Origin of the sequence: Nocardioides sp. (assembly GCF_035503875.1) — a bacterium.
In the GTDB taxonomy this organism is placed as follows: Bacteria; Actinomycetota; Actinomycetes; order Propionibacteriales; family Nocardioidaceae; genus Nocardioides.
On the sequence record NZ_DATJTA010000021.1, the window covers coordinates 1 to 56,758 of the forward strand.

The window sequence follows — 56,758 nt, forward strand, 5'->3', positions numbered from 1 at the left end:
GACCGTCACGAACGCGGGCATGCCCGGCGTGAACGCCTCGGCGAGCACACCGGTGACGGCGGTGCCGTCGACCGACGCGGTCAGGTCCGCGGCGTAGTTGATCGTGAAGCTCTGGTAGGCACAGGACAGGGCCTGCGTCCCGGTCAGCTCGGTCGGCTCCGGCGCCACCGTCACGCAGGGCACCGTGCTGTCGTTCCCCATCGCGGTGATGGTGAACGTCGCGCCCGTGATCTCGACGGTCTCGGGGTCCGCCGTACCGGTGCGGGTGCCACTGAGGGCGGGGATGTCGAACGACGTGTTGCCCGCGCGCGCCGGCGAGTAGGTGTCGGTCCCGGTCAGGGTCACCGCCTCACCGTCGATCGTGGTGGCCAGGTCGAGCTTCAGCTTCGAGACCGTCACGAACGCCGGCATGCCCGGCGTGAACTGCTCCGCGAGCGAAGCGGTCACCGCGGTGCCGTCGACCGACGCGGTCAGGTCCGCGTCGTAGTCGATCGAGAACGAGTTGAACGTGCAGGACAGCGCCTGGGTCGCCGTCTCGGTCGACGGCGCGGCCTGTGCCGGCGCGGCCAGTGCGGGCAGGGACACGACACCTGCCGTCACGGCGCCGACCATCAGGCCAGCGAGCTTGCGTAAACGCATTAATCCTCCTCGGATCGACCACACCGCCACCGATGTGGTCTACATCTCACGCGAAGATATACGATATCTCCGCGTTTGCCGAGGGTTTTCGGGAACGTCCCTGTTAATTCGACGTTCCGTCCGCCGTCCCAGCCCGCAGGAAGCAGCGAGCCCGCTACTTCCTGGCCCGCGCCAGGACCAGCCGGGCCTGGCGCACCACGGCCTCGTCGACGAAGCGGCCGTCGTCGTCGACGGCGACACCGGCCCCGGCGAACTCCCAACGGCCGACCAGCCGTCGCGCCGCCTCGACCTCGTCGGTCGCGGGCGTGAAGACCTCGTTGGCCACGGCCACCTGCCCCGGGTGGATGCAGGCACGGCCGACGAAGCCGAGCCGGGCGAGCTCGACCGTCGAGGCCCGGAAGGCGTCGAGATCGCGGAAGTTCGTGGACACCGGCGCGATCGGTGGCCTGATGCCGGCGGCGGCCGAGGCCAGGACGACGTGGGAGCGCGTGTAGAGGAGCTCGCGCTCGTCGGGGCCGGCGGTGATGCCGACGTCGGCCCGCAGGTCGGCCTCCCCGACCTGGAGCCGGCGGACCCGCGGGGCGAGGGCGATGTCGCTCGCCCTCAGCACGGCGCGCGCACTCTCCAGCAGCGGGACGACGCCGGCGGTCGAGCCGACGGAGGCGAGCAACCGGTCGAGGTCGTGCAGCTCGTCGACGTTCTCGGTCTTGGCGACCACGAACCCGGTGAGCGCCGGCGCCCCGGCCATCGCCCGCACGTCCGCCTCGCGGAGCTGGCCCGGGTTGACCCGCACCCACACGCCCACGCTGTCGAGCACCGGCAGGTCGTGCAGCCAGATCCGGGTGATGTCCCGTGCCCGGTCCTTCTCCTTGGGCGCGACGGCGTCCTCGAGGTCGATGATGATCTCGTCGGCGCCGCGCTCCAGGATGCGCTCGAGCTTGGCCTCGTCGTTGCCGGGCACATAGAGCGCGGAGCGGGCCAGGAAGTCCCTCCGGTCGCGGAGACTCACGGCGTTCCTCTCGTCGGGGTCGCGGGGTGGATGGGAGCGCCGACCACCAGGCGCGGCGCTGCGGATCGCAGCAGGAGGTCGGCGACCACGTCGGGGCGGGTCAGCGGGCCGTCGTGCCCGCCGTCGAGGACGTCGTACGGCGTGCCGCGCGCGTCGAGGCGCGCCCGGGTGGTCTCACTCGGGTACGCCGCCGGCGTGTCCGCGAAGAAGACGTACGACGCAGGCACGGTCGGCTCGTCGGTGGACGCCCGATCGAGGGACGGCGCGAACGGAGTGGGGACCAGCCGCTCGTTGAGCCAGGCGGTCGTGGCCTCGTCGAGATCACCGCCTGCGCTCAGGGGACGCGGCGGGATCAGCGTGTCGCGGGGCGGCAGCAGGGCGTCGTCCGGCGGGGCGGGCGCGACGTCGACGGCGCGCTCGCCGGGGTCGGGCACCGCGGCGTCGAGGTAGACCATCCGGCGCAGCCGGCCGGGGACGCGCAGGGCGACCTCGCGGACCACCACGCCGCCCTGGCTGTGCCCCACGAGCACCACGTCGAGGAGGTCCTCGGACTCCAGGAGCCTGACGACCTGGTCCACCCACGTCGCCAGGCCGGCCGCGTCGCCGTCCAGCGTCGGGGCGTACACGTCGTGCCCGGCCGCGATCAGCCGGGGGCGCACCCGTCGCCACGCCCAGCCGCCGCGGAAGGCGCCGTGGACGAGGACGAAGGTGCTCACGAGGGCAGGTGCCCGGGCTCGTCGAGCACGACCTCGAGGTACTCGCGCGGGTAGGACTCGTAGGGCCGCAGGTGCTCGTACATCGCGAGCAGGTGGTCCTGGTACTCCGGGTGCTCCGTGCACGACTCGTAGTCCGCCACCGAGTCGAAGTAGCGCAGGTGGGTGAAGTGCGTGCGATCCTCGACGCCCCGGACCAGCCGACGGCCGCGGTAGCCGGGGTGGTCACGGAAGAAACGGCCGAACTCCTCGGAGAGCGAGATGTACGCCGAGGCGTGCTCCTCGCCCGGCTTGGTCCAGGCCTGGCTGACGACGACGATCACGGCGCTCTCCTCCGGTTCCACCGCAGATGCAGTGACAACGTAGATCATATATCCGTAGCATGGGGTCATGACGAGCAGCACACAGACCAAGACGATCCACGAGTTCCTCGCCGAGGCTCCGGACGTCGACCGCTCCGAGCTCTGGGCCGCCCTGTGGGGCATCCTGAGCGAGGCCAAGGACAAGATCACCGCCGAGCTGGACGTGCAGCCGCACGCCTCGGGCGCCGGGCTGGACTACTGGACCAGCGAGGACGGCGGCTACGAGGGTTCGCTCCACCCGTACGTCGGCGACCCCGACGAGGGCGTGGAGTGGCTCGTGCACTCCTGGATCGGCAACCGCAAGGCATCCATCCTGGACATGAACCTCCAGGTGTGGCTGGGGCCGCACATCGACGTGCCGCACCTGGTCATCGTGTTCGGGACCGTCCCCAACGTGTTCCACTTCAGCGACCTGGTCCCCCGGCGCGACCCGATGGTCGACGTCGACTACCTCAACCGCTACTTCGAGCCGCAGAACGCCTCGTGGCTGAAGCTGCGCGGCGACGACCGCTTCCTGTGGTCGGTCAGCCACGGCACCTACATGCGTGCCTTCAACTCCCCCGTCGCCAACTCCTACATGGCCACCTGCAGCGACGAGGAGGCCGTCGAGGTGCTGCGCGAGTCGGTCCGCGAGCGGGTCGACACCTGGCTGGGCTGGGTGCGCGAGGCGCAGCCGGTGCCGGTCGAGGAGCGCGCGGCGCTCCGCGAGCGCGACCACCAGGTCCGCACCCTGGGCTACACCATGGACCCGATGAACGAGCTGTCCAAGAAGTTCCTCGGCGCCGAGCGCGTCGAGGAGCTCGTGGCGACCCGCGCGGGCCTCGGCCAGATCCGCGAGCTGGCGGACCGCGCATGAAGGTCCTCGTGATCGGGGCCGGCCTCGTCGGCACCCTCGCGGGCGCCCGGCTGCGCGAGCTGGGCCACGAGGTCGCGGCGACCACCACGACCCCTGGCAAGGTCGAGGGGCTGCGGGAGAAGTTCGACGAGGTCCTCGTCCTGCGGGGCAGTGACCGGGACGCCGTGCGCGCCGCGCTCGAGGGCCGCGACGCGGTCGTCGTCGCCGCCGGGCCGAATGCGCAGAGCTCGATGACGCCCGAGGAACGCGCGGTGACCTACCGCGAGATCCTGGTCGAGACGGCCGAGTCGGTCACCGGGGCGACCACCTCCGGCGACGCGCCGTACCTCGTGGCGTTGTCGTCGACCTCGGTCTACGGCAACGCCCAGGACCAGGACGCCGAGGTCACCGAGGACGGAGCGGTCACGGACTCGACCGACCCGAGCCCGACGATGTTCCTGGCGATGGAGAAGGTCTACCTCGACCGCGCCGGCGACCGCACCTGCGTCTTCCGGTGCGGGGACATCTTCGGCGCCGGCGACCCGCCGGTCGAGGCGAAGGTGGCGATGGCCCACCAGTACCTCGGCGGCTCCGTGCCGTTCAGCAGCGAGGCGCTCTTCTACCGCCTCGCGGTGGAGGACGCCGCGGACGCGGTCGTGCACGCGCTCGAGCACCGCATCACCGGCCTGCACAACCTCACCCACGCCGAGGTGCCGCCGACCAACGCGGCGATCTTCGACGCGCTCTCCGCGGCCCAGGGCCTCCCGGCCCTGACCTACCGCGACGAGATCGCCTCGCCCCAGAAGCCGATCTCGGTCGCGCGTCTGGCGGCGAGCGGCTTCACCGCGAGCCGGTCGTACGACGCCGCCGCCCTGTCGGCGGCGAACGGCTAGTCCCGGAAGTACGAGGGAGCCCCCCGCGACCTGGTCGCGGGGGGCTCTCTCGGTGTGAGCGTCAGGTTCAGCTCTTCTTGCGCGCCACCTGCGGGACGCAGAGCAGGCCGGCCGCACCCAGCAGGGTCAGCGCGAGCGCCCACAGGGCGACGACGGGCAGCGAGTCACCGCCGCCGGTCTTCGGCAGCGTGCCGCCGGAGCTGGTGCTCGTGCCGGGGTCGGTGGTGGCCGGCGGGGTGTCCTCGTCGTCGTCCTCCGCGGCCTCGCTGCCGACGGTCATCTTGCCCAGCGTGGTCCCGCCACCGGGCGCCGTGCAGTCCGCCGAGACGCTGTCGGCCGGGAAGTTGAAGGTGAAGGTGTTGACCTTGACCTCCAGCTCGTCACCGTCGACCTCGACCTCGCCCTTCAGCGGCGGCACCGCGACCGGCGACTTCGCCGGGGCCTTGGCCTGGGTGGACGCCTTCAGCGTGGTCTTCTCGCCGCCGACCTGGACGCCGAGGGTGACGTCCATGACGCCGTCGATCGGGACGATGGAGATGCCGGGGATGTCGGCCATCTTCGCCGTCAGCGAGACCGGGTCACCGGCGCTCTCCCGGTAGCCCGAGACACTGATCGTCCCGGGGTAGGAGAACTCGCTGTTGAACGGCATCAGCATGCAGGTCAGCGTGACCTTCCCGCTGGCCGGCTTCCCGGACTTGGAGCCGTTGCCATCACCCGCGGAGCCGGAGGGGGACGGAGTCACGGTGGCGGTCACCGTGGTGGTCACCGTCGGCTTCACGGGGATCGTCGGGACCGAGCCCTCGGTCAGGGTGAGCGTGCCGAGCGCCGCCCCGCTCGTCACCGAGCAGACGCCGGTGAAGTTGAAGGTCGGCGAGTACGCCATCACGAAGCCGAAGCCGGTCACCTCGACGTCGACCGCGTCCTCCGTCGACTCGAACGTGCCCTGCAGGTCCGGCATTGCGAACGACGTGTCCGCCGGAGCCGTGACGCGACCGCTCCCCTGGAGCTTCACCGGCGTCCCGTCGATCTCGAGGGAGAGCTCGTTGGTGAACGCCAGGTCGTCCATGTCCACCGGGGCGACCGGCGACATGTCCGACACCTTCGCGACCACGCCGACGGTGGACGACCCGGTCTCCCGGCCGGCCGTGAGCGTGATCTGCCCGTTGTAGGCGAATGCGGGATAGCCGGCGGAGCCGTCGGGCGTCACGACGCAGCTGAAGACCGTCGTGCCGACCAGGTCACCGGGGGCCGCGGAGGCCGGCGCGGAGCCGCCCATCGCGGCCACCGAGCCGACGACGACACCGCCGACGGCCAGGAGCGCGGCGAGCGGGTGCCGGAGCCGACCGAATCTGGTGCGCGCCGTCATCGGTTGGCCTCGGCCCGCCGGCGGCCCGGCACCAGCAGCATCACGCCGGCACCGGCGGCGAGCAGCGCGGTCGCGCCGAGCAGCAGCACCGGGACGGAGTCACCGGCACCGGTCTTCGGCAGCGTGTCGCCGGTCGTCGGCGTAGCGGCCGTCGTCGCGGCGACACTCGGCTGGGCGCTCGGCGTCGGCTCGGCCGCCGGCGCGGCACCGAAGCTCATCTTGATCACGTAGGTGTTGGCCTTGACGGTCGCGTCGTCGGCGGCACCCGGCAGCGGACCGGCGGCGATGACACAGGTCTCCTTGGTGCAGTCGACCGCGCCGAACTTCTCCTTGACGACGATGTCGAAGGAGGCGACGTTGCCGCTGCCGTCCGCGTCGCGGAACTTCGCGCCGCCCTGCAGGTTGCAGTCGCCCGGACCGACGTACCCCTCGCGACACTGCCCGATCGCGATGCCCTTCAGGCCCGCCTCGAAGCCGGCCCCGGAGATCGTCACGGTCTGGCCGTCCTGCAGGTTCTGCGACGCGCTCACGGTCAGGGTCGGCGCCGCGAAGCTCGGGGGCGCCGTCACCAGCACCACGGCCAGGGCGGCCACCGCGACCAGCGATCGGGTCAGGATGGTCATTCGTCTCTTCACGACGATCTCCTCAAGGTTGTTCATCGGCTCGTCACGGGCTGGATCGGGTCGGTCAACGGATCGGGGGTGATGGCCCCGTGGTCGCTCGCGAGCCGCAGCCCGGAGCGGTGGATGGCGGCCTGGTCGGCGCCGAGGTACGACGTCACGACCGCGGGGTCGTTGCGGACCTCGTCGGGGCTGCCGGTCGCGATCACGCGCCCGAGGTTCATCGCGAGCATCCGGTCGGACAGCCGCGACAGCAGCGGGAGGTCGTGCTCGATGACGACCATGGTCGTGCCGAGCTCCTCGCGGATCGAGAGCAGCAGGTCGCCCAGGGCGTCGCTCTCGCTCTGCGCGATGCCGGCCGACGGCTCGTCGAGCAGCAGCACGCGCGGCTGCAGGGTGAGCAGGCAGGCCAGCTCGACCACGCGCCGGGTGCCGGTCGACAGGTCGCCGACGGCGTGGCGGGCGTAGCGGGTCAGGCGCATCCGCTCCAGGACCTCGTCGGCGGCCAGCGCCTTGTCCTTCTCCGCGGAGGCGACGCCGAGCGCCGAGGTCCACAGCCGGGTCGGCTCGGCCCGCTCCTGGGCGACCATCAGCGTCTCGCGGACGCTGAGGGTCGGGAACAGCGCGGCGTCCTGGAAGGACCGGACCAGGCCCTCCTGCGCCCGCTCCTCCGGGCTGGCGTTGGTGACGTCCATGCCGTCGAACACGACGCGACCCCGGTCCGGCTTCGTGAAGCCGGCCACGATCTCGAAGCAGGTCGTCTTGCCGGCGCCGTTGGGGCCGATGACACCGAGGATCTCCCCCGGCGCGACCTGGAACGACACGTGGTCGACCGCGACGACGCCCCCGAAGCGCCGGCCGACGCCGTCGACGGCGAGGATCGATCCCGCGCTCCGCGCCTCGACGGGCACCCGGGGCACCAGTCCCTCCAGCCGCGGTCGCTCGTGCAGCGGGGACGAGACCTGACCGGTCAGGTCGACCACGCCGTGCCGCTCGCGCAGCGGGTCGAGGCCGTGGCGTCGCGCGAGCGCGTCGTACAGGGCGTCGCGACCGCGGACCAGCACCCCGCCCAGACCGTCGGGCAGGAAGATCACCACGAGCAGCCAGCCCACGGCGAGCGCCGCCTGGCCGACCATGCCCATGCCGATGAGCGCGGGCAGACCCACGATCAGCAGCGCGCCGATGAGGGGGCCGAGGGTGACGGTCAGACCGCCGACGACGGTCAGGGCGACGACGTCGATGCTGGCGTCGGCCGGGAACGAGTTGACCGTCAGCTGCGACTGACCGTGGCCCACGACGATGCCGCCGAGGCCGGCGAGCGCGCCGGAGACGGCGTACAGCTGGATCATCCGCATCCGGTGGCCGACGGTGAAGGCCCGCGCGGCGTCCTCGTTGTCACGCAGCGCCTGGAGCATCCGGCCGAAGCCGCCGTGGCGCAGGTTGTTGGTGACCCACACGCCGATGCACAGCGCGAGCAGGGCGAACAGGTAGTAGTCGACGGCGAACGACAGGGGGTAGTTCCACCAGGTCGGCTTGGCCGGCGAGACGCCGTCGCCGAGGAACAGGTCCTGACGCAGCAGCCACGTCGACGTCGCCAGCGCGAAGGCCAGCGTCGAGACCGCGAGCGCCAGTCCGCGCAGCTTCATGGCCGGGATGCCGACCAGGGCCGAGGCGAGTGCCGCGGAGAGGACACCGCACAGCAGGCCGAAGAGGAAGTTGCCGGTGGAGTCGACGACGTGCACCGAGGCCGCCGCGGCGATGCCGGCGTAGGCGAACTGGCCGAGCGAGAGCTGTCCCGAGACGCCCGTGAGCAGTCCGACGCTGAGCCCGACGAGCGTGTAGCCGCAGACCAGGGTGAGCACCGACGCGGTGTCGTTGCTGATGACGTAGGCGAGGCCGACCGAGACGGCGATGCCGACGGCGACACCCACGCGGGGCAGCCACACGATGCTGCGGACGTTGCGGTAGGCGTCGGGCAACGGCGCGAGCACCACCCGGCGCCACCGGCCCTTGTCCGAGCCGGCACGGCCGAGCTGCGGCTGGCGCAGCAGGGCGGTCACGATGATCAGGGCGATCACGACCGTGACCAGGCCACGGGTGTTGGGGTTCGACAGCAGCAGCTGCTCGATCACGCCGATGCCCAGCGAGGCCGCGATGGCGATCGGGATCGACGACATCCGCGCGATGACGGCGCCGGCGAGACCCTTCAGCAGCAGGTCCGGGCCGAGGCCCTCCATGCCGGAACCGGCGGTCGTGGGGGTCACGAGGATGGCCGAGAACGCCGCGATGCCGCCGGCGATCGTCCACGCAAGGGTCGCCATCCAGGTGGCCGGGATGCCCTCGAGGCGCGCGGTGTCCGGGTCGTCCGCCGCCGCCCGGATGGCGATCCCCATCCGGTGGTGGCGCAGGAACCAGCCGAGCCCGGCCAGCAGCACCGGAGCCAGCACCAGCATCGCGACGTACGGCGTCCCGATCGGCAGCGACTGGATCTCGAAGGTCGGCAGCTGGGTGGGCTTCGGGAAGGTGAAGCCGCTGACGCCGTCGCTGTTGATGAGCAGCGACATCACCAGGATCAGCTGCGAGAGCCCGAGGGTCGCGATCATGCCGACCAGGCTCGGCCGGCCGGCCAGGCGCCGGACGACGACGACCTCGATCAGCCCCGACAGCAGCGCGGCCAGGACGATCGCGATCACGAAGGCGAACCAGTACGGCGCGCCCCAGTCGACGACGAAGAGCGCGAGGAGCGAGGCGCCGAACGCGCCGACCGAGCCGTGCGCGAAGTTCACGAAGCGGCTGGAGCGGTAGACCAGCACCAGGCCGACGGCGAGCAGGCCGTAGGTCAGGCCGGTGAAGAGGCCGATGACCAACCGGTCGACGCCGAAGTCGAAGCCGCTCATGCCGTCACCGCCGCGTGCCCACCGAGCATCAGGGTGCGGACCCGCTCGGGATCGGCGGCCAGCGTGGCCGCGGACTCCTCGGCGATGATCTCGCCCTTCTCCATCATGTAGACGCGGTCCACGAGCGAGAGCGCAACGTTGACCGACTGCTCGACGAGCAGGATGGCGCTCCCCCGTTCATTGAGTCTGCGGACCAGCTCCATCAGGCCGCCCACCACGACCGGAGCCAGGCCCAGGGAGAACTCGTCGATGACGAGCACCTTGGGCTCCGAGACGATCGACTTGGCCAGGGCGAGCATCTGGCGCTCGCCTCCGGAGAGGGTCGAGGCGGGCTGGTCCCGGCGGGCGTGCAGGCGCGGGAAGACCGCGAGCGCCGCCTCGACGGCCTCCTTGGTCCACTTCCGGTCGCCGCTGGTGTAGCCGTGCATCGACAGGTTCTCGGTGACGCTGAGGGAGGGGAAGGTGGCCTGGCCGACGACCTGGCACAACCCCATGCCGACCCGCTTGCGGGTCGCGAGGGACGTGACGTCGACCCCGCCGAGGCTGACCGTGCCGGCATCGGGACGCAGCAGGCCGCCGATGACCTTCAGCAGGGTGCTCTTCCCGACGCCGTTGGGTCCGAGCAGGGCGACCATCTCGCCCTGCTCGACCACGAGACCGGCGTCGAACAGCACCTGGACCGGGCCGTAGGAGGCCCGGATGCCGGAACAGGCGAGCGCCGGAGCGCTCCCTGTCCCGGTCCCGGAGTCGTTCAGGTCACTTGTCATCGAACGGGACCTCGGGTCCTTCGTAGACGAAGTTGCCGGTCGCCTCGTCGAACCGCAGCACGCGGTAGGAGCCGATGGCCGCCCGGCCACCGTCGCCCAGTGCGTTGCCCGCACCCGACGCGGACTGGAACTGCGAGCCGTCGCGGTCGACCGCCTCGGCCCAGGTCGCGGCGTTCAGGTCGCCGCTGTTGCCGTCCGCGCCCAGCTTGAGCAGGCGGGTGGCGTCGCAGTACGGCAGCGCGACCCGGGCCGACTCGCGGCTCTCGAACTTGATCCCGGCGGCGGCGTACATGTCGATGCACGAGGTCTCGGCCTCGCCGGTCGGGAACTTCAGCTGGCTGTCCGGCACGTCCTGGGGCGGGTGGAAGCCGATGCCGACCATGCCGTCGGTCGTCCCCTCGGGGATCGTCGTCGGGTTGTTCACGAAGAACGACGGGTTGTCGAAGCTGGAGATCGCGTACTTCGGCGCGAAGCCCTCCTGGGACCCGGCCACGGTGGCGAAGACCGAGGCCATCCGCGAGCCGCCGAGGAACATGACCCGCTCGACACCCTTGCTGCGGAAGGTCACGCCCGCCTGGTCGAGGCCCTGCAGCAGGGTGCTGGTGTCGGTCGTGTCGACCCAGGCCACCTCGGGCTCGACGCCGACGTCCTTGAGCAGGGGCAGCGCGAGGTCCTCGATCGTCTTGCGGTTGATCGGGGAGTCCGAGGCGACGACGCCGACCTTGCTGCCGTCGAAGAAGTCCTGCTCGTCGAGCACCTTGACGTAGGAGCGGACGAACGTGTCGTACTCCGGGAAGCTCGCGGTCCACAGGAACGGCGAGTACTGCTCGAGGAACTCCTCGTTCATCGCGTAGAGCGACGCGTCGAGGACCAGGACCTGGCGGTCGGCGTAGCAGGGCCGGGCGTTGGTCTGGTACTGCCCGGTCATCACGACCGCGAACGCCTTGTCGTCCTGGGTGATCTTGTTGCACAGCTGCTCCTCGGCAGCCGGCGAGTCGGACTGGGCGTCGTAGATGCGGAAGACCGCTTCCATCTTCTTGCCGCCCAGGCCGCCGTTGTCGTTGACCCAGTCCTCGAGCGCCTGGATCTGCTTCTTCTGGTCACCCACGGGCGCCGTCTGGAAGCCCGTCATCTTCTGGACGGCGTCCAGGTCGACAGCGACGAAGACGACCTTGACGGAGTCCTCGGTCACGCCGGGTCCGTTGCCCGCCGCGACCGCCGGGCGACCGTCCGAGCCGGTGGTGTTCCCGCCCGGCATCAGCGTGCCGCAACCGGCGAGCATGAGCGCCAGGCCGGCCCCGACCGCTCCGACGCGCAGTAGCGCGGACCGGTCCCGGGTCCATCTCCTCGTGGTCTGCACCTGTGACGTCACTCCGCTCGGTCGGTAACTGGCTCGGGAAAGTTCGGTGAAGAATATACGATATTAAGAAGCACGGGGAGGCTTCTTCGCGGCCGATCTCTGCCACCACGACTCGGCGGCATCGAGGTCCACGACCGCGTCGCCGGAGTCCAGGGAATCCGCGGGCGGCGGCAGCAGCACCGGGTCCGAGAGCGCCCCGACCGTCACCGTCGTCCCCGGCGCCTTCGGGCGCGTCCCGGTGCCGTTGCGGTAGGCCCACCACGCGTCGGCAGCGGTCAGGTCGACGACCGCCTCGCCGTTCTCGGGCAGGTCGAGGGCGGCCGCGTTCGACTCTCGGCGCAGCCCCAGGCGGCGCTGCACCCCCCAGGCGAGCAGGGCGAGGGCGACCGCGTTGAGCGCGAAGAGACCCCACGGGTACGTCGACCACTCCAGCGCGAACGCGCCGGCGTCGGTGTCGCCGATCTGGCCGACGACCTGGTACGTGCCGAACGCCGCCATCGGCAGCTCGAGCGGGACGCTCACCACCTCCCGGCCGCCGGGCGGGAGGTCGCCGATCTCGGCGGCGACCGGCTGCGGCTCCACGTCGTCGGAGCGACCGACCGAGACCCGGACCACGGGGTCGACCACGGCCTGCGCGCCGACGTTCTCGACCAGGAAGATGAGGTCCCGCTCCGGAGAGCCGCCGAACAGCTCGGCGAGGGTGGCGTGTCCGTCGAGGCGGACCTCCGAGACCGCCAGGTCCTCGGTGGCGTCGACGACCGGCGCCCCCGGGGTGGGCACGATGACGGGGACGTCCCCGGGGATCGGGATGTCGGCGGGCGGCGTGACCCCGGCATCCGGGGTCGAGCCGGTATCGGTGCCGGTGCCCGTGCCACCCGAGCCGGGGGCCTGACCACCCGGGTCCAACGGGTCGTCGATGGGGGCCTCCGGCTCGTCCCCGTCGGCCGGGGGGTCGACGGGAGCGCCGCCCCCGATGACGCCTGAGATCAGGTACACCGAGCCGATGTGGCTGCTCGTGCGCGCCTGGTCGACGATGACCGACTTCGTGACCGGGTCCGACACCTCGTACTCCGCGGCGAAGGTGCCGGTGGCGCTGACCGCAGCGGTGAGCGCCGGGTCGTCCGTCGTCGCGGCGGAACTGCTGGGCCCGGCGTACCCGCGGATCGTCACGGGGCGGTTCGGGTCCCAGCCCGTGCCCGTGAGGGTGACGGTGGTGGAGTCCTCACCGAGCTTCTCGTCCGCGGCGACGATCTGGACACCGAGCACCGCCAACGGCGTACTGACCTCGGTGACGCCGTCGCTGGCGCGCAGCAACCCGGCGCCCACCGGGGCGCCGCCCGGCACGGTGACCGTGGCCGTGGCCGTGCCGTCGGGCTCGGTCTCGACGTTGCCGGCGGCCGCACAGGCTCCGCCTTCGCCGCACAGCTTCACGGAGGTCGAGGTGGACGAGGCCAGCCCCGCGAGCTCGACGGTGACCGTGTCGCCCGGGCGAGCGGTGTTCAGGACGGCCTGGTCGGCGATCGCGGTGATCGCAGCCGAGCTCGTGGCGACGGCCGTGAAGTCCGCGAGGAGGTCGGTGGGCTCCGGCGTGGTGACCGGGTTGATGCCGCCGGGCGCGCCGGCGTCCTGCCCGTTGCAGGTCACCCGGAACGACTCGGCCGGGACGTCGAAGTCGACCGACTCCAGGCGCACGCGGTAGGTGCCCGCGGCGGTGATCGGGACCTCGGCCTCGGCGAGCAGCTCCTCGACCGGGTCACCGGCCTCGGTCTCGAACTCGACCTCGACCGGCTCGTCGAGCGGCTCGTCGTCGACGGAGAAGTAGAAGGAGGCGACACCCGTGACGTCGTCGGTCTCCGAGATCACGGGTCCGCTGGCGATCGTCGCCGTCGCCGTACGGGTGCCACCCGCGACCGTGGCTCCCCCGGTCGCCAGGCTGAAGCCGCCGTCGGGCACGGTCGTCCAGGGTTCGAGAGCCGTCGAGATGTCGCTGCCCGGGTCCGAGCCGGAGGCCGGCTCGTGGGTCCAGCAACCGCCCGCGGGCGACGCGACCGCAGCAGCCGGACCGACGACGACCACGCCGTACGACGCCGCCGCCGCGACCACTGACATCGCCGCGAGTGCGCGTACGACGGACCTCATCCACAACCTCCGCTCGGTCGCCCCAAGTGGCGATCCTGCGATGATATATTCATCGAGTGGGCAAAGTGTGGACTTCGGTGACACGGATCACCATTCGGGCAGCCGCCGAGCTGGCCGTCACGGCCGGCCTGGTGCTGGCGATCTTCGTCTTCTACCTGCTGGTGTGGACGAACCACCGGACGGCGGCGGCGCAGGACGACCTGCGTGACGACTTCCAGGCCCAGCAGAAGTCGGGGCGGGACGGGGCCAGAAAGCCCGCTGCCCCGAGCTCGGGCGAGGGCCTCGGCATCCTGCACATCCCGGCGCTCGGCGACTGGGACTGGGTCGTGGTCGAGGGCGTCGACGACGAGGACCTCAGCCGTGGCCCGGGCCACTTCCCCGAGACCGCGCTCCCCGGCGAGGTCGGCAACTTCGCCGTCGCCGGCCACCGGGCCACCCACGGCGAGCCCTTCGCCGACCTCGACCGGTTGAAGGAGGGCGACCCCATCGTCGTCGAGACCGTCGACGGCTGGCTCGTGTACGACGTCACCTGGGTCCGCATCCTCAGCCCGAGCGCCACCGAGGTCCTCGCCCCCGTCGCCGGCCACCCCGGCGAGAAGGCGAAGCAGCGCACCATGACCCTGGTGACCTGCCACCCCCGCTGGAGCTCCTCCGAGCGGCTCGTCGTCGGCGCCCAGCTCGTGGAGCGCCGCGCCGCCGACGCCGGCCCCCCGGCCGAGCTCGCCTGACCCCTCCCCCACCCCCCGAGTCGGCAGAACCTGCCCGCCGAGTCGGCAGGAGTTGCAGGTCGAGTCGGCAGAACTTGCGCGCCGAGTCGGCAGAACCTGCACGCCGAGTCGGCAGAACCTGCACGCCGAACACCGCCGCCGCCCACGATGGCTGACCTGTTGCGCACACGCGGACCATCGAGGTCGACCCACAGCCTGCCGGCGCGGTCGCCCTCAAGCAGAACGTCGAGTCGGCAGCAACTACTGCCGACTCGACGGGCAACTTCTGCCGACTCGGCGGGAGGGGGCGGCGGGTGCTACTCCCCCACGGTGATCTTGTCGAAGGGGAGGTGGGGCTCGACGGCTGGGAAGACCCAGCCGAGCAGCACCCAGCAGACGAGGGCGAGGAGGGCGACGGCCTGGACGACCTTCAGCCAGGTCGGCCCGGGGAGCAGGCGCCAGAGGGCGACGTACACGTGAGCAGCCTAGACCGGCGGTCAGTGGTCGCGGAGCAGCGAGCCGTAGCCGTGCAGCTTGTCCTCGATGCCGTTCTCACGCAGCGCCATCCACCAGGTCGCGGCGTTGATGGCGATCACCGGCTTGTCGAGCCAGCGCTCGGCCTCGTCGGCGAGCTCGGTCATGCACAGGTTGGTGCCGCACTGGACGATCGCGTCGACGTCGGAGTCGTTGATCTCGATCAGCGACTCGCGCAGCGTGCGCTCGGTGACCTGTGCGATCTCGACCGCGCTGTTCACGCACAGGCCCTTGATCTGGCCGACCTCGAAGCCGAGCTCGGTGAAGAACTTGCGGACGTTCGCGTCGCCGATCGGCGTGTACGGCGTGACCACGGCGATCTTCTTGGCGCCGTACAGCTTCAGCGCCCGCTCGCAGCCCTCGGCGCCGGTGGCGACACCGAGGCCGCCGGTCAGGTCCTGGATCTGCTTGACGAACTGGCGGTTGCCCTCGACGCCGTCCCAGAAGGTCTCGGCGCTCATGCCCATGACCATGTAGTCGGGCTGCATGGTCATCAGGCTGCGCACGCAGTCGTCCATGTTGGCCCGGATCTGCACGAGCAGGTTCTCCATCCCCTCGTCGGTCGCGATGCGGCCGTCGGGGATGAAGATGCGTCCGTAGTGCGAGGTGACGCCGGGGACCCGCATCATGTCGAACTCGGGCTGGACGATCGTGTTCGTGCTCGGGGCGATCACGCCGAACTTGCGGCGGTAGCCGAGCCGGTCGATGCCGCTCACGCGGGCACTCCCGTCTGGTCGTCGACGGGCTCGGTGCTCGCCGGCGTCCGCGTGTACTCACGCAGCCAGAGGGCGCCGAGCAGGAAGCAGAGCTGGACCGCCGAGTTGGTGAGCTGGGCGGCCCACTGGTTCTCGAGCGACTGGTTGGGCTGTGCGGCCAGCGGCGGCAGGACGTTGGTGCCGATCGTGTAGATCACGAACAGGACGCCGACCGAGGTCTTCTTGGCCCGGAAGGCGATGATCGCCAGGCAGACCGCCATCACGCAGGCGGCCACGGCCGCGGCGATCAGGAGCGGCCAGTTCTTGTACTCGCCGGCCGACCAGCTCATCCAGCCCGCGCCGAGGCCGGCCCCGAGCGGGAACGCGACGAACGGCCACGGAGTGACCTCGCGCCCGCGCAGCACGCACATCGCCGCCCACGCCGTCAGGGAGAAGCCGGTGGCGATGCAGGGGAAGAGGAGGTTCTCCAGGATCGGGTACTCCCAGCAGCCCGTGGCCACCAGGATCTTCCAGGTCGCCTTGCACAGGCCGCCGACGGTGACCAGTGCGCCACCGATCAGGGCGACCGGGTAGGCGCGCGGCACCTGGGCGCGGACCGCCTGGGCCAGGACCCAGAACGCGATTCCGGCCAGCACGACCGGGACGAAGTCCTCGATGGCCAGCGCCACGTTGTACTCGGTGCAGACGTCGATCTCCGCAGCTGCCAGCATCATGCCCCCTGTGCGGCGAAGAGATCGCGCTTCTTGAAGCTCGCCGTCATGAAGCGGCGGGCCGCCTTGCCGTTGGTCAGCCACGCCACGCGGGCGCCGTTCTTCTGGGCACCGAGCACCCGCTCGGCGAGGTACGGCGTCACCGTCTCCACGGTGTCACCGAGGATGTTGAAGACCTTCTTGGCCTTCGCGAAGGCCTCGGGGTCGCCGTCGTAGTCGCCGACGAGCAGGTCGGTCAGCACGATGCCGGGCGAGAGGAAGCCGATCTTGACCGGGCTGTCCTTGTGCTCCTTGACCAGCGCCTCGGTGAGGTAGCGCAGCGCCCGCTTGGACGAGCCGTACACGCCGATGCCCTCCTGGACGCGGCCGTCGGAGCCGAAGCCCTCCATGTTCCACACCCAGCCGCCACCGCTCTGCGCGGCCATGCCGCGCGCGGCGACAGCGCAGCCGTTGTGCGACCCGGTGAGGTTGACGGCGAAGACGTTCTCGACGATCGACTGGTCGGTGTCGACGAGGGAGCGCTTCGGCGCGGAGATGCCCGCGTTGTTCACCCACACGTCGACCCGGCCGAAGGTGGCCACCGCGTGGTCCCACAGCGCCTGGACCGAGGCCCGGTCGGTCACATCGGTCGCGAGGCCGGTGGCTCGGTCGCCGGCCGCGAGCGAGGCGAGGCCGTCGCGCACCGCGGCGTCGGAGCGTCCGCAGATGACGACGCGCGCACCACGGGCCAGGAACTCCCGCGCGAGGCCGAGGCCGATCCCGCGGGTGCCGCCGGTGACGACGACGACGCGGCCCGAGGCAGCGCCCGTCATCGTGGCTCCCACGCCAGCGAGCCGTGCACGTAGTGCGTGGTGGTGTCGCCGGTGAACAGCTGCCAGACGACGGCGAGCTCACGGGTGGTGGGGTCGATCAGGAACTCGCGGCCCCGGATCTTCTCCACGCCGGTGTGGTCGGCGCCGACGAGGTGCTGGCTGGTGAAGAGCGCCCGGCCGTACGACGTCGCGTTCCCGAAGACCTCCGGGCCCTCGTACATCGTGCGCGCGCCGTCGCGGTAGCGGTCGAAGGTGTAGCGCCGCTCCAGACCGCCCTCCCAGGTCACGGTCTGGCGCGCCGAGCGCAGCGACGTGGGGTCGTGGTCGATCCGGACCCGGACCTCGCCCTCGGTCGTCTGGTCGGCCCCGTTCAGGAACAGGGTGCCGGTCCAGGCGCCGGCCTCCTTGGTGGGGAGCACCTGGGGCTTCGGGCCGCGCTCGACCTCGAGCGCACGCCACTCGTCGACGTACTGCTGGGTCGCCGGGTTGGTCTCGCGGTCCGTCGTGCGCTTGTAGACGCCGTTGAACACCGCGCAGACCGACCAGCCGTCGTGCAGCACCGAGGAGTAGACCTGGGTCTCGCCGTCGGCGAGCACCTGGTTCCAGGTGCGCAGGTCGGCCTGCCAGCCCGGGGAGTAGTAGTGCGCGTCGACGAACAGCCCGTACGGCTGGCCGGTGCCGTAGAAGTCTGGACCGGTGTAGACGCGGTTCTCGTCGGAGTCGACGACGCCGAAGTCGAACTGGGCACCCAGCTCGAAGCGGTTGCGCAGCGGACCGGCACCGGACAGCTTGGAGTCCATCCAGTACCGCGCGCCCTCGGCGGTCACCTCACTGGCGCGGGCGATCGACTCGAAGCCGACGTGGTTGCCCTGGGCGTCGAAGAGCCCGGGGATGCCGTGCCACTCCCCCTCGATGCGCTTCTGCCACTCGCTGGTCTCGACCTCGGCGACGGCCTCGCTCGTCGCGCTCATGCGGGCAGCTCGTTGTCGACCAGGAGGAGCCGGATCTGCTCGGCGACCGGCTCGGTGAGCAGGCGGGAGATCTGCGCCCAGACCTTGTCGACGTCCGGGTTGAACAGCAGGCCGCGGTTGCGGGCGTCCCGCACGGCGAGGTCGGTGTCGGCGATGTCCGCGAGCACGTCGCCGGGCACCTCGCCCTCGAGCAGGGAGAACCAGTGGTCGAGGTACGACGCCACCGGGGCGTCGAGCTGCTTGAAGGCCTCCTCGGTCGCGCGGAAGGCGAGCATCCACGACGACATCACGGTCAGCTGGCGCGGCTCGAGCGCGGCCTTGGTGTAGCCCGGGTTGCTGCGGACGGCCTCGAAGGTCTCGGTCAGCGGCCGGTGCGCCCAGTCGTTGTAGGCCATGTGGGTGCCGGCGTCGACGCGCTGGATCAGGTCCAGGTGGAAGGCGTGGTAGCCACCGGCGTGCACCGAGTCCAGGGTGAAGTGCGGGACCGGGCTGTCCGCCGAGGTGAAGGCGAACACCATGTGGCTGTCCATCTGGATCTGCGGGACCACGATGCCGACGTACACGGCCTTCGCGATCCGGTCGCCGGTGAAGACCCGCGCCTCGCCGACGCTCATCGGCTCACCGAAGGCCGCCGTGGTCAGCGGGAGGTACGGCGCGCCGTCGGGGCCGGTGACCTCGGTGAGGTTGCCCCGCTCGACGAGGGTGTCGAGCGTGCCGTGGCACAGGGTGCCCGGCAGGCTGGTCGTCACGTCGGTCATGCCTTGATCTCCTCGATCGTCGACTTGCTCTCGGTGGCCCCGTCGGTGCGGGGTACGTCGCCACGCGCGACGCGCTCGGTGTTGCCGCGGAGGATCTCCTTGCTGCGGACCTCCTTGAAGTTCCACGCGCTCGCGAGCTCGGGGACCTCCTTGCGGATGGGCGACGGGATGACCCGCGCCTCGACCCGCGCCGGACCCTCGCCGACGATGGTGTTGCCCTCGACGCTCCAGCCGGCGTCGATGAGCTCCTGGCGGCGGCGCCGGTAGAGCACCGCGTTGTAGTCGCTCTTGACGTGCAGCTCGTCGGAGAGGTCGAACGGCAGCAGCTCGGGACGGACGGCGTCCACGATGACCTGGTCCTCGTAGAGCACCTTGAAGACGCGGCGGCGCGCGTCGCGGTCGGCCCACTTGCCCTTGAAGAACGTGCGCAGCGCGACGAACTTGACCAGGGTGGTCTCCTCGTCGATCGGCACGTTGACGTCGAAGATCTTCATGTCGCCCATGGGCGTGCGGACGTGCAGCAGCAGCAGGTTCGGCAGCCACCAGGTGGTGGAGACCGGGACCGGCGGGCGCTCCTTGAGGTCCTTCTGCTTGTTGGGGTTGATGACGCCCCAGATGCCCTTGGACCGGGGCGGGTGCAGCTCGACCGACACGGTGCAGTGCCACTCGGAGCTGTCGATCTTGAACTCGGGGACCTCGGGCTTCTCCTTGTTGCCGAAGACGCCGCCGTGCACGAACGGCGTGTGCGCGACGTCCACGCCGTTCTCGAGGATCCGCTCGTAGTTCGACTTCCACAGGAAGGAGCCGTTGACGGCGCGGTAGGTCTCGGTGTCGTCGATGTCGGACCAGTCCGGGATCGGCGGCCGCTCCTCCTCCGGGATGTCGCCCATGAAGATCCACACGAAGGAGTACTTCTCGACGACCGGGTAGGAGTCGACGCGCGCCTTGCGCGGGATGCCCTTGTCGGGGTGCGCGGGGATCTTCTGCACGGCGCCGTCCGGCTTGTACTCCCAGCCGTGGTACGGGCACACGATGCAGTCGCCCTTGACCTCGCCGTCCGACAGCGCGGCGCCGCGGTGCACGCAGAGGTCGGACATGGCGACGATCGAGTTGTCGCTGTTCTTGCGGTACAGCACGAGCTGCTGGCCGAGGAGCTTGACCTTCTTCGGCTCGCCCGGCTTCACGTCCGAGCTGAACTCGACGGCGTACCAGAAGTTCTTGAACACGGTGTTCTCCTACCTGCGCCGGATGGCGGCGATCTCGGGCTGGGGCTGCTCAGCAAGCTGGTCGAGCTGCGACTTGGCGGACGGGGCGCTCGTGAGGTGGGCGGCCAGGAACGTCGCCACCACGTCGCCGAGCACCTCGCGGAGGCGGTCGTGGTCGGCGTCGGTCGGCGTCTCCAGGAACCCGCGTGCGGTGGACGGGTCCTCGGGGTGCGCGGCCAGCATGTGGCCCGCCCCGGCCAGGTGGACCAGCCAGCACTCCGTGGTCGAGGCCACGGCCTCGCGCCAGGTGCGCTCGACCGGGTCGTGACCGGCCGCGCCGGCCTGCTCGCCGTACCGGATGGCACTCGCGGCGACCACGCCGTCGTCGGTGCCGGCGATGATCATGGTGGGCGCCTCGACCGGCGCGTGGAGCAGGGTGTTCGGCGGGTAGCCGATCATCTGCGAGGCCATCGTGTGGGCGCCGTAGGTGACGACGGCGCGCACCTCCGGGAACCACGCGGGGCTGATGGACTGCAGCAGCACCGTGCCGCCGGCCGAGTGACCGACGACGCCGACCCGCTCCAGGTCGAGCAGACCCGCGAGCTGGCCGGACTCGTTCAGCGCGGCGACCGCGTCGAGCACCGGCCGCAGGGCCGGCGTCGTCGGCCGCTCGCCGTAGTGGTCCGGACCCGCGGCGACGATGTCGACGCCGGGGGTCAGGCCGTACTGGCCGGGGAACAGCTCCCCCACCCAGTCGTAGCTGACGCAGACGTTGCCGGCCTCGACCAGCCGGAAGGCGAGCCAGCGGTAGGCGTCGGCGGGACAGTTGACCCCGGGCACCAGCACGACGACGGGGTACGGCGCGCCGGCGGCGTCAGCGGCGAGCGCACCGCTCATCCGCTCGACGTCGTCGCGCGCCGGCAGGGCCGGATAGCGCACAGTGACGTGCACCGTGTCGTACGGCGCCGCCACCCCGGGGACGCGGGTCGCCGTGCGTACGGCGCGGACCAGGACACTCACGTGGGTCAGGCCTGCTCATGCGCGCGCGGGAGCTCGCGGTCGCCGCCCCACAGGGCGCGGACCAGCGTGTTGGTCAGCTCCTGACCGAAGAACCGGTCGCCCATCTCGTTGGCCGGGTCGCGCTCGGCGATGTTGCGGCGGGTCAGCAGGTCGTCCGCGGCCAGCGCGGCCTGCTCCTCGGCGGGGACCCGCTCGGCCGCGTCGACCCAGCCGAGCCAGCGCTCGAGGTGGTCGGTGGCGAGCTTCGAGACGAGGTCGGTGGTGCGGCTGTCGGTGGTCGCGGTGTAGGCGTGCGCCATCGGCGACAGGCTCGCGCGGACGAAGCCGCTGCGGCTGACGAACGGGTCGAGGAAGTCGTTCTCGTGGCGCACCTGCTCCCACTCGGCGTTGAGCGGGCCGAAGTAGCGGTCGTAGGAGTCGGTGTCGACGAGCAGGTTGGTGCGCGGCACGGAGTCGACGAAGATCCAGGCCTGCGGGAAGGCGCCGAGGGCGAGGCCGAAGTGCGGGACCTTGACCTGGGGACCGAGCCAGATGGTCAGGTGGATGTTGGCGAAGCCGAGCTTCGCGTTCTCCATGTGGGAGTGCACCATCCAGTCGATCTCCGGACCGGCGTAGGCACGGATCCGGCCGGTGGGACCGCCGTTCTCGCCGCCGAAGCTCTCGAGCACGTTCGACGAGGGGTCGCGGGTGAGCTCGAACCGCTCCGCCACGCGCGCCTTCAGGCCGTCGACCAGGTCCATCCAGGTCGCGAAGATCTCCGAGATGTCGGTCGTCGGCGCCTCGTCGTAGAACTCCTGCACGGACTTCAGGGTCTGGCTCATCGTGCTCCTCGGTCCTGCTCAGTGGGTGGTGACGAAAAGTATATATAATCTACGAGGCGAGAGGGAAGCGCTTCGCACGCGTCCGAGCCAGCATCCGCCGAAGTCGGGACCAAAGTCCCGGACTTCGGTCGCGAATCGGTATCAGCCCGGGTACGCCGCCGCGCCGAGACCGGCCCCGCCCGCGCGGAAGGCGCCGGGCGCGTGCACGACGCAGGGCTGGGTGTGCTCGAGCACGCCCTCGTCGCCGTACTCCCGTCCCCAGCCGGAGCGCTTGATGCCGCCGAAGGGTGCACGCAGCGACATGCCGGTGCGGTTGTGGGTGTTGACGAACGTGAAGCCCGCCTCGAGCCGCGCGGCCACCGCGAAGGCGCGCTCCTCGTCGGCCGACCATACGGAGGCGGCCAGACCGAGGTCGCCGGCGTTGGCGAGCTCGAGCGCCTCCTCGAGGGAGTCGTAGGCCAGCACCGGGACGGTCGGACCGAACTGCTCCTCGGTCACCAGCGGGTCGTCGGCGGACACGCCGAGCACCAGGGTGGGGCGCAGGTAGTGGCCCCGCGACAGGTCGGCACCGGCGTCGACGGTGCCGAGCACGACGGCCTCGGCCCCGCGCTCGCCGGCGCTCTCGACCAGCGCCCGGACCCGGGCGGCCGAGTCGGCCGTCACGACCGGGCCGATGGTGACGCCGTCGGCGAGCGGGTCGCCGAGGCGGAGCACGCGGTCGGCGGCGGCGCGGTAGGCGGCGACGAACTCGTCGAGCCGAGCCCGCGGGACCAGCAGCCGCTTGACCGCCATGCAGACCTGGCCCGACGTCGCGAACGTCGCCATCACGAGCCGGTCCATCGCGTCCGGGCCGAGGTCGGCGTCCTCGAGCAGCAGGGCCGCGTCGTTGCCGCCGAGCTCCATCAGGGTCGGGGTGAGGGTCTGGCCGGCGAGGGCAGCGATGGCCCGGCCCGCGCGTTCGCCACCGGTGAAGGCCACCCGGTCGACTCCGGAGTGCCCGACCAGCGCGGTCGCCGTCTCGGCGTCGCCCTGCACGACCTGCACCACGTCGTCGCCGAGGGCGGAGCCCAGCAGCTCGACGACCCGGGCGATCGCGAACGGCGCGAGCGGGGACGGCTTCACGACCACGACGTTGCCCGAGACCAGGGCCGGGCCGAGCTTGAGCGCGGCCAGGATGACGGGCGCGTTCCACGGGGTGACGGCCGCGACGACGCCGTACGGCCGGCGCCGTACGACGATCCGGCCGGCCTCGTCGTCGATGACCTCGTCGACGAGGAGCTCCTCGGCGCGGTCCGCCGACCAGCGCAGCACCGTGACGGCGAAGCCGAGCTCGCCGCGGCAGTCCGGCAGCACCTTGCCGGTCTCGCGCGCCATCAGCTCCGCGAGGGCGTCGAGCTCGGCGGCGATCCGGTCGGCGCCGGCACGGACGGCCGCGCAGCGCGCACCGAGCTCCGTGGCCGCCCAGGCCCGCAGGGCGATGCGGGCCCGGGCGACCGTCGCGTCGACCTCGGCCGGATCTGCGGCCTCGACGCTGCCGACGAGCTCGTCGGTCCGGGCGGGGTTCTCCCGCTCGATCGGGGCTCCGGCCATCAGGGCGCCTGGACGCCGACCATGTCGACGACCTTGCCGGAGCGCAGCGAGTTGATCATGGAGGTGTTCAGCAGGTGCTTGCGCATCCGCTCGCGGTCGGAGGCCAGCTCGCGCAGCTCGTCGTGGTACGCCTTGATCGCGTCGGCGTCGTCCTGACGCAGCTTCTCCCAGTTGTCGTGGGTGATCGTCTTGACGTACGACAGCGCCACCTGGCGGCGCGCCTCGCACGCCGTGTCGAGCTGCTCCAGCGTGCCGTCGCCGCGCAGCAGCGCCAGCAGCGCCGTGGTCTCGACGTACGCGTCGTGGATGCCGCTGTTCATGCCCATCCCGCCGAGCGGGTTGTTGATGTGGGCGGCGTCGCCCATCAGCAGCAGCCGGCCCTTGCGGAAGGAGTCCGCGACCCGCTGGTGCACGCGGTAGAGCGTGGTGTGCAGGACGTCCCACTCGCGGCCCAGATCGGCCACGCCGCTCAGCCGCTCCTGGATCCGCGCCGGGTCGATCTCGACCTCGTCCGCGGTGTCCTGGGCGGTCGGGAAGAGGATCCGCCAGTGCTCCGGCGTGCGCAGCAGCACCAGCCACTCAGTCGGGTCGAAGACGTAGTTGACCGCCGAGATGCCCGGCAGGATCGTGTCCAGGTCCTCGGTGGTCGAGGCGACCAGGAAGCGCTCGGGGTAGGTCATGCCCTCGAAGGAGAAGCCGGCGGTCTGCCGCACCTGCGAGTTCGCGCCGTCCGCGCCCAGGACCCAGTCCGCGGTGAACGTGTCGCCGACCTCGGTCGTCACGGTCGCCGTGGAGCCGTCGCTCGCAGCCTGGACGACCCGCTGCCCGAAGTGGACGCTGACGTGGTCCATGCCCTGGAGGACCTCGAGGATCACCGGGGTGAGCTTGGACTGCTCGATCTGCACCCGGAACGGGAAGCGGGTGTCGCCCTCGAGCACGCCGAGGTCCAGGTCGGCGATCGGGCCGGTACGGCGGTCGCGGTACTGGAACCCCGTGGACACGAGCCCGCGCTCCATCAGCGGCTCGAGCACACCGAGCTCGTCGAGCATCTCCAGGCTCGGCGGGTGGAAGGTCGAGGCCCGCGACTCGGCGGCCAGGGTCTCCCCCGCCTCCAGGACGGTGACGGAGATGCCCGCGCGCGCGAGGATCAGCGCCGCGGTCAGGCCGACCGGGCCGGCGCCGGCCACGAGGACGGTGGGGTGCTGCTGGGTCATGGGTGCTCTCCTGCGGCGTACCGCTGCTCGAGGGTCAGGAGGTCGGGCAGGCCGACCAGGGACGTGAGGTCGTCCCAGCCGAGCCGGTCGACCGGGGCGGCGTCGCCGGTCGCGGCGATCGCGGCGTACACCCGGGCCTGGGCGTGAGCGGCCGCGAGCAGCGCCGAGACCGGGTGGATGACGATGCGGACGCCGAGCTCGCGCAGCGACGCCTGGTCCAGCGGCGGCTCGGAACCGGCCGCCTCGGACCGGTTGACGACCAGGGGCGGGCAGGAGCCGGCGGCGCGGACGACGCCGTCGACGACCTGGGCGAGCTGGTCGGGGCTGGCGCCCTCGACGAACACGGCGTCCGCGCCCGCCTCGGCGAAGGCCACGCAGCGCTCGGTCGCCGACGCCACGCCCTCGACGCCGACGGCGTCGGTGCGGGCGACGACGACGATGCCGCTCGTGCCCTCCGGGGCCGCGTCGACGGCGGCGCGCACGCGCGAGGCCGCCTCGTCGACGTCGACGACCTGCTTGCCGGCGAGGTGGCCGCAGCGCTTCGGGGCGACCTGGTCCTCCAGGTGCAGGCCGGCGATGCCGGCGGCGGCGTACGACCGGGCGGTCGCGCGGGCCTGCAGCGCGTTGCCGTAGCCGGTGTCGGCATCGGCCAGCAGCGGCAGCCCGTCGAGCGCCGGCGTCACGCTCTGCGCCACCTTGACGATGTCGGCGGCGTGCACGAAGCCGAGGTCGGGCAGGCCGAGCGCCACCGCGGACGCGACCGCGCCCGACAGGTGGGCGCCCGACACGCCCGCACGGGCGGCGAGCCGGGCACTCACCGCGTCGTACACCCCGGGCAGGTGGACCAGGTCCGGTCCGCGCAGCAGCGCGCGGAGCCGATCGGAGGGAGCGTCCATGGTCACTTGCCGTGCAGGGCGAAGCCGCCCTCGACACCGACGACGCGGGCGCCGGTGAAGATCCGGATGGTCTCCAGGGTGCCTTCCTCGCCGAGTCCCGAGAGACCCCAGGCGGGGCGGGGCGTCATCAGGTGCAGGCTCATGATCGTCGAGCCGTTCACCTTGACCTCGCCGGCCCGCACCTGCCGGGCGAACTCCATGGCGCGCTCGGTGTCGGCGCCGAGGACGTAGCCCTCGAGGCCGTACGGCGTGCCGTTGGCCAGCGCGAGCGCCTCGTCGAGCGTGTTGTACGCGTGCACGGTCGCGACCGGCCCGAACACCTCGTGCTGGGCCTCGGCGGCCGGCACCCCGGTGAGCAGCGTCGGCGCCAGGAAGTGACCGCGCTCGGGCAGCGAGGTGCTGGTGCAGGTCACTCCCCCGACGGCGACCTTCGCCTCGAGCTCGGCGTGCACCCGGCCCAGGTGCACGGAGTGCACGAGCGGGCCGAGGTCGGTCGCCGGGTCGAGCGGGTCGCCGGCGCGCAGGTCCGCGAGCCGGTCGAGGGCGAGACCCACGACCTCGTCGGCGATCTCGGCCGGGACGACGAGCCGCCCGAGCGCGCGGCACCACTGGCCGTTGAGCGTGGTGAGCAGGTCGACGGCGGCGCGGGCCGCGTCGGCGGGGTCGGTGTCCGGCAGCACGACCAGCGGGTTGTTGCCGCCGAGCTCGAGCTGGGTCGCGGTGAAGTCGGCGGCGCAGGCCGCCGCGATCGCGCGACCGCCGGGCAGGCCGCCGGTGAAGGACACGGCCCGCACCCGGGGGTCGCTCACCAGGCTGCCGCCGACGCCGGGGCCACCCTGGACGACCTGGAAGGTGCCGGCGTCGACACCGGTGCCGAGTCCGGCCTCGGCGAGGACACCCGAGACGATGCGGCCGAGCTCGGTCGTGCCGTACGGCGCGTACTCGCTGGGCTTGAGGATCGTCGGGCAGCCGGCGGCGAGCGAGCTGGCCACCTTGTGGGCGGCCATCGGGGCCGGGGCGTTCCAGGGCAGCAGGCACAGGGCCGGCCCGAGGGGCAGACGGTGCACCTCGACGGCGTTGCCGGACATCCCCTCGTAGTCCTCGCGGAGCACGCCGTCACGCAGCGCCTGCGCGACGAGGCGGAACGCGCCGGGGACGATCATCGCGACGATGCCGGTCTGCGTGACCGGCACGCCGGTCGCGAAGGCCTCGAGAGCGGCGAGCCGCGGGACCTCACCCTTGAGGGCGTCGGCGACCCGGTCGAGCACCTCGGCCCGGGCGTCGGGCGACATCCGCGCCCATGCGCCGGACTCGTAGGCGACCTGGGCGGCCGCGGCCACCCGCTCGCCGTCCTCCGCCGAGGTGGCGGCGGCGTGGCCGAGCTGCGTGCCGAGGTAGGGGTCCTCGAGGATCAGGTCGAGCTGCTCGGTGGGCGCCGACCAGACCCCCGCCACGAGCTGCGCGGGGAGCGGCAGCTCCAGGCGGGGCGTCTCGATGCCATCCTGGGTGGTGGTCAACGCGTCTCCTACTTGGCGGTCTGGGTGGGCTTGGCGAAGCTGTCGCTGGTGGTGAGCCCAGCCCAACCCTCGTTGTCGACGATCATCTTCGCCAGGTCCAGCTTCCCGCGCTCCGCGGGGAACGCCTGGACGAGACCCATCGCGGTGTCGCGGACGGCACGGCCGATGGAGTTGCCCATCAGCGCGCCGGAGGTGCCGCACATCTTCAGCGCCGACAGCGCCACGTCGTGGGCGTGCTCGCAGATGGCGCCCTTGGCGAGCTTCCAGCTCTGCACGACCTCGTTCTTGGGCAAGATCGGCGGGTCGCTGGCCTCGAGCTCGATCTGGCGACGCAGCCACAGGTGCGCCTCGGCGAGGTGGCGCTCTCCGTCGCCGATGATCACCTGGTGCATCGGGCTGGAGGCGATCGGCTTGCCGGTGTCGGCGAACTTCGCCGCCATCACCCGGCCCAGCGCGAAGTCCCAGACGCCCTGGGCGATGCCGGCGTAGATCGAGGCGATGGCGATCTGGTTGCCGACCCACGAGCCGCGGGACATCGAGGTGGCGCGGGTGAAGGCGCCGGGCACGGCCAGGGAGAGTTCGTCGGGGACGAAGCAGTCCTCCATGATCAGGCCGTTGTTGTCCGAGGCCCGCATGCCGAGGCCGATCCACGGCGCGCGGGGGCGCGCGCCCACGGCGTCGCGGGGCACCAGGAACAGGGTGAGGGCGTCGAGGCCCTCGACGTCCTCGCGGCGCGCGGTGACCAGGTAGTAGTCGGCCGAGCCGGACAGGCAGCCGAACGACTTCTCGCCGTTGAGCAGCCAGCCGCCCTCGGTCCGGGTCGCGGTGGTGCGGATCAGCACGTTCGCGTTGGAGGCCTTGACCGCCTCGCTGGCGAAGTTGCCGATCGCCTTCTTCTCGGTGCCCATCAGGTGCAGCACCTTCTCCGCGAAGGCGCGCACGACCGGCGCCTCCTCGTCGTCGTACAGACCGGCCTCGAGCGCCGCCAGCGGCAGCATGCCGCGCGAGGACGAGGAGCAGTGGAAGAAGTACGCCAGCGCGGTGGAGCCGCACACGGTGCCGAGGGTGTACGTCGTCGCCGCGAGGTCACGCAGCCCGCCACCGAGGCCGCCGTACTCCTCGGGCACGACGAGGCCCAGCAGGCCCGCGTCGCCGAGCAGCTTGAGGTGACCCTCGGGCAGGGCCCCGGCCTCGTCGGCCGACTCCGCGGCCGCGGCGATCGCCGGCAGTACCGACTCGACGCGGGCCGCCCGCTCGCGCTCGGCGGCGGTGAGGTCGGGGAGGAGAAACTCGGCGGTCAGCTTTGCCGTCATCCTGCGGCTCCTACTACTGGATCGGTCGTGGCCGGGCCGGCCGCGAGGTCATGGGCACCGACGCTGGCGTCGGAGCGGTTGGCGACGGCCGAGCGGAGGTCGTCGGCGACCCGGCCCAGCTGTCCGCCGTCGGCGGGTGAGTCGACATCGAGCTCACCGAGGAGCCGGACGAGGTCCTCGGTCGCGACCGCGCCGTCGAGGCCGGCGAGCGTGGTGTCGAAGTGGTGCACGCCGCTCTTGAGAGCGGTCAGGGCCTTGACCAGGCCGAGCCGGTCCCGGTCACCGAAACACGCCCGCAACGGCACCGGCCGGGCGAGCCCGACCGCGTCCTGCAGCACCGCGCGCACCTGGAGCGGGGTCGCGGCGCCGTTGCTGTCGGCCATCCCGATCTCGCGGACGCGAGCCTCCGAGAAGGCCACGACCGCCGACAGCACCGCCTCGGTGCGGTGCGGCGCGAACGCGTCGTCGAGCACGATGGCCACGCGGTCGGCGACGCCGTCGATGATCGCGAGCGTCTCCTGCACCGCACCGGGCCGGGCGGCGTCGACCGCGATCTCGACCGCGTCGAGGTCGAGGGCGAGCGCCCGGTCCAGCTGGCTGCGGTTCGCGACCAGGGCCGTGGCCCCGGCCGCGAGGGGCTCGGGGACGGCGACCGGGTCGCCCTCGTGGTCGGTCAGGTCGAGCACCCGGACGCGCACACCGCTGGTGGCCACGTCCCGGGCGGTCTGGAGCACCCCGTCCTCGGGGTGCTGCTGGCGCCGCAGGGCCGCGACCAGGCCGCTGTCGGCCAGCGTGGCCACGTCGGGCAGCACGTCGGCGAACTGGCCCCACCCGCGGGAGTGGAACAGCAGTGGCGCCGTACGACGGGCCGCGTGGCCCGCGAGCACCTCGCCCACGAAGATCGTGTGGTCACCGCCGGGGTACTCGTGCAGGACCCGGCAATCGAGCCAGCCCAGCGCGGAGTCGAGCAGCGACACGCCCGTGGCGGCGGTGGTCCAGGACTCGCCGTCGAAGCGGTCCTCCACCTCCAGCCCGGGCACCATGCCGGCGAACCGGCGAGCGACCTCGGCCTGGTCCTTGGCGAGCACGTTGACGCCGAAGACGCCGCCGCGCGAGATCAGCTCGTGGGAGTAGAGCCGCTTGTCCAGGCAGACAGAGATCAGCGGCGGGTCCAGACTCACGCTGGAGAACGAGCTCGCGGTCATGCCGTGGCGCACGCCGTCCACCAGCGTGGTCACCACCGTGACACCACTCGGCCACTGGGCCATGACGTCACGAAATGTTGCGGGGTCGACCATCTCGCACCTCCTCTCGGCTAGAGAATATACAATATCGGATAGGTGAATCGCGCAAGCGGATTGGGACAATCCACCCGCGGACGTGCCACGATTGCGCCGGCGTACGACCCCCCGCACGCCGAGTACCACCAGATGTCAACGAGGAGATGCCGCATGGCGCGTACGCGCACCGGAGCGCCGGTTCGTCCGATCGCCCACCTGTCCCTGGTGGACCGGGTCACCGACGAGCTGCACCGCGCGATCCTCAACGGCAACATCCGCCCCGGCGCCGCCGTGTCGATCGTCGAGCTGTGCGAGCAGTTCGACGTCAGCCACATCCCGGTGCGCGAGGCCCTGCGCCGCCTGGAGAGCGAGGGGCTGGTCAGCCTCCGCCCCGGGCGCTCGGCCCTGGTGGCGCCGCTCAGCGTCGACGACCTGTCCGGCATCTACCGACTGCGCAAGGTGATCGAGGGCGACCTCACGATGCGCGCGATGGAGGTGATGACCCCGGAGCGGATCGAGGCGGCCCAGGTCGCCCTCGACGAGTACGCCCAGATCGAGCGGGAGCCGGCGGCCCTCGCCGCGGCCCACCACGCCTTCCACGCCGCGATCCTCGACGACGTCACCGGCACCGTCGACCGCCGCGTGCTCGAGATCCTCTGGCACTCCGCCGACCGCTACCTCCACCTCGGCATGGACAACCTCGACCGCGCCCCGGAGACGACCGAGGCGCGCATCAGCGAGCACCGGGCGCTGCTCGACCTGGCTCGCGAGGGCAAGGCCGAGGCGCTCCGCGACGCCTGGGTCGCGCACCTCGACTCCAGCGAGGTGGCCCTGCAGGCCGCCCTCAGCGCCCAGTCGGCCGCCGACGAGGTCGCCGGCGCCTGAACTCCACAGCCCGCCTCCGAGGTGTCGGAGGTGGGCTGGAGCATGCCTCGGAGCCGCGGGCTCATCACGGTATGCAGATCAGTTCGCACCTCCCACGGCGGGTACGCCGTGGGAACCGCAGGCTCGTCTGCATCCCGTGATGAACCTGCGCGGCCCCGGCCAGGCGGAGGCCGGGCAGCCCGCCCGACCTCCGCCGACGGTGGCGCTCAGCCGCCGACCGGAGCGACCAGCACGTCCGCGATCTCCCAGGGACGGCCGTCGACCAGGTCGGTCCCCTTGCTCACGAAGCGGTTCGTCGCGCAGGCCGGTCGCAGCGTGGCGACCTGCACCGAACCGGTCGCGAGGACCGGGTCGGGGCGGCTGATGACGCCGGTGAACGGTCCGCGGTCCGGCGCCCACAGCGTGAAGTCCCCGGACAGCGGGAACAGCGCGCCGCCGCCGGCGGCTCCGCGGCGGCTGGCCACGGCGACGTTGATCCGGTTCTCCGCGGCGCGCTCGAGCAGGAGCGGGTCGAGGTCGGCCGGGGTCTGCGTCGTGAACGGGACGGCGACGACGTCGACGTCCTGGAAGGCGGCGAGGCGGAAGGTCTCGGGGTAGAGCGCGTCGTCGCCGACCACCAGCGCGAGCCGGCCCCAGGGCAGGTCGACGACCTGGAGCCCGTCGCCGAGCGAGCTCACCCAGTCGAGGCGCGCGCACGCGTGCAGCTGAGGCTGCCGCAGGACGACGCCGGCAGCTCCGAGCACGAGGCCCACGTGCGCGTCGCCGTCGGCCACGCTGGTCGCGACGAGGGCGTCGGACCCGGCCAGGGCCGCGACGATGTCGTCCGCGGCGAGCTCGGCCAGCTCGGGGAGCACGACCAGCCCGGCATCCGTGGCCAGCGCCTCGCTCAGCAGGGTGCCCAGATCCTCGTCGCCCTCCGGGCTGAGGACGGCCGTGACCAGCTCCGCGGCGCCTGCGGGCCGCCGCCGCCCGCGCGGGGCGTCGAGGATCGGGCCGTAGAGGTCGGGACGGCGCGCCGCCATCACGTCGGTGCCGTCGGGACGGCGCTTGTCGTCGGCCAGCGACACGTCGATATCGGCGACCACGACGGCCTCGCCGGTCAGGGGACCGATCGCGACCACGGTGCCGTCGGGCGCGACGATCTGGGCCTCCCCTGCCCCGTGCAGCCGCTCGACGGGTACGCCGACCCGCTCGGCGACCATGGCGATGCTGTGCGGCGGCACCAGCGGACCGACCTTGTTCGCGGCCACCACCCAGACCCGGTTCTCCACCGCCCGGACGGGCACGTGCAGCGTCGCCTCGTCGAGCGCGAAGGAGTTGATGCTGTTGAGCAGCACCTGGGCGCCGCCGACGGCGAGCATCCGCGGCGTCTCGTTGATGACGCCGTCCATGCAGGAGTAGAGGCCGACCCGGCCGATAGGGGTGTCCACGACCGGCGACGCCTCGATCGCCGGGTCGAGGTGGTCGCGCTCGCTGCCCATCAGCACCTGCTTGTCGGTGACCGCCAGGATCGTGCCGTCGGCGCCGAAGAGGATGTTGCTCCCCGTGGTCCGGCCGTCCTCGCGCGCCAGCGTGCAGTTGGCCATCAGCAGCAGGGAGTGCTCGGCCGCCTTCGCCGCCAGCGACTTCACGAACGGGCTGTCGAGGGTCAGGGCCATCCGGCGCGCGTGGTCGCGGTCGGCGTACCACGAGACGTGGTTGCAGAATTCGGGGAGTACGACGACCTGGGCGCCCTCCGCGGCCGCCTGGTCGGTCATCCGAAGGGCGGTCGCGAGGTTCTCGTCGACCTCCTCGGTCACGGCGTACTGGACGGCGGCCACGCGGACGATCGACATCTCACTCCTATATATGATCTACGCTACGTCGCAAGCCTCGCACACCAGACCCTCGAACCCTAGGAGTCGGCCGGATGTCGGAAGCAACCCGCGATCAGATCGAGACCGAACCGGTCCTGGTGGAGGTGCCGGCCTACGCAGGGAAGCCGCCCGTCACGGTCGACCTCACCAAGGCCGCACCGTTCGGCTGGTGGGTGGCGATCGTCATCGCCCTCGTCGCGTTCATCGACCGCGTCGAGGTCAACCTGATCGCGGGGGCGCTCCCGCAGATCCAGGACCACTTCGGCTTCAGCGACACGTGGGCCGGCGCGATCCCGACCGCGGCCTCGGTGGCCGGCGCCCTGCTGGTCCTGCCGGCGGGCCGCCTGGCCGACCGTGCCCCGCGCGTCGTGACGATCTCGATCGTCGTCCTCATCTGGGCACTCTGCTCGGTCGCGAGCGGTCTGGCGACCAGCTTCATGATGTTCTTCTTCATCCGGATCATCATCGGAGGCGCCGGACAGCTCTACAACCCGCCGGCCTCCTCCCTGCTGGCCGACTACTACCCGGCGCGCAGCCGCTCCAAGGCGTACGGCTTCGAGCGCGCCGGCTACTACATGGGGCTGCCCGCCGGCGTGATCCTCGGCGGTGCCATCGCCGAGGCGTTCGACTGGCGCACGGTCTTCTTCATCGCCGCCGTCCCGGGGCTCCTCGTGGCCATCCTCGTGCTCACCATCAAGGACCCGATCCGTGGGCTCGGCGACCGACTGGAGCAGGCCCGCACCGGCGACCGGGCCGCCACGGAGTCCCAGCACGTGGTCGACACCCGCTCGATCTGGGCGCAGACCGCCGACCTGCTCCGCATCCCCACCCTGCGCGGCGTGACCGTCGCCCTGGCCATGCTGTCACTCGGCGTCGCCGGCCTCTTCTACTGGATCCCCACCTTCCTGGTGCGCGTCGAGGGCGTCAGCGAGGCGACCGGCTCCGCGCTCTCCGGCTCCGTCGGCGGCACCGGCATCGTGGTCGGCATCCTGCTCGGCTCGAAGTTCGGCGACAAGTACCACGGCATCAGGAAGGGTTGGCGGATCAACGTGTCCGCCGTCTTCCTGCTCGTCGGTGCCCTCGGCCTCACCGGCACCGTGCTGCTGCCCGGCGTCGGGGTCCGCAGCGCCATGATCGCCCTGGCCTGCATCGGCTTCGCCGCGGCGATCCCGAACATGACCGCGGCCAACGCCGACGTCCTGCCCGCCAACGGCCGCGGCATGGGCTTCGCGGTGCTGACCTTCCTGGTCACCCTCGGCGGCTCCGCCGGCCCGCTGCTGATCGGCGTCGTCTCGACCCTGCTGGGCGACACCTTCGACCTGGACAAGGCCGCCTCGCTCCAGTACGCGATGCTGATCCTGCTCCCGCCGGTCTTCATCTGCATCGGCATGGCCGCCAAGATCCGCCACACCTACGACGACGACGCCGCCAAGGCCCTCGCCGCCGCCTGACCTCGACCCGGCCAAAGGACAGCGCCCCCGCCCGAGGAACTCGGGCGGGGGCGCTTCTCTTGTACGTCGGGGGGTCAGCCCCAGTGGTGGACGATCGCGCGGCCGGGGCGGGCCGGGACCGGCGTACCGGCGGGGACGAAGGCCCAGTGCCGGTCGCCGGGCCAGAGCACGTCAGCGTCGACGTCGAAGGACTGCTCGGCGAGGTCGTCGTACACGGTGATCGAGCCGACCAGCTCGGGACGCGCGGGGCGCTGCTCCCCCGCGGCCAGCGTGGACACCGTCGCGGCGCCGGACTGCTCGGCGGAGCCGTCGGTCCAGCCGCCCCCGGGGCCGGAGAACCAGACCAGGGCGCTGGTGCCGTCGGCGACGAAGGTCTCCGAGCGAGTGGCGTGCGGCTCGACGACGAGCAGCTCGCCGACCTCGACGGCCTGCCCGCTCATGGAGAGCCCGCCGGAGAGCAGGACCATCTCCTCGCCGGCCGGCTGGTGGCCGACCGCGTCGCGCCGCCAGCCGTCCGGGAAGCGCACCAGCACGCTGCGGGTGCCCCGCTCGGCGTCGGCGTGCAGCATCACGAGCCTCGCCGGCTGGTCGGAGCCGGCGATGTTGTGCTCGAGCCAGGTCAGCTCGGCGGAGTCCAGGTCGAGAACGGTCATGCGGGCTGCTCCTGGTGGGTCGAGGGGTGGGCGAGGAGATGGGCGACGACGTCGGCCTCCGAGAGGACGTCGGCGTACTTGGAGTCCAGGTCGAAGAGGTTCTGCTCCTGCGTCGCCGCGTCGCGGTCGCCCGAGGCGTCGGCGACCACGATCGGCCGGAAGCCGTTCTGGAGCGCGTCGAGCGCCGTGGCCCGCACGCAGCCGCTCGTGGAGAAGCCGAGCACGATCACCGTGTCGACACGCCGGGCGTTGAGGGTGGCGGCGAGGCTGGTGCCGAAGAACGACGAGGCGTACTGCTTGCTGACCACGACCTCCCCCTCCCGAGGCGCGGGCGCGTCGGGGAAGGCGGCGTACGGCGAGCCCTCCTCGAAGACGCTCAGGCCGGGCACCTTCACGGCGAACCAGCCCGCGTCGGCGCCGCCGGGGGCGAGCCGGACCGTGGTGAACAGGACCGGGTGGCCGCCGGTCCGGGCCGCCTCGACGACCCGGTCGGCACTCGCTCGGGCCGCCTCGAAGCGACCCTCGGCATCGGTCAGCGGTCCGCCCTCGAGGTAGGCGCGGACCACGTCGACGACGACGACGGCCGGCCGCTCGCCGAACCCGATCCGGCCCCGGAACCCGACACTGGCGTAGTCGTCCGCGCGGTTGGTCTCCATGGCGTCAGATGATCCCGCGCTCGGCGAGCCCGGCGCGCTCGGCCTCGCCGATGCCCAGCAGCTCGCCGTACACCTGGTCGTTGAATTGGCCCAGGTCGGCACCGGTCCACCGGATCGAGCCGGGCGTCGCGGAGAGCTTGGGGACGACGTTCTGCATCTTCAGCGTGCCGAAGGTCTGGTCCGCGACCTCCACGATCGAGTCGCGGGCCTTGAACTGCGGGTCGTCGAGCATGTCGGCGGCCTTGTAGATCCGGCCCGCCGGGATGCCGCCGGCGTCCATCATCTCGAGCAGCTCCTCGGCGTCGACCGTGGCGGTCCACTCCGAGATCAGCTCGTCGAGGTGCTCCTGGTCCTTGCCCCGGCCGACGTGCGTGGAGTACGGGTGACCCGGGTCCGACCACTCAGGATGGTCCATCATCTTGAACAGGCGCGAGGACACCGAGTCCTGGTTGGCCGCGATCAGGATGAGCTGGCCGTCCTTGGTCGGGTAGACGTTGGAGGGCGCCACGTTCGGCAGGATCGCGCCCGTGCGCTCGCGCTGGTAGCCGGCCTGGTCCCACTCGGTCACCAGCGACTCCATCATCGCCAGCACCGACTCGTAGATCGAGGCGTCGACGACCTGGCCCTCGCCGGTGAGGTGCCGGTGCTGCAGCGCCGAGAGCGCGCCCACGGTCGCGTGCATCGCGGCCAGCGAGTCACCGATCGAGATGCCGGCGCGCGAGGGCTGCCGGTCGGGGTCGCCCAGGATGTAGCGGAGACCGCCCATGGCCTCGCCGATCGAGCCGTAGCCGGCGCGCGAGGAGTAGGGACCGGTCTGGCCGTAGCCGGTCACGCGGACCAGGATGATGCCGGGGTTGACCTCGCGCAGGCGCTCGTAGGAGAGGTTCCACTTCTCGAACGTGCCGCCCCGGAAGTTCTCGACGATGATGTCGGACTTCGCGACGAGCTGCAGGAAGAGCTCCTGCCCCTCCTCCTCGCGCAGGTTCAGGGTGACCGTGCGCTTGTTGCGGCCGACGACCGGCCACCACAGCGACCTGCCGTCCGTACGTCCCCACTGCCGCATCGGGTCGCCCACGCCGGGCGCCTCGACCTTGATCACGTCGGCACCCTGGTCGGCCATCAACGTCGCGGCGAAAGGTCCGGCCAGCAGCTGGCCGGCCTCGAGCACGCGGACCCCGGCCAGCGGCCCGCTCGGAAGAGTCGTCATGAGATGATCGTATATCCGATACGCTTTGTCCGTGAATGAAGTCCAGATCGTCGAGGTCTCCCCGCGCGACGGGCTGCAGAACGAGAAGCAGCTGGTCTCCACCGAGGACAAGGCGACGCTCGTGCGCCGCGCCCTCGACGCAGGCGTACGCCGGATCGAGGTGACCGCTTTCGCGCACCCCGAGCGGGTGCCGCAGATGGCCGACGCCGAGGCCGTGATGGCCGAGGTCCGCGACGACCCGCGGCTGAGCTCGATCGGCCTGGTCCTCAACCGGCGCGGCCTGGACCGCGCGATCGCGGCCGGCTGCGACGAGGTGACCGCCGTCGTGGTCGTCTCCGACGGGTTGGCCCTGCGCAACCAGGGCGTCGACACCGCCGCGCAGGTCGCCGCCTGGCAGGCGATGGCCGAGGACGCCCGGTCCGCCGGCCTGGCCACGACCGTCATCCTCGCCGCCGCGTTCGGCTGCCCGTTCGACGGCGAGGTCTCGACCGAGCGGGTCCTGGAGGTCGCCCGCGGCGTCCTCGACGGCGGACCCGACGAGCTGGCGATCGCCGACACCATCGGCGTCGGCGTCCCGGGCCAGGTGCGCTCGATCGTCGCCGGCCTGCGCGCGCTCGACGCGGACATCCCGCTGCGCGCGCACTTCCACAACACCCGCAACACCGGCTACGCCAACGCGATCGCGGCGGTGGAGGCGGGCGTGAGCGTGCTCGACGCCTCCGCCGGCGGCATCGGCGGCTGCCCGTTCGCCCCGGGCGCCACCGGCAACATCGGCACCGAGGACCTGCTCTACCTCCTGCACCGCTCGGGGTACGCCACGGCGCCCGACGGCGGGCGCCTGGACGCCGCGTCCCTCGCGGCGACCGGCACCTGGATCAGCGAGGTGCTCGGACTCCCCCAGGCACCCGCCCAGCTCGGTCGCGCCGGCGGCTTCCCGCAGCCCGCGTCCTAGCCCCGAAATCCCGCCGAGCCGGCGCGAACTCGCGCCGGCTCGACGGATCTGCTCCGTGCGTTGCTGTGATCAGCAGGACACGCGGACCTCGGCGTTGCGGCAGATGTCGTTGCCGAGCCCGCCCTTGACCACGTCGCGCCCCGGTCCGCCGTCGAGGCGGTCGTCGCCGTCGCGGCCGTTGATCGCGTCGTTGCCGCCGTTGCCGGAGATCCGGTTCGGGCCGTCGTCGCCGCGGATGATGTCGCGCACGCCGCTGCCGCGGACGTACTCGATCGAGGCGAGGTCGGACCGGCCGCCGGCGACCCGGACCCGGCCGGACTCACCGGACTGCAGGTCGACGATGGAGGACCGGCGACCGACGAGGCTGAGGATGTCGTTCCCGTCGCCACCGTCGACGGTGCCCCGGACGTACTGGCTGCCCGCACCGCTCGCGAAGACCGGCGAGAGCACGTCGTTCCCGGAACCGCCGTTGAGGACGGTGGGGATCGCCGGGACCGGACCCTCCTTGACGGAGCTGGCAGCCTTGAGGATGTCGGCGCCCGCGCCGCCGTTGGCGGTGCCGCCGTAGCGCAGGTCGATCGTGTCGGTGCCGGTGCCACCCTCGACGACCGCGGCGTACGCCGTCACCTTGTCCTTGCCCGCGCCCGCGTCCACCGTGCCGCGATAGGCGCGCACCACGTCCGGGCCGGCGCCCATCGAGATGGTGTCGCCGTCGGTGTCGTACTTCGGCCCGACGCTCGAGACGTAGGTGTCGGCCCCGTCGGTGCCGGTGAAGGTGTCGGGGAAGGCGCTGCCCCGGACGGTCCGGATGCCGGTGACGGTCTCGTTGTCGGTGCCGTCGACGACGGTGCCCGCCGCGAGGTCGACCGTCACGCCGGCGGTCGCCCGCTGGAAGGTGAGGACGGTGCCGGCGACGCCGATGAAGGTGTCCTTGCCCGGCCCGGCGAACAGGATCGTGGCGCGGCCCGTGGCCGTCCCGGCCACGTCCTCGAGGATGTCGTCCCCGGCGCCACCGTCGATGTCGGCCTTGGTCCCGGCGACGGCGCAGATGATGTCGTCGCCCTCCTTGCCGTCGACCTTGACGCCGGTGAAGCCCGCCGTGTGGATGACGTCGGCGTTCTCGGTCCCGGTCAGCACCTGGTTGTTCGCCGTGGCGACGATCGTCGCCGCCTGGCCCTGGCACTGCTCGCCCGCAGCCTGCACCGGACTCGCCACCGCGATCCCGGCCGCCACGAGCCCCAGCCCGGACGTCACCACCGCGATGGTCCTGCCTGTGTCACGCTTCGTCCTCATGTGTCCTCCGTGTGATGGCACTCTCTTTACCTTGCCCTTCCTACCCCGTGTGACCGAAAGATCACCTGCGGGCCGTTATCGACACGAACTCGTCATCTCCGCCACGCACCGGTCGGCGCCCGTGCCCCCGTCGGCGCGGTCGCGACCGCCCTCGCCGAAGAGCCGGTCCGCGCCCCGGTGACCACGCAGGACGTCGTTCCCCCGACCGCCCCTCAGCGTGTTGTCGTGGGTGTTCCCGATCAGCACGTCGGCGCGCGCCGTACCGATCACGTCCTCGACGCGCGCTACCGTCGTGACGTACGCCCCCTGCCGGGCACGGCGTCGGCTCAGGTCGACCCGCACCCCGCGCCCGCCGCTCGCCCCGAAGGTGACCCGGTCACGACCGGACCCACCGTCGACGTTCCCCTGGCAGTTCACCCGCGTCGGGCAACGGCTGCCGCTCGGCGCGACGATCCGGTCGTCGCCGGCCCCGCCCTTCGCGGTCGACCGGTCGCCGTAGATCCGGATCGAGTCAGCGCCGGTGCCGCCGTGCGCCCAGCCCCGCATCGTGAGGTTGTCGCGGCCTCCGGCGCCGTACGCCACGTCCGGCGCGCTGTCGGGGCGCATCGCCGCGTCACCGAGGAACCAGTCCGCTCCTGGCGAGCCCAGGAACGTGTCCGAGGCCGCCGACCCCACGAAGGTGCCGATCCCACTGAAAGTGTCGTGCCCCTCGCCGTCGGCCGCACCGTCGGGCACGGAGATCCGCACCCCCGCGGTCCCGCCGAACTGCAGCTCGCTCAGCCGGCGGCCGGATCCGACGACCACGTCGTCACCGGGTCCCGGGACGAGCGTGACCCGCTGGTACGACGGACCGTTCGCATCGACCAGCCGGTCGTCCCCGTCGCCCCCGGTCAGGGAGCCGGCACCGAGGATCCGGAGTACGTCGTCCCCCGGCCCGCCGTCGAGCACGTTGTCGGTCTCGTTCCCGCCTCCCTCGATGCGGTCGGCGCCCGGGCCGCCGCGGGCGGTGATCCCGCTGCCGGGGCCGGTGCAGATGACGTCGTCGCCTCCCCGGCCGTCGATGGTGAGGTGGTGGCGGCCGATCCCGTCGATGACGTCCGGCCCCTCGGTCCCGAGCACGGTCGCCCCGCTCGCGGGCGCCTCGATGGTGACCACCTCGCCCTGGCACAGTCGTACGGCGGCCGCCGGGCCGCTCCCGATCGCGAGCACCGGCGCGGTGAGCGCCACGGCCGCGAGCACCCTGAGCGTCAGCACGACGTCCTCACCTCCGCCACGCACCGGTCCCGGCCCTGCCCGCCGTCCGCGCGGTCCTGCCCCCGGTCCCCCACCAGCGTGTCGGCGCCGCCACGGCCGAGCAGGACGTCGTCGCCGCGCCTACCCACGAGCAGGTTGGCCCGGGCGCTGCCGCGGACGACGTCGGCGTACCTGCTGCCCACGACGTTCTCGACCGAGCCCAGCGACGCCCGCCCACCCTGTGCCCGCGCCCGTCCGGCGCCCAGGTCGATGACGGAACGGCGCCACACCAGGGCCAGGGTGTCGGAGCCCTGCTCCCCGTCGACCCGGCTCCGGGTGCAGTACCGCGGGCAGCCCGCGGACGGGCTGTCGGCGTACGCCGACGGCAGGAAGAGCCGGTCGTTGCCGGCGCCCCCCAGCAGCGAGATCCGACTCGGTCCCGGTCCGGCCGAGTCCATGTCGGCCCCACCGCTCAGCTCGTCCCGACCCGGTCCGCCGAGGGCGGTGCCCGAGGTCTCCACCCTGATCCGGTCGTTGCCGGTCCCACCGACGATCCGGGACCCGGTCCCGGCGGCCTCGTCGTGCCCGGGGCCGAGGTCCACCGACGAGGAGAAGGCCCAGACGCGGTCGTCGCCAGCGCCGGTCCGGATCACGTCGCCGTCGGTCTCGACGAGGTAGTCGTCGGAGGAGGTGTAGCGGTCGTTGCCGTCACTGCCGACGAAGGTGTCCCGGTACGGACTCCCGATCACCGACCGGATGCCTTCGAGGGAGTCGGTGTCGCCCTCGTCCACGGCCTTGCGGTCGTCGAGCCGGATCGTGACTCCTGCGGGCGCGCCGGTGAAGGCCGCGATGGTGCGTCCGTACAGAGCGCCGCGGAGCTGGTCGGCCCCCGGGCCGCCGTACAGCTGAGTGGCATCCTCGATGCCCTCCTTCGGCCCGGTCCTGTCGACCAGCATGTCGGCGCCCGGGCCACCGCGGACGACCGCGCTGGTCCAGGCGGTCGAGCAGACCACGTCGTCGCCGCCACCGGCGTCGACCTGGACCCGGTCGAAACCGACGATGCTGATCACGTCGGGTCCGTCGGTCCCCTGCAGCCGCTCGCCGTCGGCGGTCGCGACGATCGTGGGCGTCAGCCCCACGCACGGCACGACGTCGGCCGCAGCCGGTGGCGTCACGGCGACGAGCGTCGCCGCGGTGACGCCGAGGCCCGCGAGCAGGCCCGGGATCCTGATACTCGGTGAGATTCTCATGCCCGGTCTGATGCACGCGCGGCGCGATCGGTTCATGCGAAATGCACGAGCCGGCGCGAACCCCGGTGAGCGGGATTCACGCCGGCTCGGCGTGGTGGAGCGGGTGGATCAGCGGGTGGCGGTGCCCTCGGTGTAGTCCGAGTCGTGGCTCTTGACCCACGCCATCAGCTTGCGCAGCTCGCGGCCGGTGGCCTCGATCGGGTGCGCCTCGCCCTTCTTGCGGAACTCGGTGAACTCCGGCGAGCCGTTGTCCATGTCCGAGATGAACCGGTCGGCGAACTTGCCGTTCTTGATGTCGGCGAGCACGTCCTCCATGTTCTTCTTCACGTCGGGCGTGATGACGCGCGGGCCGGAGACGTAGTCACCGAACTCGGCGGTGTCGGAGACCGACCAGCGCTGCTTGGCGATGCCGCCCTCGTACATGAGGTCGACGATCAGCTTCAGCTCGTGCAGGCACTCGAAGTACGCGACCTCGGGCTGGTAGCCCGCCTCGGTGAGGACCTCGAAGCCGTACATGACCAGCTGCGAGGCGCCACCGCACAGGACGGCCTGCTCGCCGAACAGGTCGGTCTCGGTCTCCTCGGTGAAGGTGGTCTTGATGCCGCCGGCGCGCAGGCCGCCGATGCCCTTGGCGTACGACAGCGCGAGCTGCCAGGCCGAGCCCGAGGCGTCCTTCTCGACGGCGACGAGCACCGGGACGCCGCGGCCGTCGACGTACTCGCGACGGACCAGGTGGCCGGGGCCCTTCGGGGCGACCATGAAGACGTCGACGCCCTCGGGCGGGGTGATGTAGCCGAAGCGGATGTTGAACCCGTGGCCGAAGACCAGGGTGTCGCCCTCGGTGAGGTTCGGGGCGATCTCCTCGGCGTACAGCTTCCGCTGGTGCTGGTCGGGAGCGAGGATGACGATGACGTCGGCCTCCTCCGCGGCCTCGGCCGGGGTCAGCACGCGCAGGCCCTCGGCCTCCGCCTTGGCACGGCTCTTCGAGCCCGGCTGCAGGCCGATGCGGACGTCGACGCCCGAGTCGCGCAGCGACAGCGCGTGGGCGTGGCCCTGGCTGCCGTAGCCGATGACCGCCACGTTCTTGCCCTGGATCAGGGACAGGTCGGCGTCGTCGTCGTAGAACATCTCAGCCACGGTGGGCTTCTCCTTCGTTGGTGGTGGTGCTGTTGGGGTCTGGGTCACCAGGTTGCGAGGCTCGGCGCCGGGGCGCCTCGCACCTCAACCTGCGGTGGCGGCGGGTGGAGCGGGGATGGCGACCGGGCGCAGGGAGCGCTCGGAGACCGACCGGGAGCCGCGCCCGATCGCCACCATCCCGGACTGCACGAGCTCGCGGATCCCGAAGGGCTCCAGCACGCGCAGGAAGTCGGCCAGCTTGTCGGCGTTGCCGGTGATCTGGATGGTGATGGCGTCGGTCGCGACGTCCACCACCTTCGCACGGAACAGCTGGACGGTGTCGAGCACCTGGCCCCGGGTCTCGGCGGTGGCCGCGACCTTGACCATCAGCAGCTCGCGGTGGACCGACGCGCTCGGGTCGAGCTCGACGATCTTGATCACCTCGACCAGCTTGTTGAGCTGCTTGGTGACCTGCTCGAGCGGCGAGCCCTCGACGTTGACCACGATGGTCATCCGGGAGATCTCGGGGTGCTCGGTCGGGCCGACCGCGAGCGAGTCGATGTTGAACCCGCGACGGCTGAAGAGCCCCGCGATCCGGGCGAGGACGCCCGGCTTGTCCTCGACCAGGACGGAGAGAGTGTGTCGGGTCATCAGAGATCGTCCTCGTCGAAGTCGGGCGCGAGGTCTCGCGCGTACTTGATCTCGTCGTTGCTGGTGCCGGCGGCGACCATCGGCCAGACCATGGCGTCACGGTGCACCCGGAAGTCGACGACGACCGGGACGTCGTTGATCTCCATGGCCTTCTCGATCGTGGCGTCCACGTCGGCCGGGCTGTCGCAGGACAGGCCGACGCAACCGTAGGCGTCGGCGAGCTTGACGAAGTCGGGGATCCGGACCGGGCCGCCGTGGCGCTGCAGGTTGGTGTTGGAGTAGCGCTCGTTGTAGAAGAGCGTCTGCCACTGCCGGACCATGCCGAGCGAGTCGTTGTTGATGACCGCGACCTTGATCGGGATGTTCTCGATCGCGCAGGTCGCGAGCTCCTGGTTGGTCATCTGGAAGCAGCCGTCGCCGTCGATCGACCAGACCGTGGAGTCGGGCATGCCGACCTTCGCGCCCATGGCCGCCGGGACGGAGTAGCCCATGGTGCCGAGTCCGCCGGAGTTGAGCCAGGTGTTGGGCTTCTCGTAGCCGATGAACTGCGCGGCCCACATCTGGTGCTGGCCGACGCCCGAGGTGAAGATCGTGTCGGGGCCGGAGATCGCGCCGAGCCGCTCGATGACGTACTGCGGCGCCAGCGAGCCGTCGGCCGGCCGGTCGTAGCCGAGGGCGTACTTCTTCTTCACCCCGGCGAGGAACTCGACCCAGGCCTCGAAGTCGCCGGTGTTGCCGGCGTCCGCCTCGGCCTGCAACGCGACGATCAGGTCGCTGATCACCTCGCGGCAGTCACCCACGATCGGGACGTCGGTGTGCCGGTTCTTGCCGATCTCCGCCGGGTCGATGTCGGCGTGGATGACCTTGGCGCCGGGCGCGAAGGAGTCGAGGTTGCCGGTCACCCGGTCGTCGAAGCGCGCGCCCAGGCTGATGATCAGGTCGCTCTTCTGCAGACCGGCGACCGCGGCGACGGTGCCGTGCATGCCGGGCATGCCGAGGTGCTGCGGGTGGCTGTCGGGGAACGCGCCCCGCGCCATCAGGGTGGTCACCACCGGCATGCCGGTGAGCTCGGCGAGGACCCGCAGCTCGCGGTGGGCGCGGGCGCGGATGGTGCCGCCGCCGACGTACAGCACGGGGCGTCGCGACTCCAGGATCAGCCGGGCCGCCTCGCGGATCTGCTTGGCGTGCGGCCGCGTCACCGGGCGGTACCCCGGCAGCTGCAGCTCGGTCGGCCAGTTGAAGGTCGTCATCGCCTGCAGCGCCGACTTCGCGACGTCGACGAGCACCGGGCCGGGCCGCCCGGTCGAGGCGATGTGGAAGGCCTCCGCCACCTTCTGCGGGATCTCCGCGGGGTCGGTGACCAGGAAGTTGTGCTTGGTGATCGGCATCGTGATGCCGCGGATGTCGGCCTCCTGGAAGGCGTCCGTGCCGATCAGGGAGGCCCCGACCTGGCCGGTGACGGCGACCAGCGGCACCGAGTCCATGTGGGCGTCGGCCAGCGGGGTGACGAGGTTCGTCGCGCCCGGTCCGGACGTGGCCATGCAGACGCCGACCTTGCCGGTCGCCGCGGCGTACCCCTGCGCGGCGTGACCGGCGCCCTGCTCGTGGCGTACGAGGATGTGGCGGATCGTCGAGTCCATGAGGGGGTCGTACGCCGGGAGGATCGCGCCTCCCGGAATGCCGAAGATGCTCTCGGCCCCCGCCGCTTCCAGCGACTTGATCAGGCTCTGTGCGCCCGTGATCTCGCTCATTCCTTGCATTCCTTACCCGTGGTCTGAGATGCGGTGCTGTGGCAACAAAAAACCCCTCGGTTGCTGGGCAACGAGGGGTGACGCGCTGGCTGAACTGGTCAGCGGGCGCGTCGCGTGCGTACAAGAAGGTCCTGGCGCATGCGACCACGGTAGCCGGTGCGGTCTCGTCGCGTCACCCAGTGTTGCAGTCGTCTTAGGATACGGGACGGCCGTCCTGGGTTTCGAGACGGTCGCTGCGAGCTGGCCGTTGTGAGGCGGGTGGGGTCGTGCCGCTGGTTCATCACGGTATGCAGATGGACCCGCGCCTCCCACGGCGTACCCACCGTGGGAGGCGTCGACTCGTCTGCATACCGTGATGAACCTGCACTTGCCCGGTCGGAGCCCGCGATGCCGTACTCCCGGTCACCGAGCCCGCTGCTCAGACCTCGCGGCCGAGCCAGGTGGTGATGCAGGCCTGGTTGCCCTGCGCGTCGGCAAGCACCCAGAACGACGGCGCGCGGCCGTCGCTCACCAGGGTGCCGCCGGCGTCGACCGCGGCCCGGATCCGCTGCTCGGCGACCTCGGGCGGGACCCGCACGTCGAGGTGGAAGCGCTGCTCGACCCCCTCGGGCGAGCGTCGCTCCGACTCCTGGAACCACAGTGTCGGCCGGCTGCCGTCGGGGTCGACCAGCTCGCGGTCGTCCCCTTCGGAGGTCTCGTAGCCGAGGACCGCTGCCCAGAACGGCATGATCTCGGCCCGGTCGTGGGTGTCGAGCGCCAGCTCCGTGACCGAGACCCCAGCGGGGTCCGCCGCCGCGCCCAGCCGGCCCGCCGCGTCGGAGATCTCGCGCGCGAGCCGGACGTCGCGCTGGGTGATCCCGCCGACGTCGTGGCTGGACAGCCGCACCGTCACCAGCGGGTAGGTGAGGTCGACATCGGGATGGTGGTTCGCGGCCTCGGCCGCCTCTCCGATCGCGTTGACGAGGGCCAGGCCGGTGGCGAAGTCGCCGGTGCGGAACCGGGTGTGCAGCGCGGAGAACATCACCCGCCAGTCGGCGAGCAGCTCGGCCTCGACGGCGTGGCCGTCCAGGCGATCACGGTCGGTGTCGGTCATGGCAGCACCTTCTGTCCGATGGGTCCGGGGTTCCAGGCGATCTCCCAGCGGTACCCGTCCGGGTCGCCGAAGTAGCCGGTGTAGCCGCCCCACTCGCGCTCCTGCCCGGAGTGCACGGGATCGGCGCCGGCGGCTCGCGCGGTGGCCAGGACGGCGTCGACCGCCTCGCGGGTGGCGACGTTGTGGGCGATGGTGAACGGCGCGAGGCCCGGGCCCCGCGCGATCGGACCGACCTCGGCCTCGAAGGCGGACTCGTCCCACAGCGAGAGGACGAGCAGCTCTCCCGCCTGGATCATCAGCACCTCCCCCGGTACGTCGAGGTCGGCGACCCAGCCGAGGCCGTCGCAGTAGAACGACCGGCTGGCGTCGAGGTCGCGCACGGCCAGGGTCAGGAAGCTGATCCGCTGGTCCATGCGCCCGACCCTGCCACGGCGGGACCCGGGCCGCCAGCGTCCCGCGCGAGACCCGCCCGAGGACTGGGGACACGCAGCCCTGCCGGTCGGGACACCGGGCGCCGCAGGCTTCCGGCGTACTCGACCCGAGGAGCCACCATGACCAGCGCACCCCCACTCACCACCGCCCCCTCCCACGCCGCCCCCGACCGGACCCCCGGCGGTCGCGGCTGGGCCGTCGTCGGCGCCATCGCCGGACTCGCGGGAGTGGTCGGCATCCAGGCGTCGCTCTCGATCGACGCCGTCTACAACAAGAAGTCCGCCGGCGACGCCGAGCTCATCACCGAGCGGCTGGAGGACTTCGTCCCGAACCTGCTGACCCTGCACTTCGCGATGATGACCGCGAGCCTCCTGCTGCTCGTGTTCGCCGCCGGCCTGCGCCGGCGGCTCCAGGGCCAGGCGCCCGCCGGGAGCCTGCTGCCCGACGTGGCGGCCGGCGGCCTCCTGCTGACCGCGGTCGCCACCCTGATGGGCGTCGCCTTCAGCACCGAGATCATCTTCGGCATCACCGCCGAGGACCCGCCGATGGACGTCGAGTTCGCCGCCGTGGCCGCCCACTGGATCGGCACGGTGCCGTGGCTGTGGGTCGGCGCCGGCGTCACCGGTCTCGCCGTCGCCGTCGCGGCCATCCGGCACGCGGCCGCGCCGCGCTGGATCGGCTGGGCCGCGGCCGTGCTCGGCGGCCTGACCACGATCGCGGGGATGTCGCCGCTGCAGTACATGGCCGGCTTCACCGGCCCCGTCCTCGTGCTGCTGCTCGGCGCCGGCTTCGCCCTCGGTGACCGGTCCACCGGTCGCACCCCCTGACCCGCCCGTGACGTCGGGTGCGGTCGCCGCTGCCACGTCCCCCCGGCAGGCGGCCGTCGAGCACGTCGTCACGGACGGAGGCCGGCCCCGGACGGCCGCGGTGGGCGCCGCGGCCGCCTGGGGCCTGGCCGTGATCTCGCTGCCGATCCTGCTGCTGGCCGGGCCGGCCGTCGACGCGAACCTGCTCTTCCTCGTCGTCGACGTCTCCGTGGCCTGCCTCTACGGCACGGTCGGCGGCGTCGTGCTGAGCCGGCGCGACCACCCGGTGGCGTGGCTGCTCCTCCTGGCCGCCGTCGGCGGCGGGCTGGCCGCCTTCGGCTTCGCGTACGACGCGTGGTCGGCCACGCCGGCCGGGCCGCCACCGGTCGCGGCGATCTCGACGCTGAGCTCGACAGGCTGGGTGCCGGGCACGCTCGCGCTGTTCCTGGTGGTGCCGTGGCTGGTCCGCGACCACCCGCTCGGACGGGCCAGGTGGGGAGTCGCAGCTGGCGCGGTCCTCTGCGTGGGCTTCGTGGCCGCGTCGACGACCTCGGGAGACCTCTACATCCCGTTCCTGGTGGCGATCTCGGCCCAGGGCCTCGTCACGGCCGCCGCGGTCGAGCGCCGGCGGCGGCACGGGCCGATCGAGGAGCGCAACGGCCTGGGCTGGCTGGCGCTCGGCACGGCCTTCCTGGCCGCGTCGTTCCTGCTCCTGCTGCCCTGGGTCCCGGCCCCGATGTGGGCCGTGCCGGCGTTGCACCTCGCCTCGCAGGCCGTCTTCCCGGCCGCCGTCCTGGTGGTGGTGCTGCGCAACCGGCTCTGGGGCCTCGACCTGGTGGTCAGCCGCGCCGTCCTGGCGGGCCTGCTCACCACCGTGCTCCTGGCGCTCTACCTGGTCGCGACGGCTCTCGTGACCGCGCTGCTGCCCGGCGAGGAGCCGGCGCGGCTGGTCGGGGCGGGCGTCGTCGCGGTGGCCGTCCAGCCGCTCCGGCTGCGGCTGGCCCGCAGGGTCGACCTGCTGGTGCACGGCGAGGCGGCCGACCCGGTCCGGGTGGTCCGGCGGATCGGCTCGCAGCTCGTCGACACCGGCTCGGTCGAGGACCTGCTGAGCGGGCTGGCCGAGGACGTCGGCCGCTCGATGCGGCTCTCCTCGGTGACCGTGCACACCGACGAGACCGACCCGGTCCGGTGGGGCCAGCCCGCGGGTCTGCCCACCGTCGTACCGCTGCGGCACCGCGGCGAGCACGTGGGCGACCTGGAGGTCACCGCGACGGCCGGCGAGCAGCTGTCCGCCCGCGACCTGCGCACCCTCGACGACCTGGCCTCGGTCGTGGCGGCGGCGGTCGCCGTCGCCGGCTCCGCGGCGGACGTCGAGCGGATGCGCGAGCGGCTCTCCCAGGTCCGGTTGGAGGAGCGGCGGGTGATCCGCCGCGAGATCCACGACGGCCTCGGTCCCTCGCTCGCCGGCATCCGGCTCGGACTCCAGGGGGCGCGCAACCTGCTGGCCGACCACCCCGAGGCGGGCCGGGAGCTGCTGGCCCACCTGCAGGGCGAGGTCGACGTCGCCGTCGAGGGCGTCCGCACCCTCTCCCACCACCTGCTACCCCCGGTCCTCGAGGAGCTCGGACTGGAGCCGGCGCTGCGCGAGCTCGTGCACCGGTACGACGACTCCCGGCTGAGCGTCTCGCTGGACGCGTGCCCGGTCGGCGGGCTGGCCCCCTGGACGGCGGCGACGGCGTACGCCATCGCGAGCGAGGCGCTGACCAACGCCGTCCGGCACTCGAGCGCGACGACCTGCCGGCTCACCCTCCGGGTCACCGACGACCACCTGGTCCTCGAGGTGGCCGACAACGGCCGCGGCGTCGCACCGGACGCGGTGCCCGGCGTCGGCACCCGCTCGATGCGGGAGCGGGCCACCGAGCAGGGCGGCTCGGTGGAGGTCGTGGCGCGCCCGGAGGGCGGAACAGCAGTCACGGCCGTGCTTCCACTGGTAGGAACGGACCCGTGAGCGAGATCCGCGTGGCCGTCGTCGACGACCACCCCGTCTTCCGGCTCGGCATGGCCGGGCTCCTCGACTCGTTGCCCGGCATCAACGTCGTCGCCCAGGCCGAGTCCGCCGCCGAGGCGATGGAGCGGGTCGACGACCGGGTCGACGTCGTCCTCATGGACCTGCACCTCGGCGACGACTCCGGGATCGAGACCACCCGCGACCTGGTCCGCCGCCGCCCCGAGCTGGCGGTGCTGGTCGTGACCATGGACGAGGACGACGAGTCGGTCGTGGCGGCGATCCGGGCCGGTGCGCGGGGCTACCTGCTCAAGAGCTCCTCGCCCGAGCAGGTGGAGCGGGGCATCCGCGCGGTCGCCGAGGGCGAGGCGATCCTCGGTCCGCAGGTGGCCGCCCGGGCGATGGCCAGCCTGATGGCGGGACGCACCGCCGTCCGCCTGCCGTTCCCGGAGCTCTCGGACCGCGAGCGCGAGGTGCTCGACCTGCTCGCGCGCGGCTACGACAACGCGACCATCGCTCGCCGCATGGTGCTGAGCCCCAAGACCGTGCGCAACCACGTCTCGAACGTGCTCACCAAGCTCGGCATCCCCGACCGCGCCACCGCGATGATCCGCGCGCGCGAGGAGGGCCTCGGCGGTGACTGAGGCGGCGGCGACCGCCACGGCGGCCCGCCGCTGGCACCTGCTCACCGCGGTCGTCGTCGTGGCCGCACTGCTGCTGCAGCTGGTGCTGGTCATCGACGGCGGACGGGTGCTCGACGACCAGCGCCCGCCGGACCTGGGCGTGCGGCTCGGACGCCTGGTCTCCTACTTCACGATCCAGAGCAACCTGCTCGTCGCGATCGCGGCGATCACCCTCGCCCGCGACCCGTCGTACGACGGCCGCTGGTGGCGGGCGGTGCGGCTGGCCGGTCTGGTGGGCATCACGGTCACGGGGCTGGTGCACTTCGTGCTGCTACGGCCGCTGATCGACCTGTCCGGCTGGGACTGGGCGGCGGACAAGCTGCTGCACATGGTGGTGCCCGTGCTGGCCGTCGTCGGGTGGCTGCTCTTCGGCCCGCGGCCCCGCGTCGGCCTGACCGAGGTACGCCGGGCGATCGCGTGGCCGGTCGCCTGGCTGGTCTGGACGCTGGCCGTCGGCACCCTGACCGGGTGGTACCCCTACCCGTTCCTCGACGTCGACGCCGAGGGCTGGGCGAGGGTGCTGGCGGCCGCCGGGATGGTGACCCTGCTCTTCCTGGCGCTGTTCGCGGCGGCGTACCAGCTGGATCGGCGCTCCCGCCCGGCGCCGTCCGGGGCTAGCGTGTCGTCATGACCGTCGGCATCGACCCCACCGCCCCACCGAGCGGCACCGGCTGCACCGAGTGCGACCAGGGCGGCGGCTGGTGGGTCCACCTGCGCCGCTGCGCTCAGTGCGGGCACGTCGGCTGCTGCGACTCCTCCCCCGCGCAGCACGCCACCGCCCACTTCCACGCCACCGGCCACCCGGTGGTGCAGAGCTTCGAGCCGGGCGAGGACTGGTTCTGGGACTACGGCCGCGAGGTCGGCGTCGTCGGTCCGGCGCTCGCCGAGCCCACGTCGCACCCGGAGGACCAGCCGACGCCCGGGCCGGCCGGGCGGGTGCCGGAGAACTGGCGCGACCTGGTGCGCTGAGCGCTACGCGAGGGTCTGGGTCAGCTCGCGCTGCTCGCCGTCCAGGACGAGCCTGCCCAGCGCGCCGTTGACCAGGGGCAGGAACGGCTGGACGTGGCCGCACTCGACGTCCAGCACGACCGGGATGCCGAGTCCGCCGAGGGCGTCGGCGACGGCCTCGCGCTGGGTCATCAGGTCGGCGTCGGGGGCGCGGGTACGGCCGATGACCACGGCGCTCGCGTGCTCGAACCACCCGGCGAGCCGCAGTCCGTGCAACGACCGGCAGATGTCGTACGCGCCCTGCTCGCAGGCCTCGAGGTAGACCAGCAGACCCTCGTCGGCGTGCGCGCGGCCGTACGCCGCGACGTCGCCGTACGGCGTCCCGGCGAGGTGGCAGACCGTCTCGATGCAGCCGCCGATCAGCCGGCCGGTCACGTCGACGGGCGCCCCGTCGAGCGAGCTCCAGCCGCCCTCACGGTCCAGGCTCATCGTGCGGACGCCGGGGTCGCCGACGTAGTCGTCCCAGCCCTCGCCGCGATAGCGGCCGGGGCTGCGCTGGGTGAACGGCTCGGTGGCGGAGGCGACGTCGAGCCAGTGCAGCAGCCCCTCCGGCGGGTCGTACGGCGCGTCCATCAGGTTGCTGCCGTGCAGCGTCGCCCACCCCGTGCGCAGGCTCAGCGGGAGCAGCACGGTCGACAGATCGCTGAAGCCCACCAGCCAGGTGGGCTCGGCCTCCTCGAGCGCGAACCAGTCCACCTGGTCGAGCAGGTCGATCGCGGTCTCGCCGCCCCAGGGCGGGACCACCGCGCGGATCGCCGGGTCGGTGAGCATCCGGGTCAGCTCGGCGGCGCGCTGCTCCTTCGGCGCGGAGACGACCCGCTCGGCGCCGAGGCACTCGCCGAGCTCGACCCGGTAGCCGCGGTCGCGCAGGTGCGCCACCGCCGCGTCGAGCCGGCCCTTCATCCGGTCGTCCACGCCGCTGGAGGGCGCCGTGACGCCGATCGTGTCACCGGGACGGAGCGGTCGGGGGAAGCGCATGCCTCAGGGTGTCAGGGCGTCGAGGACATCGCGAACCGTTTCCAGCCCGCGCCGTACCTCGGCGAAGGAGGTGGACAGGGGCGACAGCCCGATCCGCAGGCCGTCCGGGTCGCGGTAGTCGGGGATGACGTCACGCGCCCAGAGGGCGGCCGTCGCCTCGCGCATCAGCGGGTGCTCGAGCGAGATGTGGCCACCGCGCCGGGCGCTGTCGCGGGGGCTCGCGAGGGTGACCCCGTGGTCGCCCAGCAGCTCCTCGGCGACCTCGGCGGCGTACTCGGTGAGGGCGACCGACTTGGCCCGCACCGCGTCGATGCCGGCCTCGCTGACGAGCGCGAGCATGTCCTGCAGGGCCAGCATCCCGACGATCGGCGGCGTGCCCGAGAGCATCCGGCGGATGCCCGGCGCCGGGGCGTACGACGGTCCCATCAGGAACGGGTCGCGGTGTCCCATCCAGCCCGGGATCGGCTGGGCCAGCTGATCGTGGAGCCGCTCGCGCGCGTAGACGAACGCGGGAGAGCCGGGGCCGCCGTTGAGGTACTTGTACGTGCAGCCCACCGCCAGGTCGACGTCCCAGTCGTCGAGGTGGACGGGGACCGACCCGGCCGAGTGGCACAGGTCCCACAGCACCAGCGCGCCGGCGTCGTGGGCGATGCGGGTGAGGTCGGCCGCGTCGGCGAGGTACGCCGACCGGTAGGCCACGTGGCTGAGCACGACCAGTGCGGTCCGCTCGCCCACCGCCTCGCGCAGCAGGTCGGCCGTCACACCGGACGAGGTGTCGACGTCGATCCAGCGGATCGTGAGCCCGCACTCGTCGGCGACGGCCTGGGCGACGTACCGGTCCGTGGGGAAGTTGTCCCGGTCGACGACGATCTCGGTGCGACCCGGCCGCGCCGCCACCGCCGTACGCATGGCCTTGTAGAGCAGCACCGTCGTGGAGTCGCCGACGATCGTCTGGCCGGGCGCGGCCCCGAGGCAGGTACGTCCTAGGTCGTCGCCGATGCGGAGCGGCAGCTCCAGCCACCCCTCGTCCCAGCCCCGGATCAGCCGCCCGCCCCACTCCTCCTCGACGAAGGACCGCAGCCTCTCCCCCGTCACCTTCAGGGGCCGCCCCAGGCTGTTGCCGTCGAAGTAGACCAGCGGGGTCTCGGCCCCCACGAAGCGGTCGCGGTACGCCGCCAGCGGGTCGCCGCGGTCCAGCTCGGTCGGGTCGGTCCTCACCCGGCGAGACTAGCCACGGCGGGCGACCTGACGCTGGTCGAGGTGCGAGCGAGGCGAGCACCCTCGCTGGTTGAGGTGCGAGCGAAGCGAGCCTCGAAACCCGCCGAGCCGAGAAGCAAGACCGTGGACAGCCGGTCCTGAGACAAGACGGGTTTCGAGGCTCAGGACTTCGTCCTTCGCACCTCAACCAGCGTCGACGCCCCTCGCTGGTTGAGGTGCGAGGCGCCCCAGCGCCGAGCCTCGAAACCCGTCTTGTCGACCGACCACCCCCATCGACACCGACCCTCGACTCACCAGGTTTCGAGGCTCAGGACTCCGTCCTTCGCACCTCAACCAGCGTCGACGCCCCTCGCTGGTTGAGGGCGAGGCGCCCCAGCGCCGAGCCTCGAAACCCGCCGACCCGAGAAGCAAGACCATGGACAGCTCGTCCTTCGCACCTCATGCAGCGTCGGGGAGGCGCTCTCGGCGGAGGGCGAGGAGCTGCGCGACGGCGAGCCCGACGGCGACGCCGATGACGGTCTCCACGCCTCGGTCCACGAGCAGGTCGCGGGCGGGGACGGGCGAGGCGAGGTGCACCATCAGCAGCGCGAGCGGGGTGATGGCCACCAGCGCCAGGGCGTAGTTGCGGCCGACCAGCAGCTCGGCCACCACCTGCAGCGCGACCACGGTGAGCACGAGCACCAGGCCCTCGGGCTCGAGGGCGAGCACGACGCCGGCGACCACCAGGCCGAGACCGGTGCCGACGATGCGCTGGACGCCCCGGGTCACCTGGGCGCTGCGGGAGCGGGCGGCGAGCGGCACCACGGCGGAGACCATCGCCCAGTACGGGTGCCCGATCCCGACCGCGGTCGCCAGCGAGCCGGCGGCGAGGACGGCCAGGCCGCTGGGGAGGGCGAGGGTGCGTAGCCGGTTCTCGGCCGCCACCTCCCCCGGCGCCGGCGGCGGCTCGACGGCGGGCGCCCGTCCCCGCAGGCGCCGTACCCAGGACCCGGCGTTGCCCACCACGACCGAGAAGGCCGCCGTGGCGCCCGCGACGAGAAGGGCCGTGACCGCGTCGGACGGCGAGCTCGGCACCGAGGCGCAGGCGGTGAACGCGAACACCGGGAACAGCGCGCCGGGCGGGTGCCACTGCCACGTGTCGGAGGCGACCGAGGCGCCGGCGGCCACCACCGCGGCCAGGGGTACGGCGAGCCACGCGCGGCCGTCGTACGACCCGACGAGGACGCCGAGGGTGATCAGGCTGGTCAGGAGCAGCCCGAGCGCGGACTGCATCCGCAGCCGGGACCCGCCGACCCGGGTGCGCCCGTAGAGGGAGGTGAACGCGCCGAACGCGACGTACGCCGACCAGGCCAGGTGGTCGGTGGCCAGCAGCACCAGCAGCGGGACCAGCACCGACACCCCGGCGCGGGCGGCGACCCGGTGCGCGCCGTCGTGCGGCCCGAACCCGACGAGGGAGGCGGCCAGCCTCACTGGAAGCTGACGAACCGGACGCGCGGGCGGATCGCGTGCACGTCGGCGGGGCCCATCCGGTTGACGTCCTCGTCGTAGAACAGCTTGAAGCCCATCGTGAACTGGCGCGGCTTCGCGACGGCGGCGTACGTCGCACGCTTCTCCCGCCGGTTCCCGAAGCCGTCGACGTGCTGGACCGACGCGAGCCCGGGGCGGTTCTTGATCCGCTCGATGTCGGGCAGCATGGAGGTGCGGAACTGGTGCAGCACGAACAGCTTCTCCGGCAGCCGCTCGCGGCGGACCAGGTCGGCCAGCCAGGCGGAGGTCCGGTTCACCTCGCGGGCGTGGACCCGTCCGACGACCCGGCCGGGGACCTGCCCGCTCGGCATCCGCCACTCGGGGTCGAGCGCGAGGCCGACGTACGGGTCGCGCAGCGCCCACTCCCAGCGCTTCGCCACGGTCAGGAAGTCGGAGCGACCGGGCTGGATGTCGAGGAGCAGCAGGACGCCGTGCTTGCGGGCCGCGGCGATGTAGCGGCGCACGTCGGCGCGCTTGATGTCGTGGCTGTAGTCGCCGTCGCGACCGGGGTGCGCGTCGGCGACGGTGACGATCAGCTCGAAGACGGGCTGGACCGGGCGGCCCGGCCGCCGGAAGGCCCGGGCGGTACGACGTACCGCCGCCGCGGCCGCCTCGGGCGGCCGCTCCCCCAGGACCCCGAGCGCGCCGGTGCCCGCCGTGCCGTAGTGCGCCACCAGGAACCGGTGTCCCTCGAAGACGCGGGTCCGTCCGCCCGGCAGGGTGGCCGCGGGGCGGTCGACTTCTGCCGACTCGGCGGGGGCCGGAGGCTCCTCGGCGGGAGGCTCCTCTGCCGGAGGTTGCTCGGCCGGGGGCTCCTCGGCCGGGAGCTCCTCGGCCGCGGCCTGCGGGAGCCCGGGCGCGGCGGGTGCCTTCTGGTAGCCCGCGTCCCAGGCGACGGCCAGGAGTCCCAGCAGCACGAGCAGCAGCAGGACCAGGATCGGCCCGGTCGGCTCCGGGCGCTGGGGAGGCGTCACGGCACCGGGTCGTCGTCGAACGCGGGCAGGCCGTCGATGCTGGTGCGGTTCTTCTGCACCCGGTACGCCACCACGCCGTCGGGGCCGCGGCGCTCCATGTTCGGGGTGAGCAGGTCGCGCTCCTCGTCGAGCGAGAGCAGCGGCAGCGCGTAACCGCACGAGTCGCTGACCCGCTCGACGTCGACCACGATCACCGCGCGGGCCGCGGCGTTCTCGGGGAACCGGGCGGCCCAGGCGGCGAAGTCGGCGTCGTACACCGTGACCACGCGGCCGCGCCCGTGCAGGCGGACCACGTTGGGGGTCCGCTCGAAGGAGCAGAACATCACCGTGATCCGGCCGTTCTGCCGCAGGTGCGCGATCGTCTCGGCCCCGCTGGCGGTCAGGTCGAGGTAGGCGACGGTGTGCTCGTCGACGACCGCGAAGGTGTCGGCGAGCCCCTTCGGCGAGACGTTGACGTGCCCGTCGTCACCGGAGGGCGCCGTCGCGACGAAGAAGACCGGTTGGCTCTCGACGAACGCCCGCAGGCGCCCGTCGATCGCGTCGTACGTCTTCCCCATGCCGTTGCGCTCGGCCGCTCAGCTGGTGACGGCGCCGTGCGCCGCCGACTGCACGACCTTGGCGTACTTGCCGAGCACGCCGCGGGTGTACTTCGGCGGCCGCGGCGACCAGCCCTCCTGGCGGGCGGCCAGGTCCTCGTCGGAGATCTCGACCTCCAGCGTCCGGTTGAGCACGTCGAGGACGATCGGGTCGCCGTCCTGGACGAAGGCGATCGGACCGCCGTCGGAGGCCTCGGGGGCGATGTGGCCGACGCACAGGCCGGTGGTGCCGCCGGAGAAGCGGCCGTCGGTGACGAGCAGGACGTCCTTGCCGAGGCCGGCGCCCTTGATCGCGCCGGTGATGGCGAGCATCTCGCGCATGCCGGGTCCGCCCTTGGGACCCTCGTAGCGGATGACGACGACGTCGCGGGGCTGGATCTTGCCCTCCTCGAGGGCGTCCATGGCGGCGCGCTCGCCGTCGAAGACGCGGGCGGTACCGCGGAAGACGGTGTCGTCGAAGCCCGCGGACTTCACGACCGCGCCCTCGGGAGCCAGCGTGCCCTTCAGGATCGTCACGCCGCCCGTGGCGTGGATCGGCCGGTCGAGGCGGCGGATGACGTCGTCGTCGAGGGCCGGCGGCGCGAGCGCCTCGAGGTTCTCGGCCATGGTCTTGCCGGTGACGGTCAGGCAGTCGCCGTGCATCAGGCCCGCGTCGAGCAGCGCCTTCATGACGACCGGGATGCCGCCGATCTTGTCGACGTCGTTCATGACGTACTTGCCGAACGGCTTGAGGTCACCGAGGTGCGGGACCTTCTCGCCGACCCGGTTGAAGTCGTCGATGGTCAGGTCGACGTCGGCCTCACGGGCCATCGCCAGGAGG

Annotated in this window: 54 protein-coding genes (1 of these 54 cut by a window edge); 11 read left to right on the plus strand and 43 right to left on the minus strand. The window is 72.3% G+C overall.

All coding sequences use genetic code 11. The features are described 5' to 3' along the window. The 4 genes from VMF51_RS05125 to VMF51_RS05140 form a co-directional block, all read right to left on the minus strand. Positions 1–639, minus strand: a 639-nt coding sequence (locus tag VMF51_RS05125; protein WP_325473329.1) for a hypothetical protein, incomplete at its 3' end; no start/stop codon positions are given. 154 nt (positions 640–793) lie between these two features. Further along, on the minus strand, positions 794–1,648 hold the full coding sequence (locus VMF51_RS05130; RefSeq protein ID WP_325473330.1) for a CoA ester lyase: 855 nt from the start codon (positions 1,646–1,648) through the stop codon (positions 794–796). Continuing rightward, positions 1,645–2,364, minus strand: a complete 720-nt coding sequence (locus VMF51_RS05135; protein WP_325473331.1) for an alpha/beta fold hydrolase — start codon at positions 2,362–2,364, stop codon at positions 1,645–1,647. Before VMF51_RS05135 ends, VMF51_RS05130 begins: the two co-directional genes overlap by 4 nt. Continuing rightward, positions 2,361–2,684 (minus strand): antibiotic biosynthesis monooxygenase, encoded by a 324-nt coding sequence (locus VMF51_RS05140; protein WP_325473332.1) that lies wholly within the window; start codon positions 2,682–2,684, stop codon positions 2,361–2,363. Before VMF51_RS05140 ends, VMF51_RS05135 begins: the two co-directional genes overlap by 4 nt. 67 nt (positions 2,685–2,751) lie before the next feature. On the opposite strand from VMF51_RS05140, the gene VMF51_RS05145 reads away from it, so the two are divergent. Beyond that, positions 2,752–3,579 (plus strand): hypothetical protein, encoded by an 828-nt coding sequence (locus tag VMF51_RS05145; protein ID WP_325473333.1) that lies wholly within the window; start codon positions 2,752–2,754, stop codon positions 3,577–3,579. After that, on the plus strand, positions 3,576–4,451 hold the full coding sequence (locus VMF51_RS05150) for an NAD-dependent epimerase/dehydratase family protein (RefSeq protein ID WP_325473334.1): 876 nt from the start codon (positions 3,576–3,578) through the stop codon (positions 4,449–4,451). The genes VMF51_RS05145 and VMF51_RS05150 overlap by 4 nt, the downstream gene beginning before the upstream one ends. 67 nt (positions 4,452–4,518) lie before the next feature. On the opposite strand, the gene VMF51_RS05155 is transcribed toward VMF51_RS05150, so the two are convergent. From VMF51_RS05155 to VMF51_RS05180, 6 genes are read right to left on the minus strand one after another with little or no spacing between them, the layout of a single operon-like run. Further along, positions 4,519–5,817, minus strand: a complete 1,299-nt coding sequence (locus VMF51_RS05155) for a hypothetical protein (RefSeq protein WP_325473335.1) — start codon at positions 5,815–5,817, stop codon at positions 4,519–4,521. Further along, entirely contained in the window at positions 5,814–6,452 is a 639-nt protein-coding gene (locus VMF51_RS05160) for a neocarzinostatin apoprotein domain-containing protein (RefSeq protein ID WP_325473336.1), read from the minus strand. Before VMF51_RS05160 ends, VMF51_RS05155 begins: the two co-directional genes overlap by 4 nt. A 20-nt stretch (positions 6,453–6,472) precedes the next feature. After that, entirely contained in the window at positions 6,473–9,334 is a 2,862-nt protein-coding gene (locus VMF51_RS05165) for an ABC transporter permease subunit (protein ID WP_325473337.1), read from the minus strand. Then, positions 9,331–10,101 (minus strand): ABC transporter ATP-binding protein, encoded by a 771-nt coding sequence (locus VMF51_RS05170; RefSeq protein WP_325473338.1) that lies wholly within the window; start codon positions 10,099–10,101, stop codon positions 9,331–9,333. Before VMF51_RS05170 ends, VMF51_RS05165 begins: the two co-directional genes overlap by 4 nt. Beyond that, a complete protein-coding gene (locus VMF51_RS05175; RefSeq protein WP_325473339.1) occupies positions 10,091–11,473 on the minus strand; it encodes an ABC transporter substrate-binding protein in 1,383 nt (460 codons plus the stop codon). Before VMF51_RS05175 ends, VMF51_RS05170 begins: the two co-directional genes overlap by 11 nt. Positions 11,474–11,524: 51 nt before the next feature. Further along, a complete protein-coding gene (locus VMF51_RS05180) occupies positions 11,525–13,600 on the minus strand; it encodes a hypothetical protein (RefSeq protein ID WP_325473340.1) in 2,076 nt (691 codons plus the stop codon). A 77-nt stretch (positions 13,601–13,677) separates the two neighbouring features. Between VMF51_RS05180 and VMF51_RS05185 the strand changes: the two genes are divergently transcribed. Continuing rightward, entirely contained in the window at positions 13,678–14,328 is a 651-nt protein-coding gene (locus VMF51_RS05185; protein ID WP_325473341.1) for a class E sortase, read from the plus strand. 296 nt (positions 14,329–14,624) lie between these two features. On the opposite strand, the gene VMF51_RS05190 is transcribed toward VMF51_RS05185, so the two are convergent. The 15 genes from VMF51_RS05190 to VMF51_RS05260 all read right to left on the minus strand — a co-directional run bounded on the left by VMF51_RS05190 (position 14,625) and on the right by VMF51_RS05260 (position 29,682). After that, positions 14,625–14,783 carry a hypothetical protein gene (locus VMF51_RS05190; RefSeq protein ID WP_325473342.1) on the minus strand — a complete coding sequence of 53 codons (159 nt, stop codon included), beginning with the start codon at positions 14,781–14,783 and terminating at the stop codon, positions 14,625–14,627. A 21-nt stretch (positions 14,784–14,804) separates the two neighbouring features. Then, on the minus strand, positions 14,805–15,557 hold the full coding sequence (locus VMF51_RS05195; RefSeq protein WP_325473343.1) for a hypothetical protein: 753 nt from the start codon (positions 15,555–15,557) through the stop codon (positions 14,805–14,807). After that, positions 15,554–16,270, minus strand: coding sequence for a hypothetical protein (locus VMF51_RS05200; protein ID WP_325473344.1), 717 nt, complete (start codon positions 16,268–16,270; stop codon positions 15,554–15,556). The genes VMF51_RS05195 and VMF51_RS05200 overlap by 4 nt, the downstream gene beginning before the upstream one ends. Then, positions 16,267–17,079: an SDR family oxidoreductase gene (locus VMF51_RS05205; RefSeq protein ID WP_325473345.1), complete on the minus strand. Its 813-nt coding sequence runs from the start codon at positions 17,077–17,079 to the stop codon at positions 16,267–16,269. The genes VMF51_RS05200 and VMF51_RS05205 overlap by 4 nt, the downstream gene beginning before the upstream one ends. Next, complete coding sequence (locus tag VMF51_RS05210; RefSeq protein WP_325473346.1) at positions 17,076–18,050, minus strand: hypothetical protein; 975 nt, start codon at positions 18,048–18,050, stop codon at positions 17,076–17,078. The genes VMF51_RS05205 and VMF51_RS05210 overlap by 4 nt, the downstream gene beginning before the upstream one ends. Continuing rightward, on the minus strand, positions 18,047–18,808 hold the full coding sequence (locus VMF51_RS05215) for a hypothetical protein (protein ID WP_325473347.1): 762 nt from the start codon (positions 18,806–18,808) through the stop codon (positions 18,047–18,049). The genes VMF51_RS05210 and VMF51_RS05215 overlap by 4 nt, the downstream gene beginning before the upstream one ends. After that, on the minus strand, positions 18,805–20,034 hold the full coding sequence (locus VMF51_RS05220; RefSeq protein WP_325473348.1) for an aromatic ring-hydroxylating dioxygenase subunit alpha: 1,230 nt from the start codon (positions 20,032–20,034) through the stop codon (positions 18,805–18,807). The genes VMF51_RS05215 and VMF51_RS05220 overlap by 4 nt, the downstream gene beginning before the upstream one ends. 9 nt (positions 20,035–20,043) lie before the next feature. Further along, entirely contained in the window at positions 20,044–21,033 is a 990-nt protein-coding gene (locus VMF51_RS05225; protein WP_325473349.1) for a hypothetical protein, read from the minus strand. 5 nt (positions 21,034–21,038) lie between these two features. After that, positions 21,039–21,854, minus strand: a complete 816-nt coding sequence (locus tag VMF51_RS05230) for a hypothetical protein (RefSeq protein WP_325473350.1) — start codon at positions 21,852–21,854, stop codon at positions 21,039–21,041. Between the two features lie 141 nt (positions 21,855–21,995). Then, a complete protein-coding gene (locus tag VMF51_RS05235) occupies positions 21,996–23,444 on the minus strand; it encodes an aldehyde dehydrogenase family protein (protein ID WP_325473351.1) in 1,449 nt (482 codons plus the stop codon). After that, positions 23,444–24,658 carry an NAD(P)/FAD-dependent oxidoreductase gene (locus tag VMF51_RS05240; RefSeq protein ID WP_325473352.1) on the minus strand — a complete coding sequence of 405 codons (1,215 nt, stop codon included), beginning with the start codon at positions 24,656–24,658 and terminating at the stop codon, positions 23,444–23,446. The genes VMF51_RS05235 and VMF51_RS05240 overlap by 1 nt, the downstream gene beginning before the upstream one ends. Then, positions 24,655–25,554 (minus strand): isocitrate lyase/PEP mutase family protein, encoded by a 900-nt coding sequence (locus VMF51_RS05245; protein WP_325473353.1) that lies wholly within the window; start codon positions 25,552–25,554, stop codon positions 24,655–24,657. Before VMF51_RS05245 ends, VMF51_RS05240 begins: the two co-directional genes overlap by 4 nt. A 2-nt stretch (positions 25,555–25,556) precedes the next feature. Continuing rightward, a complete protein-coding gene (locus tag VMF51_RS05250; RefSeq protein ID WP_325473354.1) occupies positions 25,557–27,071 on the minus strand; it encodes an aldehyde dehydrogenase family protein in 1,515 nt (504 codons plus the stop codon). Positions 27,072–27,079: 8 nt separating this feature from the next. Further along, positions 27,080–28,384, minus strand: a complete 1,305-nt coding sequence (locus tag VMF51_RS05255) for an acyl-CoA dehydrogenase family protein (protein WP_325473355.1) — start codon at positions 28,382–28,384, stop codon at positions 27,080–27,082. Further along, a complete protein-coding gene (locus VMF51_RS05260; RefSeq protein WP_325473356.1) occupies positions 28,381–29,682 on the minus strand; it encodes a flavin reductase in 1,302 nt (433 codons plus the stop codon). Before VMF51_RS05260 ends, VMF51_RS05255 begins: the two co-directional genes overlap by 4 nt. 153 nt (positions 29,683–29,835) lie before the next feature. On the opposite strand from VMF51_RS05260, the gene VMF51_RS05265 reads away from it, so the two are divergent. Beyond that, a complete protein-coding gene (locus VMF51_RS05265; RefSeq protein WP_325473357.1) occupies positions 29,836–30,549 on the plus strand; it encodes a GntR family transcriptional regulator in 714 nt (237 codons plus the stop codon). A 206-nt stretch (positions 30,550–30,755) separates the two neighbouring features. Here the strand turns inward: VMF51_RS05265 and VMF51_RS05270 are convergent, their stop codons facing one another. Then, positions 30,756–32,384 (minus strand): nitrilase-related carbon-nitrogen hydrolase, encoded by a 1,629-nt coding sequence (locus tag VMF51_RS05270; RefSeq protein ID WP_325473358.1) that lies wholly within the window; start codon positions 32,382–32,384, stop codon positions 30,756–30,758. A 74-nt stretch (positions 32,385–32,458) separates the two neighbouring features. Here VMF51_RS05270 and VMF51_RS05275 point away from each other — a divergent pair, with 74 nt between their 5' ends. After that, complete coding sequence (locus tag VMF51_RS05275; RefSeq protein WP_325473359.1) at positions 32,459–33,856, plus strand: MFS transporter; 1,398 nt, start codon at positions 32,459–32,461, stop codon at positions 33,854–33,856. A gap of 74 nt (positions 33,857–33,930) precedes the next feature. On the opposite strand, the gene VMF51_RS05280 is transcribed toward VMF51_RS05275, so the two are convergent. From VMF51_RS05280 to VMF51_RS05290, 3 genes are read right to left on the minus strand one after another with little or no spacing between them, the layout of a single operon-like run. After that, on the minus strand, positions 33,931–34,509 hold the full coding sequence (locus VMF51_RS05280) for a hypothetical protein (protein WP_325473360.1): 579 nt from the start codon (positions 34,507–34,509) through the stop codon (positions 33,931–33,933). Then, a complete protein-coding gene (locus VMF51_RS05285; RefSeq protein ID WP_325473361.1) occupies positions 34,506–35,165 on the minus strand; it encodes an isochorismatase family protein in 660 nt (219 codons plus the stop codon). The genes VMF51_RS05280 and VMF51_RS05285 overlap by 4 nt, the downstream gene beginning before the upstream one ends. Before the next feature lie 4 nt (positions 35,166–35,169). Next, positions 35,170–36,372, minus strand: coding sequence for a CoA transferase (locus tag VMF51_RS05290; protein WP_325473362.1), 1,203 nt, complete (start codon positions 36,370–36,372; stop codon positions 35,170–35,172). Between the two features lie 31 nt (positions 36,373–36,403). Here VMF51_RS05290 and VMF51_RS05295 point away from each other — a divergent pair, with 31 nt between their 5' ends. Next, positions 36,404–37,324 carry a hydroxymethylglutaryl-CoA lyase gene (locus VMF51_RS05295; RefSeq protein WP_325473363.1) on the plus strand — a complete coding sequence of 307 codons (921 nt, stop codon included), beginning with the start codon at positions 36,404–36,406 and terminating at the stop codon, positions 37,322–37,324. A gap of 69 nt (positions 37,325–37,393) precedes the next feature. Here VMF51_RS05295 and VMF51_RS05300 read toward each other — a convergent pair whose 3' ends face one another. The 8 genes from VMF51_RS05300 to VMF51_RS05335 form a co-directional block, all read right to left on the minus strand. Continuing rightward, entirely contained in the window at positions 37,394–38,578 is a 1,185-nt protein-coding gene (locus VMF51_RS05300; protein WP_325473364.1) for a hypothetical protein, read from the minus strand. A 114-nt stretch (positions 38,579–38,692) separates the two neighbouring features. Then, positions 38,693–39,871: a calcium-binding protein gene (locus VMF51_RS05305; protein ID WP_325473365.1), complete on the minus strand. Its 1,179-nt coding sequence runs from the start codon at positions 39,869–39,871 to the stop codon at positions 38,693–38,695. Next, positions 39,865–41,100 carry a calcium-binding protein gene (locus VMF51_RS05310; RefSeq protein ID WP_325473366.1) on the minus strand — a complete coding sequence of 412 codons (1,236 nt, stop codon included), beginning with the start codon at positions 41,098–41,100 and terminating at the stop codon, positions 39,865–39,867. The genes VMF51_RS05305 and VMF51_RS05310 overlap by 7 nt, the downstream gene beginning before the upstream one ends. A gap of 108 nt (positions 41,101–41,208) precedes the next feature. Beyond that, positions 41,209–42,237, minus strand: a complete 1,029-nt coding sequence (gene ilvC / locus VMF51_RS05315; RefSeq protein WP_325473367.1) for a ketol-acid reductoisomerase — start codon at positions 42,235–42,237, stop codon at positions 41,209–41,211. Positions 42,238–42,321: 84 nt separating this feature from the next. Beyond that, complete coding sequence (gene ilvN / locus VMF51_RS05320) at positions 42,322–42,867, minus strand: acetolactate synthase small subunit (protein WP_325473368.1); 546 nt, start codon at positions 42,865–42,867, stop codon at positions 42,322–42,324. Continuing rightward, on the minus strand, positions 42,867–44,618 hold the full coding sequence (locus VMF51_RS05325; protein ID WP_325473369.1) for an acetolactate synthase large subunit: 1,752 nt from the start codon (positions 44,616–44,618) through the stop codon (positions 42,867–42,869). The genes ilvN and VMF51_RS05325 overlap by 1 nt, the downstream gene beginning before the upstream one ends. Before the next feature lie 418 nt (positions 44,619–45,036). Further along, positions 45,037–45,711, minus strand: coding sequence for a 4a-hydroxytetrahydrobiopterin dehydratase (locus VMF51_RS05330; protein WP_325473370.1), 675 nt, complete (start codon positions 45,709–45,711; stop codon positions 45,037–45,039). Continuing rightward, positions 45,708–46,124 carry a VOC family protein gene (locus VMF51_RS05335; RefSeq protein ID WP_325473371.1) on the minus strand — a complete coding sequence of 139 codons (417 nt, stop codon included), beginning with the start codon at positions 46,122–46,124 and terminating at the stop codon, positions 45,708–45,710. Before VMF51_RS05335 ends, VMF51_RS05330 begins: the two co-directional genes overlap by 4 nt. A 138-nt stretch (positions 46,125–46,262) precedes the next feature. Between VMF51_RS05335 and VMF51_RS05340 the strand changes: the two genes are divergently transcribed. The 5 genes from VMF51_RS05340 to VMF51_RS05360 are packed head-to-tail and all read left to right on the plus strand — an operon-like array spanning position 46,263 to position 50,606. Beyond that, positions 46,263–46,970 carry a hypothetical protein gene (locus VMF51_RS05340; protein WP_325473372.1) on the plus strand — a complete coding sequence of 236 codons (708 nt, stop codon included), beginning with the start codon at positions 46,263–46,265 and terminating at the stop codon, positions 46,968–46,970. A 7-nt stretch (positions 46,971–46,977) separates the two neighbouring features. Continuing rightward, complete coding sequence (locus VMF51_RS05345; RefSeq protein ID WP_325473373.1) at positions 46,978–48,957, plus strand: sensor histidine kinase; 1,980 nt, start codon at positions 46,978–46,980, stop codon at positions 48,955–48,957. Continuing rightward, positions 48,954–49,598: a response regulator transcription factor gene (locus tag VMF51_RS05350; RefSeq protein WP_325473374.1), complete on the plus strand. Its 645-nt coding sequence runs from the start codon at positions 48,954–48,956 to the stop codon at positions 49,596–49,598. The genes VMF51_RS05345 and VMF51_RS05350 overlap by 4 nt, the downstream gene beginning before the upstream one ends. Beyond that, on the plus strand, positions 49,591–50,268 hold the full coding sequence (locus VMF51_RS05355; protein WP_325473375.1) for a Pr6Pr family membrane protein: 678 nt from the start codon (positions 49,591–49,593) through the stop codon (positions 50,266–50,268). The genes VMF51_RS05350 and VMF51_RS05355 overlap by 8 nt, the downstream gene beginning before the upstream one ends. After that, positions 50,265–50,606, plus strand: a complete 342-nt coding sequence (locus VMF51_RS05360; RefSeq protein WP_325473376.1) for a UBP-type zinc finger domain-containing protein — start codon at positions 50,265–50,267, stop codon at positions 50,604–50,606. Before VMF51_RS05355 ends, VMF51_RS05360 begins: the two co-directional genes overlap by 4 nt. Before the next feature lie 3 nt (positions 50,607–50,609). Here VMF51_RS05360 and VMF51_RS05365 read toward each other — a convergent pair whose 3' ends face one another. The 6 genes from VMF51_RS05365 to ilvD form a co-directional block, all read right to left on the minus strand. Further along, positions 50,610–51,623 carry a S66 peptidase family protein gene (locus VMF51_RS05365; RefSeq protein WP_325473377.1) on the minus strand — a complete coding sequence of 338 codons (1,014 nt, stop codon included), beginning with the start codon at positions 51,621–51,623 and terminating at the stop codon, positions 50,610–50,612. 3 nt (positions 51,624–51,626) lie between these two features. Beyond that, complete coding sequence (locus tag VMF51_RS05370; RefSeq protein ID WP_325473378.1) at positions 51,627–52,841, minus strand: kynureninase; 1,215 nt, start codon at positions 52,839–52,841, stop codon at positions 51,627–51,629. 438 nt (positions 52,842–53,279) lie between these two features. Continuing rightward, positions 53,280–54,311 (minus strand): FUSC family protein, encoded by a 1,032-nt coding sequence (locus VMF51_RS05375; protein WP_325473379.1) that lies wholly within the window; start codon positions 54,309–54,311, stop codon positions 53,280–53,282. Continuing rightward, the gene (locus VMF51_RS05380) at positions 54,308–55,342 is read right to left on the minus strand and encodes a hypothetical protein (protein ID WP_325473380.1); all 1,035 of its coding nucleotides are present in this window, start codon (positions 55,340–55,342) and stop codon (positions 54,308–54,310) included. Before VMF51_RS05380 ends, VMF51_RS05375 begins: the two co-directional genes overlap by 4 nt. Then, positions 55,339–55,899, minus strand: coding sequence for a pyridoxamine 5'-phosphate oxidase family protein (locus tag VMF51_RS05385; protein ID WP_325473381.1), 561 nt, complete (start codon positions 55,897–55,899; stop codon positions 55,339–55,341). Before VMF51_RS05385 ends, VMF51_RS05380 begins: the two co-directional genes overlap by 4 nt. A gap of 18 nt (positions 55,900–55,917) precedes the next feature. After that, positions 55,918–56,758, minus strand: partial view of a dihydroxy-acid dehydratase gene (ilvD, locus tag VMF51_RS05390; protein ID WP_325473382.1) — the end only. 854 nt of this gene lie beyond the right edge of the window; 841 of the gene's 1,695 nt are visible here — the last part of the coding sequence; the start codon falls outside the window, past its right edge; the stop codon is at positions 55,918–55,920.

Coding starts and splice junctions, on each gene's coding strand:
- VMF51_RS05365 (WP_325473377.1), bottom strand. CDS start 51,623: ATGCGCTTCCCCCGACCGCTCCGTCCCGGTGACACGATCGGCGTCACG.
- VMF51_RS05285 (WP_325473361.1), bottom strand. CDS start 35,165: ATGGAGACCAACCGCGCGGACGACTACGCCAGTGTCGGGTTCCGGGGC.
- VMF51_RS05270 (WP_325473358.1), bottom strand. CDS start 32,384: ATGTCGATCGTCCGCGTGGCCGCCGTCCAGTACGCCGTGACCGAGGAG.
- VMF51_RS05210 (WP_325473346.1), bottom strand. CDS start 18,050: ATGAGCGCGACGAGCGAGGCCGTCGCCGAGGTCGAGACCAGCGAGTGG.
- VMF51_RS05150 (WP_325473334.1), top strand. CDS start 3,576: ATGAAGGTCCTCGTGATCGGGGCCGGCCTCGTCGGCACCCTCGCGGGC.
- VMF51_RS05215 (WP_325473347.1), bottom strand. CDS start 18,808: ATGACCGACGTGACGACCAGCCTGCCGGGCACCCTGTGCCACGGCACG.
- VMF51_RS05340 (WP_325473372.1), top strand. CDS start 46,263: ATGACCAGCGCACCCCCACTCACCACCGCCCCCTCCCACGCCGCCCCC.
- VMF51_RS05385 (WP_325473381.1), bottom strand. CDS start 55,899: ATGGGGAAGACGTACGACGCGATCGACGGGCGCCTGCGGGCGTTCGTC.
- VMF51_RS05230 (WP_325473350.1), bottom strand. CDS start 21,854: ATGAGCCAGACCCTGAAGTCCGTGCAGGAGTTCTACGACGAGGCGCCG.
- ilvN (WP_325473368.1), bottom strand. CDS start 42,867: ATGACCCGACACACTCTCTCCGTCCTGGTCGAGGACAAGCCGGGCGTC.
- VMF51_RS05145 (WP_325473333.1), top strand. CDS start 2,752: ATGACGAGCAGCACACAGACCAAGACGATCCACGAGTTCCTCGCCGAG.
- VMF51_RS05260 (WP_325473356.1), bottom strand. CDS start 29,682: ATGGTCGACCCCGCAACATTTCGTGACGTCATGGCCCAGTGGCCGAGT.
- VMF51_RS05235 (WP_325473351.1), bottom strand. CDS start 23,444: ATGGCCGGAGCCCCGATCGAGCGGGAGAACCCCGCCCGGACCGACGAG.
- VMF51_RS05200 (WP_325473344.1), bottom strand. CDS start 16,270: ATGATGCTGGCAGCTGCGGAGATCGACGTCTGCACCGAGTACAACGTG.
- VMF51_RS05155 (WP_325473335.1), bottom strand. CDS start 5,817: ATGACGGCGCGCACCAGATTCGGTCGGCTCCGGCACCCGCTCGCCGCG.
- VMF51_RS05290 (WP_325473362.1), bottom strand. CDS start 36,372: ATGACGACTCTTCCGAGCGGGCCGCTGGCCGGGGTCCGCGTGCTCGAG.
- VMF51_RS05265 (WP_325473357.1), top strand. CDS start 29,836: ATGGCGCGTACGCGCACCGGAGCGCCGGTTCGTCCGATCGCCCACCTG.
- VMF51_RS05330 (WP_325473370.1), bottom strand. CDS start 45,711: ATGACCGACACCGACCGTGATCGCCTGGACGGCCACGCCGTCGAGGCC.
- VMF51_RS05310 (WP_325473366.1), bottom strand. CDS start 41,100: ATGAGAATCTCACCGAGTATCAGGATCCCGGGCCTGCTCGCGGGCCTC.
- VMF51_RS05170 (WP_325473338.1), bottom strand. CDS start 10,101: ATGACAAGTGACCTGAACGACTCCGGGACCGGGACAGGGAGCGCTCCG.
- VMF51_RS05335 (WP_325473371.1), bottom strand. CDS start 46,124: ATGGACCAGCGGATCAGCTTCCTGACCCTGGCCGTGCGCGACCTCGAC.
- VMF51_RS05240 (WP_325473352.1), bottom strand. CDS start 24,658: ATGACCCAGCAGCACCCCACCGTCCTCGTGGCCGGCGCCGGCCCGGTC.
- VMF51_RS05205 (WP_325473345.1), bottom strand. CDS start 17,079: ATGACGGGCGCTGCCTCGGGCCGCGTCGTCGTCGTCACCGGCGGCACC.
- VMF51_RS05280 (WP_325473360.1), bottom strand. CDS start 34,509: ATGACCGTTCTCGACCTGGACTCCGCCGAGCTGACCTGGCTCGAGCAC.
- VMF51_RS05360 (WP_325473376.1), top strand. CDS start 50,265: ATGACCGTCGGCATCGACCCCACCGCCCCACCGAGCGGCACCGGCTGC.
- VMF51_RS05275 (WP_325473359.1), top strand. CDS start 32,459: ATGTCGGAAGCAACCCGCGATCAGATCGAGACCGAACCGGTCCTGGTG.
- VMF51_RS05180 (WP_325473340.1), bottom strand. CDS start 13,600: ATGAGGTCCGTCGTACGCGCACTCGCGGCGATGTCAGTGGTCGCGGCG.
- VMF51_RS05255 (WP_325473355.1), bottom strand. CDS start 28,384: ATGACGGCAAAGCTGACCGCCGAGTTTCTCCTCCCCGACCTCACCGCC.
- VMF51_RS05325 (WP_325473369.1), bottom strand. CDS start 44,618: ATGAGCGAGATCACGGGCGCACAGAGCCTGATCAAGTCGCTGGAAGCG.
- VMF51_RS05245 (WP_325473353.1), bottom strand. CDS start 25,554: ATGGACGCTCCCTCCGATCGGCTCCGCGCGCTGCTGCGCGGACCGGAC.
- VMF51_RS05165 (WP_325473337.1), bottom strand. CDS start 9,334: ATGAGCGGCTTCGACTTCGGCGTCGACCGGTTGGTCATCGGCCTCTTC.